Origin of the sequence: Vibrio sp., assembly GCF_047973365.1 — a bacterium.
Lineage (GTDB): Bacteria > Pseudomonadota > Gammaproteobacteria > Enterobacterales > Vibrionaceae > Vibrio.
The window spans coordinates 1-46,004 of record NZ_JBKEBW010000020.1 but is presented as its reverse complement, the minus strand read 5'-3'; the positions used below and the strand labels follow the sequence as shown (position 1 = coordinate 46,004).

The window sequence follows — 46,004 nt, the reverse complement described above, 5'->3', positions numbered from 1 at the left end:
GAAAGAAAACGTAATGAATCTTATGGTCTTTCTCATTATAGTTCTATTGATTTGACGAACCGAGATATTGCATATCACGGTCATTCTTTATATGGAAACATGATATTAAGTAGTCAATCTGATTATATCACAGTAGTACCGATTTCAATGGCAATGCAATTTAAAGATAGTTTGGGGTTGCAGATATTAAAACCACCTTTTGAACATAAGCCGATTTTAAATCATCTAATTTGGTTACCTAAATTTAATAACGACCCTGCTCATACATGGTTTCGTAAAGAAATTGAAAACAGCGCAAAAATTCGTAGAAAAAATAAACGTTATACTCAAACTACTTGGAGTTGCAGGTAGGCGACAAGTAAGTGAATCCCCATGAACATAGATAAACTATGTGATTGGGGTGAACGAACGCAGTCAACACCGCTGCGGCTTCAAGTAGGAAGAGTATAGTCAAAAGTGTCGAAGGTGTCGAAAATTCATCTTGGTCTACAAGCTTGACTCTTTCGGTAAATGAAAAGAGGTGACGTTTTAGTGGTAGGGCATCGGATTTTCTAGCGGTTAGCCGATGCTTTGACAATTCAGTGTGTTGGGTCTAAACCTTTATGTGTACAAATGCATACTTGGTTGAAGGAAGTAGCTTTTCTTATGCTAAACACGGAATCTATTTTTACAGTAGATATGATCCATCCATGATAATAGGAATATAACATGCGTGTGTTTTCCAAAAAGTCACTTTGCGTCGTTACTTTGATAGCTTTAGGGACGGCAAATGCCCAAGCCGCCAGCTACGATTTTAACTCGAAGTCGAAAAGTGCTACGAGTTATACAAAATCGTTAAATGAAGAGGTACTAAAAGCACTTCCTTTTAGTAATAAAGACGATTTTAAAAATGCAGATAAAGGGTTTATGGCGCCACTTATCGATGGTGGTTTGATCAAAGGAGTGGCTGATATCCCTGGTATGCAGTTTATGATGAATAAGGATGCCCCTGCGGAAGTGAACCCGAGCCTTTGGCGTCATTCTCAGTTGGTTAACCGCGGTGGTCTTTATGAAGTTTTAAAAGATAAAATTTATCAAGTTCGTGGCGCAGATCTTGCCAACTTGACTATCATCGAAACGGATGACGGTATTGTTCTTTACGATCTTTGTTTTTCTCCTGTAACAATGAAAAAGGCATTCGAACTGTATGAAAAACATCGTGGGAAAAGACCACTCAAAGGGGTGATTATCTCTCATTCTCACACTGACCACTTCGGTGGTATTTCAGCCATTACGGATTTAGGTCTTGCAACAGAAGAAGATTTTGCTAGCGGCAAAATTCCGATTTATGTTCCTGAACACTTTTTGAAAGAAGCGGTGAGTGAAAATGTTTTATACGGTAACGTTATGAGCCGTAGGGCGATGTTCCAATATGGCTTTGCGCTACCTAAAGGCCCTCATGGAACGGTTACTAATGCGTTAGGGCCTCTAACTCCTGGAGGGGAAAATGGTCTACCTTCCAGTGTGACAGAGATTACCCCACAGAATAGTGATGTTACCATTGATGGCGTTGAATTTAACTTCATGCTTGTTCCTGAAACAGAAGCTCCTTCAGAAATGGTTTTCTATATCCCTGAATGGAAGGCTTTATCCATGGCCGAGGATGTAAACCGTCTTCAACATAACGTTTATTCAATGCGTGGTGCAAAAATCCGAGATGCAGGTCGTTGGGCTAAATATATTCACCAGGCCGTTGTTAATTGGGGTGCGGATGTTGAAGTTCAGTTTGGACCGCATACCTGGCCTATGTGGGGCAACGACGATGTTATCACGTACTTAAAAAATCAACGAGATCTATACAAAGCCATCAATGACCAAACCAACCGACTTGCTAACTATGGTCTCCGTCCAAGGGACATTGCGCATAAGATTACCATTCCAGATCCTATTATGAAGAAATGGGAAAACCGGGATTATTATGGTCATTTTGAAAACAACGTCATTGCAACTTATGTACGTAACCTTGGCTGGTTTAACGCTAACCCAACGGAACTAGCGCGTCTGCCCGATGCTGAATCAGGAAAACGTTTTGTACAAGCATTTGGCAACGAAGAAACTGTTATCAATAAAGCGGTTGAATTTTATAACCAAGGTGATTATCCGTTCACTGTTGAGTTGTTAAATAAAATCGTTTCCTATAATGGCAAAAATAAAAAAGCAAACTACCTCATGGCTGACGCCTTCGAACAGCTCGGTTACCAAGAAGAATCTACTTTGGCACGAGGTTGGTATCTAACGGCTGCTGCTGAATTACGTGCAGATGAGAATCTTCCGCAAGCGGTTAATACTGCCGGTGTTGATGTGCTTAAAGCTATCCCTGCTGATTTAATGATGGATGTGTTTGCGACACGTATTGTTCCTGAAAAATCGATGCAAGTGGGTCGTATTGCGTTCCAATTGAAATTGAACGATGAAGTGTTTGGAATAGAAGTTGAAAATGGCGTCTTAAACTCAGCACCGGACTATAAACCTGAAGGCGCATCAACGACGATTGAAACGGATAACTTGACCATTTTTGCTGTACTCAGTGGTAAAACATCGATTAAAGATGCAGTGAAAGCAAAAACCATGACCATATCCGGCGAGGAAAAAGTATTTGCCAACTTTATCAGTGTGTTAGATAACAACATTCCGAATGGGTTTAACTTAGTTAAACCTAACTGAGTTAGCGAATAAGGACAGCCACTCTGTTTTTGAACCTCTCTGTTTTTTAAGAGATGTGCTCAAAAAAATCCCCCGATGAAAATCGGGGGATTTATCTTGGAAAGACTCAGCTTACTGATAATCTAACTATTTAATTTGGTTTTCCTTTTGTAATGGCAATACCAAATTCATGTTGTTCTTAATACTCAAATCGAACAAACCAGTTAACTTAGACAAGGCTTTTTGGTCACCAGTAACCGTCGCTTTGTTGCTTTTCACTAAGCCATTCAAGTCAGCTTTACCGTTTAAGAAAGCTAACAGGTCTGATTTGCCAATTTCTAGCTCAGCCACTGCTTTAGAAGATTGGCTGCCCGCTAGGGTATTAAACACGCCGTTATGCAAATCAATCATGAACTTGTCGTCACCTTTTAACTTCAGGTTAAATTCATAGTTGCCGACTTTTTCAGCTTTAAGCTGGTCTATTCTTACTCCTAGGAATGCCATCAGTTTATCGCCAGGTAAAGAAGCGATGACCTCAGGTGATGAAGTGTCTAATCCGTTTGGAATGTTGCCTCCAGAACGAAGCTCCTGTGCACCGGCAAGGTACCAGTTGCGATGTAACGCAGTCTCTTCTTGATAACCCAACTGCTCTAATGCATCTGCCATTAGTAATACTGCTTTTCTGTTTGCAGGGTCAGATGCAACAATGTTGTTGAGTAGTTCAGCGGTGAAGCGGTAATCACCAGAATTAAAGGAATTTAGCGCCGCCTCAAGAATTTTATCTTCTCCTCCGAAAGCTTTGACATAACGTTTACCGCGTTCCGCATCCGGATAAGCCGCGAGTTTAGCTGCATTACCATCGTACCAGCCTAAGTTTCGAATATAAGTCGATTTTAGGTTGTTTTTAGTATTGCCGTAATAAGGGCGGTTGTCCCATTTGTTAAATACGGATTTTGGCAGCTTAGCGTTTTCAGCGATTTCATCAGGCCCGTAACCGTAGTTAGCATAACGTAAAGTCGTGTCAAACATAGATTGATATAGATCGCGTTGATCCTTGAGATATTCAACTACGTTGTCATTTCCCCAAACCGGCCAAGTGTGTGGACCAAAATTGACTTCAACTTTGTCGCCCCAACGTTCTACGGCCTGATTAATGTATTTTGCCCACGCTGCTGAGTCACGAATTTGTGCGCCACGTAAGGTATAGATATTGTGTTGCAGATGGCTAACATCTTCCGCCATTGATAACGCATTCCACTGTGGAATGTACATAACCATTTCCGCAGGAGCTTCAGAATGTGGTGTTAGATAGAATACGAAATCAACACCATCAATAGTGATCTTTTCATTGTCTTTCGTTATAAAGCGGTTCGGGATTGGCAGTGAAGAAGCGCTATTGGCTAGAGCGGGACCTAAAGACCCTGTCACAATTCCCTTTTCATTGATATCTAATACGTTTCCGTATTGGTAGCCAGCCCTGCGGGCCATGATATTACCAGCAAGTACGTTTTCACTCACGGCTTCTTCAACAAAGCCTTGTGGTGCAATGACTGGTAGCTTACCGCTTTTAACATCTTCAGGAGTTGCCAGACCAGCATCATAAATACCTGAGAAACCGCCAAAATGGTCAGCATGGCTATGGGATATAATAACACCGACAAGGGGACGTTTACCTCGTTCTTTCATGTATAGATCAATCGAGGCTTTAAGTGTCTTCCCTGAATATTCGACATCAAAAAATACCATGCCTTTATCTGTTTCGATAATCGTCAGATTCGATAAATCTTGACCGCGTACTTGATAAATATGCTCATTAACTTTGTATAAGCCACCACGGTTAACTAATTGGGCGTGACGCCATAAACTAGGATTAACGGATGCTGGTGCTTTTTTACCTTGCATGTAATTCAGGCCGGTCGCGTTAAAAATGCCTTCAATGTCGCCATTATTGAGTAATGGTGCAATTAGCCCTTTATCCGCATCAGCAAAAGCGTCTTTGTTTTTAAAATCCAATTCGTTATAAACCTGATCATTGGCTTGCTTTGTGTAGGCGCTCGCATCTTTTACATCTGGGGTAAATTTATATTCGTTGCTGGCCCAAACCGGAGACGAAAGTAACATCGCCAATGACGACGCTGTTAGCGTTAAATTTGTTTTGATATTGGTCATAGGGATCTCTTATTGAACTATGGATGACCTGACGAAGTTTATAGCCGTAATGTCGCACTTCAAGGTATAACCTTTTTCCACTTTTTGGAAAATGTATATAATTATTATTTATGATAGTATTGGTTCGTATGGTTGAAGCATATAATGGTTTTATTTTTGAATGTAATATATCAATGATGTAAATAAATTTACCTATAGTATTATTTAGATATACCCTTCCTACTTGAAGCTGCAGCGCTTTATGTTTTGGTATGGGGGCTACGTTCGTTCACCCCAATCACATAGTTTATCTATGCTCATGGGGATTCACTCACTTGCCACCTACCTGCAACTTCAAGTAGTTTGGGTATAGCAAAATTATTATAAAATATAAGGGACGTTATGAATTATCCGTATCAGCTATTGCCTTTGCTCGTTGCTATTATAGAAGAAAAGCATTTAGGAAGGGCTGGGGCTAGATTAAAACTTTCACAGCCAGCGGTAAGTAGAGCATTAACAAAGTTACGTGAACAATATCAAGATCCTTTAGTTATACGGACAGCAAATGGTGTCGAGCCTACAGTTTTTGCACAACAAATATATCCTACGCTGTTACGTAGTCTTAATGAACTGGATACCACTTTTGCTTCAAATGTCGAGTTTGACCCTCATGCAAGACCATATCGCTTTTCTATTGCTTGTACTTCATTGATTAATTATTCATTACTCCCTGAACTAGTGGAGAAATTCAGTAAAGCATATCCCAATATTGGTATAGATATTCATTTTCTCACTGGACGAAATGTGACATTTCAATTGCGAAATAAGGAACATGATTTCTTTATAGATACAGATATTGGAAGTTCAGAAACATTGAATAAAAAAATTATCTATAAAGATAAACTTGTCCTCTGCTGTCGAAAGGATCATCCAAGAATTCAAAATGACTATATTTCTATGCAAGATTATCTTAAAGAGAAGCACGTTACTATTGCCAGTTGGCAGAAAAGTGGAAATTTAATTACTGATGAACAAATTAAGGGTATTGATTCTAGAAAAATTGCGGTTACAACTGTGGGGATAATTGAGTCATTATGTTTGTTTGTCCAATATGAGGAATGTGGTGTTATTTTCTGATCTCTTCTCAATCAAGCCTGTGAAATTAATGTTTGATGATAATTATTATAATCTCTGCCTTTATTGGCATCCTTCTAGGGATAATGATCATGCGAATCGTTGGTTTCGTGAAGAAATTATTAAAATTGCATCATCTAATTATTAGTTTAATTAGCCCACTGAAATTTCTGATTCTGTCGTAAAGTATTATTTTCCTTCGATAGCACCGAAAAATTGAGCGCTGTAGATAGGTTTGTTAGCGGTAGTGTGATGTTATTGCACTGTATTTGGCGGCTAATGGAAGATGTATCTATGAGGAAAACAGATCTATTTAAAATCGGTCAACATATCGTATTTTTTACTGTTGGCGTGTCTGGAATAAGCTTTAGTGAAAATGTCGTTGCACAAGTAGAACCATATGTTGCACTCGCGAGTGAGTATGAAAGTGGGTTGCCGCTCAATCACTATTGGATGAGTGAGAAGCTCGATGGCATTCGGGCAATTTGGACCGGGAAAGCGCTACTTACTCGAAAAGGCAAGTTAATTCATGCCCCTGATTGGTTTCTTAAGATGTTACCGGATTTCGCTATAGAAGGTGAATTGTGGTGTGGAAGAGAGCGGTTTAATTTGGTACAGAGCACGGTATTAGATCAAGTTCCTGATGAACAACGTTGGCGTCAGGTGCGTTTTATGTTGTTCGATATGCTTGACGCCGATGAAACGTGGAGTTTTGCGCTACGTTATCGCAAGTTGGCTGACTGGGTTGAGAAGAATGATGCTGCAAATGTTGGATATATAGAGCAGCGAGAAATAGCATCAGAACACGCACTGCTGGCACACTTAGACTCGGTGACGAATGCTGGTGGAGAAGGCGTTATGCTCAGACGAATAGACAGTCTGTATCGGCCGGGAAGGACTGACGATCTAATTAAAGTTAAAAAATATCAAGATGCCGAAGCCAAAGTGATTGGCTATAAGACCGGAACAGGAAAATACCAAGGGCTTATGGGATCGATCTTAGTACAGGCTGAGAGCGGTGTTACTTTTTACATTGGGTCTGGTTTTACTGATGAGCAACGAAAATATCCTCCTGCAATCGGAGACGTTGTAACTTATCGCTTCAATGGTTATACCAACAATAAGTTACCAAGGTTTGCTCGTTTTATGAGAGTGAAAAGAGAATAGCTAGCCGTTTTGCTAGTGAAAATTCGCACTCATCAGTATTCAGTCCAGTATTTCAGTGACCTAACTCAAAAATAACCATACACCGACACCCATCATGAGCGTTCCTGAAATACGGTTCATTAGACGAACATTCTGAGTTTTACCTAATGCGCGTTTAAGACCTTTACCACCTGTGGCGTAAAGCGTCATACAGACGAATTCCGACACCATAATGATGGAGACCAGAAACAGTAGTTGTGGTGTCAGACTGATGGATTGGTCGATAAAAGGTGGCAACAATGAAATCATAAATGCCCAACCTTTAGGGTTAGCAATAGCGGTCACAAAGCCTTGGGCGGTGAGTCCCCAGTTACTGCCTTGATATGACTCTGCATTATCTAGATTTAAGGCAAGTTTACCTCTCGATAGCCACATTTGAACGCCGAGATAGAACAGGTAACAAGCACCGATCAATTTGAATACCGTAAATAGCCAAGGGTAGGTAAGCATAACGGCTGCAATACCCACAACAGCAGAAACCGCCACAAGTGCTACGCCAACTAATTCTCCTACCATCATCCAAAGGGTGCGTTTGTACCCTATGGTCATACCTAATGTCAGTGCGAGCGTCATACACATGCCTGGGGTGATAGAAACAAAGAAAAAGGTAGGAATAAACATTCCTAACAGCGCGGTATTCATAGCGATATCCATATCTTGAGAGTAAGGGAATTACAATAAGCGTACAGTGAGTAACGATCAATATTTGTTTGACGCAGTTCGCAGAAAAATTAGCATGTTAGTGAAATGTAATCAATAACGTACAGGGTTACTTATCGTTTTGTATTGTGGAGGACGTGTAACTTACGTTGTAACAAAAATTTAATTTGTCCAGATATTGCTCAATTGGAAAATTTTCATCATATTGTCATTACATTGTCATATTTATCGAGGAGAGCATTATGCATGTAGAAATGATTCAACCAAGTTTGTTGGGTGTTATTGGTCGCACGCTAGTGTTTTCCCTAGTTGCGTTAATTAGTGTTGTTGCTTTGATTTAGACACCAAAAATCAAGTACGACTAGAGAGCCTCAAACGAATTGGGGCTTTTTTTGTATCTCCAATTTATCACCTAGTATTTGACTAGGGTATTTGCTACCGTTTGCACAAATAAATTTGCTCAATCAATCCTTGTGAGAAATGTTATGTCATTTTGGGATAGCGTCACTTTAACCACTCGTTTTAGCTGAGCTGCTGAAAAATTCTTATGCTGAGCAGCCGCACAACGAGCAGTATGCGCAGTTACCTCCAGAGTGGGGCAAAAAGTTAGAGATAAATTGTTCTTCGTGAGAACGTTTACAGCAATTTGACTGAATTATGTGATCTTTATCCAACTTGAATTCAAGTTTTGGTGAAATAAACGTAATCAAGAAAGAGTTACAGTTATAGAATCGAACCACCATTTGTTACACTCGGAATACGGAACAAGCATGCTGGAAGACACTCGCATCCTCGTCGTTGATGATGATAAAGAAATATGTGAGCTACTAGATGAGTATCTCAGTAAATCAGGCTTTAACGTGGCCGCAGTGGGAGATGGCGTTGAGCTTCAGTCTCACTTAAACGCCAACGGTTATCCCGATCTTATCTTGCTTGATGTGATGTTGCCCGGTGATGATGGCTTTGACATATGCCAGAGCATTCGCCGTGATTCTAATGTACCTATCATTATGCTAACTGCGGTCTCTGACGAAACCGATCAAATCATCGGTTTGGAAATTGGAGCCGATGACTACATTGCTAAACCTTTCAGCCCAAGACAGCTAGTGGCTCGAATAAAGGCGGTGTTACGCAGATTCAATGCCAATGAAGAAAAGGGTGAAGAAGTTTTACCTAAGCAGGTGATGTTTGGTGAGTGGCGTTTAGATACTACCTCTCACCGTATGGTGCACGCGCAAAGCCATGAAGAACATGATCTTTCCGGTAGTGACTTTGCACTTTTAATGCTGTTTTTAACCAATCCGACTGAAGTGATTAATAAAAATACCATCTCTATGGCGACGCGGGGGCGTGAAGCTCTGCCTTACGAGCGCGGGATTGATGTGCAATTGAGCCGTTTGCGGCAGCGTTTAGGTAGTAGTGAGCGATTCCCTCACTACATCAAAACCATGCGCGGTAACGGTTACAAGTTAGCTATTCCCGTTGAATATGAGCATTAACTGCTATGCCTGTTGGTCGCTTTTGCAAGAGCTTTAAACCCAATTCGTTGGTGGCTCGTACGTTATTACTGACACTTCTCGCCGTGGTGCTTGCCCAAGGCATCGCTACTTCCGTTTGGTATAGCCAATCAAAAGCCAAAGAGCTCGAAGGTATTCATTCTGCCTCTGCCAGTATGGCCGGTATGTTTGCCTCGACAGTTACGTTTTTCCAGTCTCTTCCCGTCCGTTATCGCCACATTATTTTGGATCAAATTCGAAATATGGGGGGGACGCGTTTTTTTGTCTCTTTTAACAAAGAAAGCTTAATTGTTGAACCGGTAGAAGAAACGAGCCTCAAAAAAGCATCGGTGAATGCAGTCAAAGAAGTGTTGAATGATAAACTGACCAATGTGGGACAGGTGCTGGTGGATTTCTCGCGACCTGAAAGGCTACGTCTTTTGAAAAACAGCATTTTTATGAATGACTTACCCAAATCATGGGTCCATCACACCCTGACTTTGGAACCTTTGAACCCACCTGTCATGGTGGTGCAAATTGAGCTCAATGAAAAAGAGTGGATATACATCGCGGCTCTACTGCCTTCGCCATACATTACTTTGGATGACCCTATCATAGGCAAAGAGCAGATTATTTACCTGTTTTGTTCAACCTCAATATTGCTAGTACTTACTTACTTGCTGATGCGCAGACAAGTTAGGCCTTTGAAGAATTTGGCTCGCGCTGCCAATGACATGAGCATGGGGATTGAACAACGACCATTAAACGAAGAAGGTGCCAGTGAGTTAATTACTGCCACCCGAGCATTTAACCTGATGCAACAGCGTATTCGTCGTTATGTCTCAGATAGGGAAAATCTATTCTCAGCCATCTCGCATGACTTAAAAACACCGATTACCCGGTTGAGATTGCGGGCTGAACTGTTGGACGATGAGCTAAAACGCGAGAAATTTAACCGAGATTTGGATGAACTCGAAATGATGGTTAAAGGTGCTTTACAGTGTGTTCGAGATACCGATTTGCATGAAAATAACGACTATATTGACCTCAATGAGCTCATTATGTCGATTGCAGAAGGGCATAACCTCACCACTCAAAATGTTCACTTTAAACCGATATCCATTGAACCCATTGTGGCTAAACCGTTAGCCATGAAGCGAGCACTCACTAATCTGATTAATAACGGTGTCAAGTATGGACATGAAGTCTGGATAACTCTCGACGAAACGGAAGATTGGATTACGGTGACGCTTGAAGACCGAGGTCCGGGTATCCCTAAAGATAAACTCGAAACGGTATTTGAACCTTATTTTCGTATTGCTAATGACAATGAAGGTCACGGGCTTGGTTTGGGTATCAGTCGAAGCATACTTCGCGGTCACGGAGGAGATATGGTGATTGAAAATCTGCTTAGTGGTGGTTTGCGAGTGAAACTGTTTATCCCTCCGACTCTTGAAGTCTAACTTCCTTACTTACACGGAAATATCATGAAATTGAATAAAGTCTTACTCGTCGCTTCATTACTTTCCTCTGCAAATAGTGTATTAGCAAGTGACGTGGAGGTGCTGCACTGGTGGACGGCAGGTGGTGAAGCAAATGCGATTTCTGTTCTTAAAGACATGGTCGAGCAGCAAGGGTACTCATGGATTGATTTCGGCGTAGAAGGCGGTGGCGGTGAAAGTGCGATGAGAGTGTTAAGAACTCGCGCGGTTTCCGGTAATCCCCCTTCTGCGGCCAATATTAAAGGTCCCGATATTCAAGAGTGGGCACGACTTGGCTTTTTGACCAACTTAAATAGCGTGGCGAAACCCGATCACTGGGACGATGTGATTCCTAAAATGATCACGGAGGTCATGAAGTACGACAATCACTATGTTGCTGTTCCCGTCAATGTGCACCGCGTGAACTGGCTTTGGGCTAATTCAGAGGTATTTGCTAAAGCCGGTGCAAAAATTCCCACCACAATGGAGGAATTTTTTACCGCTGCGGAAAAAATCAAAGCCACAGGTTTAATTCCTTTAGCTCACGGTGGTCAACCTTGGCAAGATGCCACGCTGTTTGAAGTTGTCGCTCTCGATGTGTTGGGAGCGAAAGACTACATAAAAGCCTTTGTCGATCTGGATATGGACATTTTAGGCGGTGAAAAAATGATTGAGGTTTTCACTAAGTTTAAACGTGTCCGAAGCTATGTTGACAATAACTCTCCCGAAAGACACTGGATGACAGCAACCTCCATGGTGATTAACGGTGAAGCGGGAATGCAGATAATGGGTGACTGGGCAAAAGGTGAATTCACTGCGGCAGGAAAGGTACCGGGAAAAGATTATGCCTGTGCGCCTGCATTTGGTACGGCTGGAAAATTCACTTACAACGTCGACAGTTTCGCCTTCTTTGAACTTCAGGATGAAGAAAATTTTAAAGCGCAAAAAGCGCTTGCATCTACCATTCTTTCTCCCAAGTTTCAGGAAATCTTCAACTTAAATAAGGGCTCAATTCCTGTACGGCTTGATATGGATATGTCCCATTTCGACCAGTGTGCGTTGGATTCAATGAAAGACTTTAAATCATCGGCTCAAACGGGCGATCTTGTGCCCAGTATGGCACATGGCATGTCGACTGCAGGTTATGTTCAAGGTGCGATGTTTGATGTGATCACCAATTTCTTTAACGACCAAAGTGCTGTTCCCGAAGAGGCGGTAAAGCGCCTTGCTAAGGTTGTTAAATCTGCAATGTAGCAGCACAGATTTTTACCTCTAAAACAGGTTTACCACTAAAACATATTCACCTCTAAAAAACTTGGCGGGAAATGACACATACGCCTTTTTTCGGTGTGTCATTTTCCACCCATTTTTCAACACCTTACTGTCTCTCCTATTGATATTACAATTGGAAATTAAATTTAACTTATTGTTTTTTAAAGGTTTTTAACTAATTGTTGCAACTTGGCTTACTCCTTGCCTTATAAAGTTTATGCAGCGCTCATTGATGAGTTTGCTGATGATATAAACCAAGGAGAATAATAATGTTAAAGCCTTTTACCCTACTCACTGCCTCTATCCTAGCTGTGACCAGTTTCAATGCTGCGGCTAACTGTGACCCTGGTGAAATCGTGATTAAATTTAGTCACGTAACCAATACCGACAAACACCCGAAAGGTATCGCAGCAACACTGCTTGAACAACGTGTTAACCAAGAGATGAATGGTAAAGCTTGTATGCAAGTTTACCCAAACTCGACGCTATACGATGATGATAAAGTTCTTGAAGCATTGTTGAACGGCGATGTTCAGTTAGCGGCTCCGTCTCTGTCCAAATTTGAAAAATTTACCAAAAAGTTCCGCCTTTTCGACTTGCCTTTCCTTTTTGAAGACGTAGACGCAGTAGACCGTTTCCAAACCTCTGAAGCCGGCGAACAGCTAAAGAACTCAATGACTCGTCGTGGTGTAAAAGGTCTTGAATTTTGGCACAACGGTATGAAACAAATTTCTGCTAACAAACCAATCCTGGTTCCAGCCGATGCGAAAGGTCTTAAATTCCGGGTTCAGGCATCTGATGTGCTAGTCGCGCAGTTTGAGCAGCTCAACGCCAACCCGCAAAAAATGTCGTTTGCTGAAGTATATGGTGGTCTGCAAACCAAAGTTATCGATGGTCAGGAAAACACCTGGTCGAACACTTACGGTCAAAAATACTTCGAAGTTCAAGATGGTATTACTGAAACCAACCACGGCATTCTGGATTACCTAGTCGTAACTTCATCTAAATGGTGGGACGGTTTACCAGCCGATGTGCGCGATCAGCTAGCAACCATCCTTAATGAAGTCACAGTGGCTCGAAATGCGGAGTCAAATAAAGTTGAAGAGCAAAACAAGCAATACATTCTTGAAGCAGGTGGTGTGGTGCGTCAACTTACACCAGAACAACGCCAGCAATGGGTTGATGCACTGAAACCTGTTTGGAAGAAATTCGAGAAAGATATTGGTAGTGATCTGATTGATGCCGCCTTGGCTTCAAACAACAAGTAATGATGTTTGCCTCTGCTCGTTTCGTGCAGGGGCTTATTATACCAATTACGTGACAGCAATAACGATTACACCCTTCCTACTTGAAGCTGCAGCGCTTTATGTTTTGGTATGGGGGCTACGTTCGTTCACCCCAATCACGCATGGTAATCTGTGGTCATGGGGATTCACTCACTTGCCGCCTACCTGCAACTTCAAGTAGTTTGGGTATAAAACAATAACGGTTATAACAATAACGATTACAACAAGAGCTAAGTATCTTATGGAACAGTCATTTTTTGCCAAAGTCGGTCGTATCACTGATAAAGCGGAAGAGACATTAATTGCCTTCTTCTTAGGTGCAATGACACTACTTACCTTTGTCAATGTAGTGCTGCGCTATCTGTTTAACGACAATATTCTCTGGGCGCTAGAGCTAACGGTGTTTATGTTTGCGTGGATGGTACTTGTCGGCGCCTCCTATGGGGTTAAAAAACATTTTCACATTGGCGTTGACGTCATCATCAATAAAGCACCGCCAGCAGGTCGTAAAATCTATGCGCTGATTGCCATTTCTTGCTGTTTAACTTTTTCCACTTTGCTGCTTATCGGCTCATGGAATTATTGGTATCCGTTTGCAACCGAGCGAGCTTGGTACGAAACCGACGATATTCCTATGCCAGAGATGCTGCAATTTTTGGCGGACTGGCTTAATGAAGGCGAACGTTACGAAAAGCTGCCTCGCTTCATCCCTTATATGGCGTTGCCAATGAGTATGGCAATGTTGACCTTTCGCTTCCTGCAGATCGCTTATCAGATTTTAACCGGCAAATTGGACCGAATGATCGCAGGTCATGAAGCCGAAGAAGATCTTGATGCACTAAAAGCCGAATTGGCAGATGTGGAAGATGTCATGAGTGCGAATAATAACAATAAGGAGCAGTAAACCATGGCTATTTTGGTGTTATTTTTACTCGTCATCGGTTTTATGCTGATTGGCGTACCTATTGCGGTATCACTTGGTCTAGCAAGTATTTTGTTTTTAATGTGGCATTCTGATGCATCACTGGCTTCGGTGGCACAAACTCTGTTTAATGCCTTTGAAGGTCACTACACACTTTTAGCTATTCCATTTTTTATTTTGGCGTCGAGCTTTATGTCTACCGGCGGTGTAGCAAAACGTATTATTCGCTTTGCGATTGCGATGGTAGGTTGGTTCCGCGGTGGTTTAGCGGTGGCGTCTGTTGTCGCTTGTATGATGTTCGCCGCGCTATCTGGCTCTTCACCCGCAACAGTGGTGGCTATCGGTAGTATCGTCATAGCCGGAATGGTGAAAAATGGCTACAGCAAAGAGTTTGCGGCAGGCGTTATTTGTAACGCTGGTACGCTGGGTATTCTTATTCCACCATCAATCGTGATGGTTGTGTACTCTGCAGCGACTAACGTATCTGTTGGACGTATGTTCCTTGGCGGGGTAATTCCGGGATTGCTAGCGGGTCTAATGTTGATCATTGCGATCTACATTACTGCACGTATCAAAAATCTACCAAGACAACCTTTTGTCGGTTGGAAAGAAGCAATATCAGCAGCGAAAGATGCTAGCTGGGGTTTATTGCTAGTGGTGATTATTCTTGGCGGTATTTATGGTGGCATCTTTACGCCAACCGAGGCAGCAGCAGTTGCAGCTGTGTATTCATTCTTTATTGCCAACTTTATTTACCGCGATATGGGACCGTTCGCTGATAAGAACAATACCAAACCATTCCTTGTTAAAGCGGTTGAAACTTTTGTTCATAAAGATACGCAAAATACGCTGTATGACGCAGGTAAACTGACGATTATGTTGCTGTTTATCATTGCTAACGCTCTGATTTTGAAGCATGTACTGACCGAAGAACGCGTACCTCAGATGATCACCGAATCTATGCTTTCTGCTGGCTTAGGTCCAATTGCTTTCCTAATTGTTGTCAACGTATTGTTGTTGATTGGTGGTCAGTTTATGGAACCATCAGGCCTGCTGATCATTGTGGCTCCATTAGTGTTCCCAATCGCGATTCAGTTAGGCATTGACCCCATTCACTTAGGTATCATGATGGTCGTGAACATGGAGATAGGTATGATAACGCCACCAGTAGGTCTCAACCTGTTTGTCACCGCGGGGGTGGCAAAGATGTCGATGGTGGATGTCGTCAAAGCCGCCTTGCCATGGGTAGGCATTATGTTCCTATTCTTAATTATCGTAACCTATGTACCGATTGTATCGACTTGGTTACCTACATTACTAATGGGACCGGAAATTATCACCAAATAAAAGTGATGAAGTGAGATGGAAAAACGCCTGGCATTGCTGGGCGTTTTTCTGCCGTTTGGCACTACTTTTACTCTTTGTAGTTATCTTTATTTATCTGATATTTCTGCATTTTATCGTAGAGTGTTTTTCGCGGAATGTTGAGGATTTCCATGGTGTCTTTAATGCTGCCGGAGCACTCAATCAGCGTGTGCTCGATCAGTGACTTTTCGTACTCAGCCACTTGATCTGCAAGGCTGGTTAATACCTTAGCGTTGTTGCGTTGCTCACCAAGTTCGGAAAGCTTCCCAAGTAACACATAGCGCTCGGCTGCATTACGTAGCTCTCTGACATTCCCTGGCCAATCATGGCTGAGCAGGGCTTGCAAAGCGTTGTGAGGTAAAGCGGTAGCGGCTTTTCCGTAGCGAGCGGCTGCCACCAGCAGAAAGTGATGAAAGAGGGCGGGGATATCTTCCCGGCGCTGGCGAAGCGGTGGTATATCAAGAGTCACTATGTTAAGTCGGTAATAGAGATCTTGGCGAAAGCTTCCTTCTTGGGCTGCCTTTTTTAAATCAACTTTGCTTGCTGCGATAACGCGAATATCCAGTGGGATCAGTTCATTCGAACCGACTCGTTCAATAACCCGTTCCTGCAACACGCGTAGTAAACGAATTTGAGCTTGCATCGGCATGGATTCAATCTCATCAAGAAACAGAGTCCCACCTTGCGCATGTTCAAACTTACCGATACGTTTGCTGTCGGCACCGGTAAACGCGCCTTTTTCGTGTCCGTAGAGTTCACTTTCGATAAGGTTTTCCGGTACTGCACCGCAGTTAACCGCCACGAAGTTTTTTTCACGTCTTGAGCTTTGTTCATGCAGAGAACGAGCAATAAGTTCTTTACCCGTACCGGTCTCACCAAACAGAAGTATGTCGGCATTGGTGTCGGCAATGTGAGTAATGGTTTCTCTTAATGCAATGATGCTGTTGGTTTCACCGATGATCCTCGGACCAAGAGTCTGGCTGGCTTTAAGGCTACGTTTTAATTGTTGGTTTTCCAACGTCAGTTTTCTGCGCTCGATAGCTCGATTGACCGTTTCAATCAGCCTTTCCGGCGCGAAGGGCTTCTCGATAAAATCATAAGCGCCGTCATGCATTGCTTGCACAGCCATGGAGATATCACCATGGCCAGTGATAAGAATGACCGGTACATCACTGTCCTGATGATGAATAGAAGACAGTAGATTTTGGCCACTGAGCCCGGGTAGACAAATGTCTGTCACCACTACCATAGGTAGTTTGTCTTGCTTAATGGTCAGCAACGCCTCCTCTGCGCTAGCGAAAAACTTGGCATCAATATCTGCCAGTTCAAAGCTCTGTTCGATTGCTATTCGAATATCCGATTCGTCATCAATAAAAAATACATCGCACATACATTTCCCTGCTTTTTATAATTCTGAACTGACTTGGGTTTGTTCTAAACCGGTTTGCTTTTTATTAAGAACAGGTTTGCTTTTATTAAGAATAATAGTGAATCTTGCCCCACCAAGGGGGGAGGAATGAGCAATTAAATCTCCACCCATGTTATGTATGATTTGTTGCGAGATAGACAGCCCCAAACCTAAACCATTTTTCTTCGTGGTATAAAAAGGTTCGAATAGATTCTTCATCTGCTGCAAATTAAGTCCCGCACCTGTGTCATCGACATGAATCAAGATATGTTCTGCTTGCTGCTCTAAAGTAACAACGATTTTTTTTATCGGCTGCTCATCAACAGCCTGCATCGCATTGGTTAACAAGTTAATCATGACCTGTTCCAACTGAATTGGGTTAATGCTACAGCGAACAGGTACTTCTGGCGCTTGAATCTCAAATTCTATGTAATGGGATTTAAACTGTGGCTGCATCAGCTCTTTGGCATTGATGATCAGAGGCAGTAACTGTGCTTCTACGTGTTCATCAGTTTGCGTTTTTCTGGCAAAGGATTTGAGTTGTTCGCTAATTTTCGCCATGCGAACGGTAAGGGCAGAAATTCGTTGCAGATTTTCGTCAGTACGCTCAGGCTTGCCATTGGTGAGAAAACGCCTGCCGTTGTCGGCAAAGCTACGAATCGCCGCTAAAGGGTTGTTAAGTTCATGGCTTATGCTTGCAGACATTTGCCCCAACACTGCCAGTTTTGCCGCTTGTATTAGCTCGTTTTGGGTTTGCCTTAATGCATGCTCTGTTTTGATTTTTTCGCCGATTTCAACGTGCAGTTTCGCGGTTCTCTCCATCACTAAAAACTCAAGCTTTTGCTTCGCTTCCGCTTGTAATCTCTCAATTTGACGTTGACGGATCTGTCTGTGATGTAACAGCAGAAAAGCAAGATAAATAATGGCAAAAATCATGGTTAAAATGATGAGAAAACCAAAGGTATCCCAGAACACAATCACTTTAGGTGACAGCACATGAATGTTGAGCGCGAGATTATCCAGTTTGTTGGTTGAAACGATGTAGTCATTTTTGAACCAACTCTGTTTCGGCTTTATCCATTCGGTTTCTGCGCCATCAACATCTGCATAGAATCCTAAAGATGGAATGGTATTGTCCAGATACTGACGGGTATCTTGTACTTTTTTTCGCGCTTCTTCGCTCAGCTCGGAAACGCTATGAAATAACCAATCCGGTTGGCTGGACATGAACACAATGTTGTTATTATCGGTGGCGACAAAATAGCTGTTCTTGCTCCGCCAGTTTTCTTCAATGGATGAAAGATCCATTTTCACCACGACCACACCAATCACTTCAGCAGCATAGATAACCGGATAGGCATAATAATATCCTCTTTGCCCTGAGGTTGACCCAAGAGCAAAGTACTGACTTCTTGTGCCTGAAATAGCATTGTAGAAATATGGCCGCCATGAGAAGTTTCGACCGATGAAAGAGCGGTCCAAGCTCCAGTTGCTCGAAGCGATAGTATTGCCAATGCTATCAAGCAAATAGGTATCGGTAGCCTGAATGACGTCGTTTACCTGTTCCAAATAGAGATTGGTCAAATTAATTTGTGCGGTGTTGTCAGCGTGACGGAGTGCATCAACCAGTTCTTTATCTTTGGATAAAAGGCGAGGGATGTGAGCATATTTATCGAGTGTGGCGGAAATGTGACTAGAGAAACGCTCCAACTCTGATTGTTGCTCAACTAATAATGCTTGGTAGCTATAGCGCCAAACCAAATGCGCAGCCATTGCGGCGATGACCATATAAAGGGTCAAAAACAGTGCTGAGAGTTGGCGTACAGATAGCATCCTTGCCATAGTTTTCGTTCCTCGTTTATCTCGCCACTCATAATACTGGGAACTTCGATCCATCTGCTTAAAAACATATCGAATATGGGAGGCAAAACAAGAGCCAGATCTCTTTTTGATTATTTGAGGGAAAAAATCCCTCGATTCTCTTGAAAAAGCCTATATTGTCCCCATTTCAGAGCCATCAAGAGATCTATCAGTTGGTGGATTTTTTAGCAGTCAAAGGGTTTTTTAGGACATTCGCTTTTTCTTGCCGGGTATTCGCTCGACAGCTAAAGCTGAGATCGGTAGTATATCGCGTCTAATTTTTAGTCCTGAGGCTAATCAGAGATACCTTTATTCGGCGCAAATCGACCAAAGATGTCACTCATTAGTTCGGTATTTAGGTGAAATTCACTGAGAGTATCGATGCTCAATATTTACAGTTAAGTGTTCTACCGAGCACAAAATAAGGATGAAGCCAAACAGAGATGTTGGCTCATGATGCTCAGGAATACTGAGCCAGTTTTGAGGTTTAAATATAATGCAAGTTACTGTTGAAACGCTAGAAGGCCTAGAGCGCCGTTTGAATATTACTGTTCCTGCTGCAAACATCGAAGATGCAGTAGCAGCTGAACTACGCAACATCGCGAAAAATCGTCGTTTCGACGGTTTCCGTAAAGGTAAAGTACCAATGAAGATGGTTGCGCAAATGTACGGCAAAGCAGTACGTCAAGACATTCTTGGTGAAGTGATGCAACGCCACTTCATCGAAGCAATCGTAAAAGAGAAAATCAACCCAGCTGGCGCACCAACTTTCGCTCCAGTAGAAATTAAAGAAGGTGCAGATTTAGTTTTCACAGCAACTTTCGAAGTTTATCCAGAAGTTGAACTTAAAGGTCTATCAAACATCACGGTAGAAAAACCAGCAGCAGAAGTTCAAGATTCTGACGTTGAAGAGATGCTAGAAACGCTACGTAAGCAACAATCTACTTGGACTGAAGTAGAAGAAGCGGCTGACAACGGTAAACGTGTTTCTATCGACTTCGTTGGTTCTATCGACGGTGTTGAGTTCGAAGGCGGTAAAGCTGACAACTTCCCACTAGAAATGGGCGCAGGTCGTATGATTCCTGGTTTTGAAGACGGTATCGTTGGCAAAACTAAAGGTATGGAATTCGAAATCGACGTGAACTTCCCAGAAGAGTACCATGCTGAAAACCTAAAAGGTAAAGCCGCTAAGTTTGCTATCAAAGTGAACAAAGTTGAAGCTCGTGAACTACCAGAACTGAACGATGAGTTCGTTGCTAAATTCGGCGTAACGGAAGGCGGTGTTGACGCACTTAAAGCTGAAGTTCGTAAGAACATGGAACGTGAACTTAAACAAGCAATCAAAGCTCGTATCAAAGAACAAGCAATTGAAGGTCTTGTGAAAGAAAACGCAATTGACGTTCCAGCGGCGCTAGTCGATCAAGAAATCGACGTACTACGTCAACAAGCTGCACAACGTTTCGGTGGCAACATTGAAGCTGCAAACCAACTGCCACGTGAAATGTTCGAAGAGCAAGCTAAACGTCGCGTAGTTGTAGGTCTGCTTCTAGGTGAAGTCATCAAGACTGAAGAGCTAAAAGCTGACGAAGGTAAAGTGAAAGCACTTATCGAAGAAATGGCGACAGCTTATGAAGACCCAGCTGAAGTTATCTCTTACTACGAGCAAAACGAGCAAATGATGAACAACATGCGTAACGTAGCTCTAGAAGAACAAGCGATTGACGCGATCATTGCTAAAGCAACCGTTACAGAGAAAGCAATTAGCTTTAGCGAGCTAATGAACCCTCAAGTTGCTGCTTAATAAGCAATCTATAGCGTAGAAGGTTGACTTAACGTTGACTCTTCTGCTAACAATGGTCCGTATGATATTCATCATCCGGGCCATTTATTTTTAGGGATATTAAGACTATGAGCTACCAAGAAAAAAACGCAATGTCGCCGATTATTGATGCGCTAGTACCCATGGTGGTTGAACAAACTTCCCGTGGCGAACGTTCATACGATATCTACTCACGTCTTTTAAAAGAGCGAGTTATTTTCTTAACGGGTCAGGTAGAAGACCACATGGCAAACCTTGTCGTGGCTCAACTGCTTTTCTTAGAATCGGAAAACCCGGACAAAGATATTTTCCTGTACATCAACTCTCCGGGTGGCAGCGTCACTGCGGGTATGTCTATTTACGACACCATGCAGTTTATTAAGCCAAACGTGAGCACCGTCTGTATGGGGCAAGCTTGTTCTATGGGCGCATTCTTACTAGCTGGTGGCGCACCGGGTAAACGTTATGTTTTACCAAACTCGCGCGTGATGATTCACCAACCACTAGGTGGTTTCCAGGGTCAAGCTTCGGACATTCAAATTCATGCGCAAGAAATTCTAACTATTAAGAATAAATTGAATCGCTTGTTGGCAGAGCATACAGGTCAGCCGCTTGAAATTATTGAACGTGACACTGACCGCGACAACTTTATGTCGGCAGATCAAGCAGTAGAATACGGTTTGGTGGATTCAGTACTGACCCATCGCGGTGAGTAACACTTCGAGTAATTGTTTAACGCAATTTAGATAAAATTGTTATACACTCAAACCATAAAGAGTAAAGGCTAAGAGGTTAGCGAATGACAGATAAAAGCAAAGAGGGTGGTAGTAGTAAACTGCTGTACTGCTCTTTCTGTGGCAAAAGCCAGCACGAAGTTCGCAAGCTAATTGCAGGTCCTTCTGTGTATATCTGTGACGAATGTGTTGATCTATGTAACGACATTATTCGCGAAGAGATTAAAGATGTATTACCAAAGAAAGAGTCGTCAGCACTACCTGCGCCTCGTGAAATTCGTGCACATCTTGATGACTATGTAATTGGCCAAGAACACGCAAAAAAAGTGCTCGCGGTTGCGGTATATAACCACTATAAGCGTTTACGTAATGGTGATACGACAAAAGATGGCGTCGAGCTAGGCAAAAGTAACATTCTGCTTATCGGACCTACCGGTAGTGGTAAGACGTTACTTGCTGAGACACTTGCTCGTTTCTTGGATGTACCATTTACGATGGCTGATGCGACAACACTTACAGAAGCAGGCTATGTTGGCGAAGATGTTGAAAACATCATTCAAAAACTACTGCAAAAGTGTGATTACGACGTAGCAAAAGCGGAACGCGGTATCGTCTATATCGATGAAATCGATAAGATCTCTCGTAAAGCTGAAAACCCATCTATCACCCGTGATGTGTCAGGTGAAGGTGTTCAACAAGCGCTGTTGAAACTGGTTGAAGGTACGATTGCATCTGTACCACCACAAGGTGGTCGTAAGCATCCTCAACAAGAATTCTTGCAAGTAGATACTTCTAAGATCTTATTTATCTGTGGCGGTGCATTTGCAGGTCTAGATAAAGTGATTGAACAGCGTGTTGCAACCGGTACTGGTATCGGTTTTGGCGCGGAAGTTCGTTCTAAAGATCAAAACAGAACCGTCGGTGAGTTGTTTACTCAGGTAGAGCCTGAAGATCTCGTGAAATATGGTCTGATTCCAGAATTCATTGGTCGTCTGCCTGTAACTGCAACGCTGACTGAACTTGATGAAGAAGCACTGATCCAGATTCTATGTGAACCGAAGAACGCGCTTACTAAACAGTATGCAGCGTTATTCGAATTAGAAGAGGTTGATCTTGAGTTCCGTGAAGATGCACTGCGCGCGATTGCCGCTAAAGCAATGACTCGTAAAACGGGAGCTCGTGGTTTACGTTCAATTCTTGAAAGCGTATTGCTTGAGACTATGTACGAACTACCTTCAATGTCTGACGTTGAAAAAGTGGTCATTGATGAGTCAGTTATCAATGGTGAGTCAGAGCCATTAATGATTCTTTCAGGCAGCGAAAGCCAAGCGGCAGGTGCTGAGTAAATTCATTCCTGCTACTCGGCCTTAAGCCAGTGAAAGCCAATAAATAATCAAAGGAGGTAACCATTACCTCCTTTTTTTTATTCTGTTATTGAATCCAGTTAGTTAGCCCCCATATACTCGAATATATATCAAAGCGGAAGAGAGAATAATATGAACTTGGAGCGTTCCGAGCGTATAGAGATCCCCGTATTACCTTTACGTGATGTGGTTGTATATCCACATATGGTGATCCCATTGTTTGTTGGTCGTGAGAAATCTATTCAATGCCTAGACGCGGCAATGGATTACAACAAGCAAGTTCTTCTGGTTGCACAGAAGCAAGCCGAAACGGATGAACCGACTATTTCGGACTTGTTTGAAGTGGGTACGGTTGCAACAATTTTGCAATTGCTGAAGTTGCCTGATGGCACAGTAAAAGTGTTAGTGGAAGGTCAACAACGTGCCAAAATTAATGAGTTTCATGAAGGCGAGTTCTTCTCTGCAAGTGCCGAATTCCTGATCACGCCTGAACTCGATGATAAAGAACAGGAAGTGATAGTACGCAGTGCTATTAACCAATTCGACGGGTTCATCAAGCTCAATAAAAAGATTCCGCCTGAGGTTTTAACCTCCTTAAATGGTATCGATGAAGCGGCACGCTTAGCGGATACTATTGCCGCACACATGCCACTCAAGTTGGCTGATAAACAAAAAGTGCTCGAGATTTTAGACGTCACCGAACGTTTAGAATTCTTAATGGGACAGATGGAATCTGAAATCGATCTGCTGCAAGTTGAGAAACGTATTCGTACTCGAGTTAAAAAGCAGATGGAAAAATCTCAGCGTGAGTACTATCTGAATGAACAAATGAAAGCGATTCAGAAAGAGCTGGGTGAGACAGAAGATGGCGTTGATGAATTCGAAGTTCTAAAACAGAAAATCGAAGACTCAAAGATGCCTGCTGAAGCGCGCGAAAAAACCGAACAAGAGTTGCAAAAGCTTAAAATGATGTCTCCGATGTCAGCAGAAGCAACGGTGGTTCGCAGCTATATTGATTGGATGATCAACGTTCCTTGGACTAAGCGTTCAAAAGTAAAACGTGATTTAGCTAAAGCAGAAGAAATTCTAAATGCTGATCACTATGGCTTAGAGCGGGTGAAAGAACGCATTCTGGAATATTTGGCGGTTCAGAGCCGTATTAGTAAGCTAAAAGGTCCGATCTTGTGCTTAGTTGGTCCTCCGGGCGTGGGTAAAACATCACTAGGTCGTTCAATTGCCGCTGCAACCGGCCGCAAGTATACGCGTATGGCGCTCGGTGGGGTGCGTGATGAAGCGGAAATTCGTGGTCACCGTCGTACTTACATCGGTTCTCTGCCGGGTAAACTGATCCAAAAAATGTCGAAAGTTGGTGTGAAAAACCCACTATTCCTGTTGGATGAAATCGATAAGATGGCATCGGATATGCGTGGTGATCCTGCTTCTGCATTATTGGAAGTTCTCGATCCAGAGCAGAACAACTCATTCAACGACCACTACTTAGAAGTGGATTACGATTTGTCTGATGTCATGTTTGTGGCGACATCTAACTCGATGAATATTCCGGGCCCACTGTTGGACCGTATGGAAGTTATCCGTCTGTCTGGTTATACCGAAGATGAAAAACTGAACATTGCCAAGCGTCATTTGGTTGAAAAGCAAATTGAACGTAATGGTCTGAAACCTTCAGAAATTACCATCGAAGATTCCGCGATCATGGGGGTAATTCGTTACTACACGCGTGAAGCCGGTGTTCGTAACCTAGAGCGTGAAATTTCTAAGATTTGCCGTAAAGCAGTGAAGAACATTTTACTCAATAAAGACGTTAAACACGTGACAGTGAACCAAGAAAATCTTAAAGAATACCTTGGGGTACAACGTTTTGACTTTGGTAAAGCCGATGAACACAACCGCATTGGTCAAGTCACAGGTTTGGCTTGGACAGAAGTTGGTGGCGATCTTCTCACTATTGAAGCACAGTCAATGCCTGGTAAGGGTAAGCTGACGCAGACTGGCTCATTGGGTGAAGTGATGCAAGAGTCTATTCAGGCGGCAATGACTGTGGTCCGTTCTCGCGCGGAAAAACTGGGCATTAACCCAGATTTCTACGAAAAACGCGATATTCACGTACACGTGCCTGAAGGCGCAACACCGAAAGATGGTCCGAGTGCGGGGACGGCTATGTGTACTGCATTGGTATCTTGTTTAACAGGTAACCCTGTGAAAGCAGATGTTGCAATGACCGGCGAAATTACTCTTCGCGGTGAAGTTTTACCTATCGGTGGTCTGAAAGAAAAACTGCTTGCTGCTCATCGAGGTGGTATTAAAACGGCGCTCATTCCGAAGGATAATGAGCGCGATTTGGAAGAGATTCCAGATAATGTTATTGCTGATCTTAAGGTTATTCCAGTACGTTGGATTGATGAAGTTTTAAAGGTTGCACTGGAAAATGACCCTACGGGTGTGGCATTTGAAGCTGCAAAAGAGTGATGTGTAGCAAAAATAAGTAAAAGATTACGCTGATAGGCTAAAAAAGGGCTTGTCAGCGTTTTTTTTGGAGGCTACCGTTGTTCACTATAGCTTTCAGCCCAGTTGTAACAAGGCTTTAGGTTATATTTAAACATCAATGGAACGAATCGGCGCCGAACAAAATAATAAATTGGCGACCAAAGGGGAATCACAGTGAATAAAACACAATTAGTAGAAAAAATCGCAGCTAATGCTGAACTATCAAAAGCTTCAGCTGGTCGTGCTCTAGATGCATTCATCGAAGCAGTGAGCGATACTCTTCAGTCTGGCGACCAAGTAGCTCTAGTTGGCTTTGGTACTTTCCAAGTTCGTACTCGTGCTGCTCGCACTGGTCGTAACCCAAAAACTGGTGAAGAGATCCAAATCGCTGAAGCTAAAGTTCCTGCATTCAAAGCTGGTAAAGCACTGAAAGACGCTTGTAACTAATTTTTTGAATGACTTTTTGCTGCTAGCAGCAAAATTTATTCGAACCTTTTTAAATTATGCGCATCCTACTGATGCGCATTTCTTTTTCTGATATTATCGCGCTATTCATTTTTGGCTGAAGTGTAAACTTCAAATCCGGAGAGCAGTAAAATTATGATGGATCGATTACGCGAGGGTGTTAACAGCATCGCGGTAAAAATTATCCTGGGACTAATCATCCTGTCTTTTATCTTCGCAGGGGTAGGTAGCTACCTAGTCAGTGGCAGTAATAACGCGGCGGCTAAAGTTGGCAATATTGAGATTGACCGTGGTCAGTTTGAACAAGCTTACCAAAACGAAAGAAACCGTATGCAATCTCAAATGGGTGACTATTTTGCTAACTTACTAGCAGACCCAGCATATGTTGCTTCTTTCCGTAAATCTATTTTGGACCGCATGATCAATGATGTTCTTATCGAGCAACATGCGAATTCACTAGGTCTTCGAATCAGCGATGCACAGGTGCGTAAACTGATGTTGGAAATGCCTCAGTTCCAGTCTGAAGGTAAGTTCGACCAAGAAATTTATCAAGCAGCACTACGTCGTGCTGGCTTTACTGCAGAATCTTTTGCGCAATACCTTCGTCGTGATTTACTGCGTAGTCAGTTGACTTCAGCACTGCAAGGTAGTGAGTTCACACTCAAAGGTGAAATTGATGCCCAAAGTGCATTGATTGCCCAGACACGTGATATTCGTACCGTTACCTTATCGCTGGAAGATTTTGCGAACAATGTAACAGTAAGTGATGAAGATGCTCAGAAATACTACTCTGAGAACGCTGAACGTTATACTCGCCCAGAGCAGGTTAAAGTTTCTTATATTGAACTTTCGGCAGAGAAGTTGGCTGAGCAAGTGACTATCAGTGATGAGCAAGTGAAAGCTTACTATCAAGAGCATTTAGACAAATATTCTACTGCTGAGCAACGTGAAGTTAGCCATATCTTAGTACAAGGTGATGACGAAGCTAAAGCTCAAGCGATTCTTGATGAGCTGAACGCCGGTGCAGATTTTGCAAAACTTGCTGAAGAAAAATCTGAAGATATTGGTAGCTCAGAAAATGGTGGTTCTTTAGGTTGGATTGAACACGATACAATGGATCCTGCCTTTGAAGCGGCAGCGTTTGGTTTAACTTCGGTTGGCGATGTTTCTGGTCTTGTTAAATCTGATTTTGGTTACCACATCATCAAACTTGATGGTATCAAAGCTTCTGTTGCAAAACCTTTAGAGGAAGTTGCCGCAGAGATTAAGACTGAATTGGCTTCGCAAAAAGCGGTAGATACCTTCTATGAACTGCAAACTGAACTTGAAAAAGTGGCGTTTGAGTATCCAGATTCTTTAGATGAAGCTGCGAAGGCTATTTCTGCTCAAATCGTAAAAACTGACTTTATTTCTCAATTGGATACACCAGAAGCACTACAAAATGCAGCGGTTCAACAAGCCATTCAATCTCCTGAAGTGAAAGAAGATGGTTTGAATTCATCGGTGATTGAAGTAGCACCGGAACATGTGGTTGTTGTGCGTGTTGACGAAGCTCGTCCAGAAATGGTTCTACCGTTCGAAGAAGTTAAAGAGCAAGTATTCGCTCATCTATCGAAAGTGAAAGGTGAACAACAAGCTCTTGAACTTGGCGACAAATTAATTGCCGCTCTGAAACAAGGCGATAAATCTCTTCTAGACGAAAATAAACTGGTGTTTGGTGAATTGGAAACGGTTGACCGTGGTTCGCAATTGGCTCAAACCGTGTTTGCTATGCCTAAACCGCAAACTGACCAAGTCGTATACGGTCAAGCTAAAGACTTAGACGGCAATATTGTTTTAATCGAGCTTAGCAAGGTTGAAGCTAAAATTGAGCCTCAGTATCAAGATCAAATCGGTGCCCAGCTTTCTCGCATTGCTGTGCAACAGGATATTACTGGTGTCCTATCTGTACTGAGAGCGAATACCGATATTGAGTATTACGCTGTGAGCCAGTAGGCGTTCTAATGTAATTGATATGTTTAACGAAAGGGGCTGCGGTTGCAGCCCCTTTTATTTTATTCAAAGTGCTATCTTCGTTGTTCTAATGCCGGATTACTATGTTCTCACTTAATCAAAAGAGGGTGTAAAAATGGTAAAAATGTTCATTTTAGCTAGACGATGGATGGTGGTTTTTTCATTAGCTTTGTTGTTACCGGCGACTTATGCTGTTGCGGCAGATAGCGGGACAAGTCAAGCCAGTAAAGCAGGCCAAGTAAGCAAAGCCGGCCAGGCAAGTGCTACAGACGGTATATCTATTACCGTTAACGTTAATACAGCGTCGGCTGAAGAAATATCGACTATGTTATTGGGTATTGGCTTGAAGAAAGCGCAAGCGATTGTTGATTATCGAACTCAACATGGTGCGTTTACTTCCAAACAAGACTTAACAAAAGTAAAAGGAATTGGCACTTCCACTGTGAGCAAAAATGAAGCCCGAATTCTGTTGTAGCAATTAATACCAATTGCGCTATTAAACTGTTCAGCCATTAGACAATGAGCACCGAACGCAAACACGCATAAACCCATCCTTGGGGCTCCGCCGAGCCATCCATGGCTCGGAGGGTTTGCTTATCGGCACTCAATGCCTACTTGATTAGGAAATTAAGGTAATTGGTATAATTAATGGGTAACGATGCAGGCTTGAGTTTCTACTTGAGCCTTTCTTTTTTCTTAAGCAAAAAAGCAAGTTTGTAGAATAAAACACGATATCTAACAATCCTCCCTAGCGCCTTTGCTCTATTACCACTATAATTTTTCGCCGGTGAAACATGGATACTCTTTATCCATGAATAATAATAAGTGGAGTTAAACATGCCCTCACACACACCGGTGATTACCGTAGATGGTCCAAGTGGAGCAGGTAAAGGAACCCTTTGCATGCTGCTGGCAAATAAGCTCGGTTTTCATCTTTTAGACTCAGGCGCAATTTATCGTGTTTTAGCATTAGCGGCTATTCATCATGGTGTTGATCTTGAGTCCGAAGACGCGTTAGTTCCATTGGCTATGCATTTAGATGTTCAATTTATTGCTGAAGGTGACTTAGTTAGAGTTATTCTTGAAGGGGAAGATGTCTCTAAAGAATTACGTAAAGAAGAGACTGGAATGGCGGCTTCAAAAGTTGCAGCATTGCCGCGAGTTCGCGAGGCGTTGCTTCGTCGTCAGCGTGCATTTGCAGAAGGTCGAGGTCTTGTTGCTGATGGTCGTGACATGGGAACAGTGGTTTTCCCAACTGCGGAGGCAAAGATTTTCTTAGATGCAAGTGCTGAAGAAAGAGCTCGTAGACGCTTCAAGCAGTTGCAACTGAAAGGGCTTGATGGTAAATTTGACGCCCTTTTAAGCGAAATCCAAGAACGTGACGATCGAGATCGTAACCGTCCAGTGGCGCCATTACGCCCTGCTGAGGATGCGCTTGTGCTAGATTCGACCGAAATGTCTATCGACGAAGTCGTGGAAAAAGCACTACAATATATCGAATCGAAGTTGGCGGAATAAACCACGTCAACTAAGAGCGTCGGTTGCAAGGATGATGACCGGCGATTTTAATAACCCCCATGTGGTAGGATGCCCGTGGACGTTTACTTATTGAAGAATATATAAATGACTGAATCTTTTGCTCAACTCTTTGAAGAGTTCCTAAATGAGACTGAATTCCAACAAGGTAGTATCGTTAAAGGTACTGTAGTAGCTATCGAGAACGGTTACGTTCTTGTTGATGCTGGCCTTAAGTCTGAGTCTGCTATCCCTGCTGAACAATTCAAGAACGCTGCTGGCGAACTTGAAGTTGAAATTGGTTCTGAAGTAGATGTTGCTCTAGACGCTGTTGAAGACGGTTTCGGTGAAACTCAACTTTCTCGTGAGAAAGCTAAGCGTCACGAATCATGGATCGTTCTTGAGAAAGCATACGAAGAAGCTGAAACTGTTGTTGGTATCATCAACGGTAAAGTTAAAGGCGGTTTCACTGTTGAACTAAACGGTATCCGTGCATTCCTTCCTGGCTCTCTAGTAGACGTACGTCCAATCCGTGACACTGCTCACCTAGAAAACAAAGAGCTAGAGTTCAAAGTTATCAAGCTAGACCAGAAACGTAACAACGTTGTTGTTTCTCGTCGTGCTGTTATCGAATCAGAAAGCAGCGTTGAGCGTGACGAACTTCTTGAAACTCTACAAGAAGGTACTGAAGTTAAAGGTATCGTTAAGAACCTTACTGATTACGGTGCATTCGTTGATCTTGGTGGTGTTGACGGTCTTCTACATATCACTGATATGGCATGGAAACGCGTTAAGCACCCATCAGAAATCGTTAACGTTGGTGACGAGATCCTAGTTAAAGTTCTTAAGTTCGACCGTGATCGTACTCGCGTATCACTAGGTCTTAAGCAACTAGGCGAAGATCCATGGGTAGCAATCGCTAAGCGTTACCCAGAAGGTCACAAACTATCTGGTCGCGTAACTAACCTAACTGACTACGGCTGCTTCGTGGAAATCGAAGAAGGCGTTGAAGGTCTAGTACACGTTTCAGAAATGGATTGGACTAACAAGAACATCCACCCATCTAAAGTTGTTAATGTTGGCGACGAAGTTGAGGTTATGGTTCTTGATATCGACGAAGAACGTCGTCGTATCTCTCTAGGTCTAAAACAGTGTAAAGCTAACCCATGGCAGTCATTCGCTGAAGCACAAGCTAAAGGCGACAAAGTTACTGGTAAGATCAAGTCAATCACTGACTTCGGTATCTTCATCGGTCTTGACGGCGGCATCGATGGTCTAGTTCACCTATCTGACATCTCTTGGAACGTTCCTGGAGAAGAAGCTGTACGTGAGTACAAGAAAGGCGACGAGATCTCTGCAGTTGTTCTAGCAGTAGACGCAGAGCGTGAGCGTATTTCTCTAGGCGTTAAGCAAATGGAAAACGACCCATTCAATGCTTATGTAGCTGACAACAAGAAAGGTGCTCTAGTTAACGGTACTGTTACTGCAGTAGACGCTAAAGGCGCAACTATCGAGCTAGAAGAAGGTGTAGAAGGTTACATCCGCGCTTCTGAAGTTGCTCGTGACCGTGTAGAAGATGCTACTCTAATCCTTAGCGTTGGTGACAGCGTTGAAGCGAAATTTACTGGCGTTGACCGTAAAAACCGCGTAATCAACCTATCTATCAAAGCTAAAGATGAAGCTGAAGAGCAAGAAGCAATGGCTTCTATCAACCAAGAAGATGGTGCTTCTTTCGGTAACGCAATGGCAGACGCTTTCAAAGCTGCTAAAGGCGAATAATAGCTATATAGCAATCGCTAATAAGAAGGAGCCGCAAGGCTCCTTTTTTGCACCAGAAACTCTTTTTTTGCATCAAGAAACTATGAATCCGACTATTCAACCTGCTGAACGGAATACTGTTTGCCTTTTGTAAGTGCTTACAAAGCGCTTGAAACCTCAATGAGAGAATGTTTTCGCAAATAAACAGAGGATCTTGAGAAAAACTATTAGGTGTTTTGCCTGATCATTTTCTACAATAGTGAGTAAGTGTTTGTTGGAATTGATATTACTTACTATAATAAGTAGTAAAAAATCTATGAGGGAAATTATGACTAAGTCTGAATTGATCGAAAGGCTCTGTGCTGAGCAAACACATCTGTCGGCAAAAGAAATCGAAGATGCGGTAAAAGATATTCTTGAGCATATGGCCAACACTCTAGAGAGTGGAGATCGCATCGAAATTCGTGGTTTCGGTAGTTTCTCTCTTCACTTTCGTGAACCACGCGTTGGTCGTAACCCTAAGACAGGTGAAAAAGTTGAATTGGAAGGTAAATATGTACCCCACTTCAAACCGGGCAAAGAATTGCGCGAGCGAGTAAATGATTAATCTCCGTAGACAGATTGATTAAGTAAACGGATTGATTAAGTAAACAGATTGATGAAATAGGCGGCATGCTGATGAGGCGTGCCGCTTTTTTATGATATATAGACATGGTTTGTCAGGGGATTTTCCTGCATAATCAGTAAAACTGATTTATGGATAGGTGATGGACTATGAAAATTATAAAAATCGTTGTGGTACTCGCTCTCTTCTTGATTGCACTGGCTTTGGGCTCTCAAAACCAAGAAGTCGTGACTTTCAATTACTTACTTGCACAAGGTGAGTTTCATCTATCAACACTTCTTGGTTGTGTATTTGTCGCTGGTTTTGTTCTTGCTTGGGTTATTTTTGGTGGTTTACATCTCAAATCCAAACTACAGGTACGTAAGTTAAACAAGCAACTTAAGAAGGTGACTCCAGCAACCAAAGATCCATCTGAAAACAGAGTTAATATTGGATAAGGCTGTTTTTTGATGTTAGAAATTCTTTTCTTGTTATTACCAATCGCTGCTGCCTATGGTTGGTATATGGGCAATCGCAGCGCTCAACAGGACAAGCAGAAGCATTCACACCAAATTTCACGTCAATATGTTACGGGTTTAAATTTGCTGTTGTCTGATCAATCAGATAAAGCCGTTGACCATTTTATCGAGCTTCTTCAAGTTGATAACGAAACCATAGATACTCATCTCGCTTTGGGTAACTTGTTCCGTTCAAGAGGAGAAGTTGATAGAGCTATTCGTATACACCAAAACCTTATTTCACGCTCAGGTCTGACTGTTGATCAAAAGAATCTAGCGTTGCAGCAATTAGCAAAAGATTACATGGTTTCTGGTTTCTTAGACCGAGCGGAAAAAATCTTTGAACAGCTTGTTGATGAACCAGAACACCGTGAGTCTGCGTTACAGCAGCTGACTTCTATTTATCAGCAAACACGGGAATGGCATAAAGCCATTGAATGCGCTTCCGCCTTGGTAAAAATGGGTCGTAAACGCATGAGAAGTAGCATCGCTCACTTCCTCTGTGAGTTGGCGATGCAAGAAAAAGCCAATGGTAGTGATAGTAAAAGCATCCAATTGTTTAAACGTGCACTTTCTGAAGATCCTAACTGTGTCAGAGCCAGTATTGCTTTGGGGAAATCATACTTAGAGAGTGAAAACTACAAGCAGACCATTCATTATATGAAAATGGTGCTCGACCAAGATATTGATTTTATTGGTGAGGTTTTACCTACACTGGCTGAATGTTACTATCATCTTGGGCAAGAGCCGGAATTGGTTGAGTTTTTACGTAAGTGTATCGAGAATAAAGCGGGCGTATCAGCGGAGTTGATGCTAGCTCAGTTAGTTGCTCAACACGAAGGCGTAGCGACTGCGCAAGAGCTACTGACGCGTCAATTGGTAAAAAATCCGACCATGAAGGGCTTTTATCGTTTGATCGACTATCATATTGCTGAAGCGGAGGAGGGGAGAGCCAAAGCGAGCTTGTCCACGCTTAAAAAACTGGTCGGTGAACAGTTAAAAGTGAAACCGCATTATCGGTGTCGAAAATGTGGATTTTCAACCCATTCTTTATATTGGCACTGTCCATCCTGTAAAAGCTGGGGATCAGTTAAACCTATCCGTGGTTTAGATGGAGAATAGTAACAGTCAAAACCAATCAATTGGCTAGTGACTAATTATTAAGACTTGCAGCTGAAATAGCTGCATTTTTATCGCTCAATAGATACTTATTTATAGCTTAATAGATACTTAGGAGTAAAAATGAACGACCAGAAAGTGATTGTTGCACTGGATTATGATAATCAAGCGGATGCGCTTTCATTCGTCAGCAAAATCGACCCAACAAGCTGTCGCTTAAAAGTGGGTAAAGAGATGTTTACTCTTTTTGGTCCTGAATTTGTTCGTGAACTGCACAAACGTGGCTTCTCTGTATTTTTAGATCTGAAGTTTCATGATATTCCGAATACCTGTTCTAAGGCAGTGAAAGCGGCGGCTGAACTTGGCGTTTGGATGGTGAACGTGCATGCCAGTGGTGGTGAACGTATGATGTCGGCATCTCGTGAAATATTAGAGCCTTACGGTAAAGATCGCCCGCTATTGATAGGTGTTACTGTTTTAACCAGTATGGAGCAGAGTGACCTTGCCGGTATCGGCTTAGATGTTAAGCCTCAAGATCAAGTCATGCGTTTAGCTAAATTGACAAAGAATGCCGGTTTAGACGGTGTGGTTTGTTCTGCTCAAGAGTCACAAATGTTAAAGCAAGGCTTAGGAAAGGCGTTCAAGTTGGTGACTCCTGGCATTCGACCTGTTGGCGCTGACGTTGGCGACCAACGGCGCATTATGACTCCGTATGAAGCGGTACAGGCTGGTTCAGACTATTTAGTCATTGGTCGACCGATTACCCAAGCGGCCGATCCTGCTGCTGTGCTAGCCAGTATTAACGCGTCACTCGCTTAATGCGGATAAAAAATAAGGTTGCCTTGGCAACCTTATTTTTTTGCTTATTTTTTTGCTTATTTTTTTGCTTATTTTTGTCATGCGACTTAGGTACAGGTTACCACTTTTTCTTTTCACCAAAGAGCGCTTCCATATCATTGTTGCGTTCTTTCGCTTCAATCTCTTGCAGTTCAGTGGCACTTTTAGTTTGACGCTTATGCTCTAATTCATCATACATCTGTTGCAGTTTATCTCTTGCTTGGTTTGAGTAGTTGTCGTTTTTGGTACTCAAAACGTCCAAGCCTTTTCGTAGCAATTGAATCGCGGTACCGGGTTGACCACGAACAATAGAATCATTTGCGCGTTTAATTACGTTTTCGATGTTAATGCGAATTTGAATATTTTCCAGACGAGCGTTTTCCATCACATAAGTTTGGGTTTCGAATCGCCCTTTATTGTGCTCGCTTTTGATGGTATCTCTTAAACGTTTTACCAATTTAAGCATAACAATCGCTTGTTTATCGCTGGTCGGAACTTTAAATACCGTGCTGTCACCACCAGGGTGATTATCTTTCAAATGCTTAATTTGTGCGTTCATATGTTCAATGCGTTGCGCCAACTGTTTATTTTTCGGCTCAAGATCAAACATACTCTGCAAGCAATCCAAAATTCGGACATTTAGGCAAAGCAGTAATTCTTTACTAAAAGGCAGATGATGCGCATTGCCAATTAAATCTTCTGTGGCATCAATAATGGCTAAATATTTCGAAGATTCTTGCTTTTTTGCAGATTCAACTTTGACTTTGTACTGCAACATAATGTTGTAGCCCAAAACCAGAATAAGCAGTATTGCAACCAGCGCGATGATTAAACCTATATTCATATATTCCGTGTCTTCATTTTTCAATGGCTAGTGAATAGGGTACAGCAGCATAACTTATCACTACACCCAGAAATTTACTAATGCCATGATGATTTTTTTGAAGCAAAAAAACACCTCAACATGTATTGTTTGAAAGTCCGCACAAACTTGTGTCTATAAAAAGTGATACCAAACACATTAATTTCCTGATCAAGCAGACATTGAGTACCGATAAGCAAACCCTCCGAGCCATGGATGGCTCGGCGGAGCCCCAAGGATGGGTTTATGCGTGTTTGCGTTCGGTGCTCATTGTCTAATACTGAACCGATAAATAGTGAAATTGGTATGATAACTACTGGAGCTATTTCGCATTCTACATTTGGTTTTCTTTATTTTATAGTGTCGTTGCTTGTTGAGATCTTGCAAATTCTACTCAGTAGAGTATATAACTAATAATTATATAGCATACTCATTTAGGCAAGGATTTTAGGCAGTTATGAAGTTGCAACAATTAAAATACATCGTTGAGGTGGTTAATCACAATTTAAACGTTTCTGCCACCGCCGAGAGTTTGTATACATCTCAGCCGGGGATCAGTAAACAAGTTCGTCTATTGGAAGACGAGCTGGGTATTCAAATATTCGAGCGAAGCGGGAAACATCTGACTCAGGTCACACAAGCGGGTGAAGATATCGTACGGATTGCTACTGAGATACTCTCCCGAGTGGAAAGTATTAAGGCGGTTGCCGGAGAGCATACTCATCCAGAAATGGGCACATTGAATATATCCACAACACACACTCAAGCTCGCTATGCGCTCCCTGCTGTGATTAAAGGTTTTACGGCTCGTTATCCTAAAGTTTCGCTACACATGCACCAAGGGACACCGAGTCAAATGTCTGAATCGATTGCTAAAGGTGTTGCTAATTTTGCAATTGCGACTGAGGCGTTGCATCTATACCAAGACGCAGTAATGCTGCCTTGTTATCACTGGAACCGTTCGATTGTTGTACCCAAAGATCACCCTTTAACGAAGAAAGAACGTATTACGATTGAAGATTTAGCGGCATTTCCATTGGTGACGTATGTGTTTGGTTTCACTGGCCGTTCGGAATTAGATACCGCGTTTAATCGTGTTGGGTTAACACCTAAAGTGGTCTTTACCGCTACGGACGCAGACGTGATTAAAACTTATGTTCGTATGGGGATTGGTGTTGGTGTCATTGCCAGTATGGCAATTGATAAAGAACAAGACAAAGATCTCGTTGCGATTGATGCAAGCCATATCTTCGGCGCCAGTACCACCAGTATCGGTTTCCGTAGAGGAACCTTCCTACGCTCATATATGTTTGATTTTATGGAGCGTTTTGCTCCTCATCTAACTCGCCCAGTTGTTGAACAAGCTATCTCTCTTAAATCCAATATGGAAATTGAAGAGATGTTTAAAGATATTGAGCTGCCCGTGCGTTAAGGCTTTTACTTCATTTGCCTCTCCCTCTAAACTAATGCCAGTTTAGGGGGAGTCATGCAGTCTAGATTTCAAACACTCGATCAATTCTTAATTACACACCAATCGCTTTGGCGCTTTGAGGCTTTCTTTCAATGCTTTGAAGGAACGTCGTTGTGGCCGCAATATCCTCAATTAAATCATTGGCTTAATGCTCTAAATGTAGAGGGTATCGGTCGGCTGAAAAATAATTCTGATGAAATGATTGACCACCTCTCTAATCTCATCCCTGAACTTCGTATCATTCCTGAACTCGCTTATTTACCGACAGCCCAGTATGCAGTACTCGGCAGAAATATAGCATTGGAAGCTGGCATACCAGGTAGAAAGCTTAATCAGATTCATGCGTTGGGGCAGTGTGTTCTTTCTCGTCACCATGGTCGAGAATGGCTTGAATGGTGTTCTGGAAAAGGATACTTGGGGAGAATTCTGGCTTTCAATTCAAACCAACCTGTCGTGAGTTTTGAATATCAACAGCAGCTTTGTGACTCTGGGCAAAAAGATGCTGAGTATCTTTCTTTGCCGATGACATTTGTTCAAGGCGATGCATTTGATCTTAAAAGTGCTGAGGTATTTCACTCGGAACAGCATGCAGTGGCTTTACACGCTTGTGGGGATTTACACGTTCAGCTTATGCGTTATGCCTCCCGTGCAAAGACCAAAGCGATCAGTTTTTCGCCGTGCTGTTACCACTTAACGCAAGGCGATACATATCTAGCGCAATCAATGTTGGGGAAACATTCTAAGCTAAGATTAACCAAGCAAGAGTTAAGAATACCACTGCAAGAGACAGTTACTGGAGGCGAGCGGGTAAAACGCCACAGACAACAAGAGATGAGCTTCAGATTAGGTTTAGATGCTTTGTTACATGAAGCTTTTGCGGTCAACCAATACATACCAATACCTAGCATCAAAAAGTCTTTGTTAAGCGAAGGCTTTGAAGCATTCTGTGTATGGGCGGCTAAGCAAAAAGGCTTTGAACAGCCAGACGTTGATTTTTCCCATTATGAAAAGATAGGTGTTGAACGTTTCTGGCAAATGGAGCGCTTAAGTTTGGTTCAACAATGCTTCCGCCGTTTATTGGAGATCTGGCTTGTGCTTGATAAAGCGATATTTTTGCAAGAAAGTGGTTATCATGTTGAGCTGAGTGAATTCTGCAAACGAGAAAGCACACCGAGAAATATTCTTATTCATGCGGTAAGAGATCAAAATCGGCAGTAATGAAATATAGATATTCTGCCTGCGACCTCAGACATTGGTGCTAATAGTGGTAAGCGACCCATATTATCTGTTACAGTCTCATATGCTATACAGACAGCTTTGCTCTTGATTAGCTCTTCAGTTTGTGGAAAATCTGGAGCTAGGTGTAAATAAGTAAATAATATTTGCCCTTCTTTGAGTTATGCTCGTTCTACAGCTTGAGGTTCTTTAACCTTTACAATCATCTCTGCTTTGGCAAATATGTCTGCAGCGGTTGGAAGAATGGATGCGCCAGCGGCGATGTAATCGTCGTTTGAAATGCAAATGCCGTTTCCGGCATTTGTTTCTATAAAGACTTGGTGGTCGTGAGAGGCAAGTTCTCTCACACTTGATGGGATCATACCGACACGGTATTCGTGGTTTTTGATTTCTTTAGGTACACCAATGATCATCCTGACTCCTTAGCCTAACTTGGTTGTATTGACTATATCTTGAGTTGCATGACGAGTTTATTGCTAGTATATGCGCTATTGTATAAGATTTGAAACTGCATATTAAAAAGTTGTAGTATATTTTTTGCAAGGAAGTAATTAAGGTGGAATATAAAAATGGCAGACAACTATAAAAGGCCGTCCAAGGATCTTGACCGTATCGACCGCAACATTCTGAACGAGTTGCAGAAAGACGGTCGTATTTCGAACGTTGAATTATCTAAGCGAGTCGGTCTTTCTCCAACACCGTGTTTGGAGCGTGTACGTCGTTTAGAACGTCAGGGCTACATTACTGGTTATACAGCCTTATTAAACCCTCAATATCTTGATGCCTCACTATTGGTTTTCGTAGAGATTACTCTAAATCGTGGTGCACCAGATGTGTTTGAGCAGTTTAATACCGCAGTGCAAAAATTGGATGACATTCAAGAATGCCACTTGGTTTCAGGTGATTTCGACTATTTGTTGAAAACTCGTGTATCAGACATGGGGGCTTATCGTAAGTTGCTTGGGGACACATTGTTGCGTTTACCGGGTGTAAACGACACTCGTACCTACGTAGTAATGGAAGAAGTTAAACAAACCAATCAGTTAGTTATCAAAACTCGTTAATCATGCTTAAGTTCAGAATAGTGCTATTTCTTTCCGCATTCTGACTTTAGTTCATTGGGTTTTTGACCTTGATATGGTTAAATCTTCGAACAAACCGAGCGGCTTTTGCCGCTCGGACTGTTTTCACCTATCCAATATGAGTATAGTGTTACTTACGTTGGCCATAATAATCATATTCAAGTTGGTTTATGTTCAAAGAGAACAAAAATAAAGTCGAAACCATTATCAAAACGAGTGAGGAGATAAGCTCTGCGCGCTTGAATGGTATTCAAAGACTTAAAGAGTGCGGGCTGATCCTGACCGTTTTGGTTTCTATTTTGTTAGCCGTAGCGCTATATACATTTAATCCTGCCGATCCTTCATGGTCTCAAACTGCATGGGGTTCTGATATTCAGAATGGCGGTGGGATCGTTGGTGCGTGGGTTGCGGATACGTTATTTTTTGTATTTGGCTCATTAGCTTACCCATTACCTATTATTTTAACTGCCGCAGCCTGGATCATTTTTCGCAAACGTAGCGAAGATGAGAGCGTTGACCTCATGCTTTGGGGAACACGCCTACTTGGTTTAGTGATTCTGTTACTCACGAGCTGTGGATTAGCCGACATCAATTTTGATGATATCTGGTATTTCTCATCTGGCGGTGTGGTTGGTGATGTTCTTACCAGCCTTGCTTTACCGACACTCAATGCTCTCGGCACCACGTTGGCGCTATTGTTTTTTTGGGGAGCCGGTTTTACGTTGCTAACAGGCATTTCATGGCTGAGCATTGTTGAACAACTCGGTAATTTGAGCATTACAGGTCTGCACTGGGTGCTCAACCGTATCCGTGGTGAAAAAAGTGAAATTATTGAGCCTCAATTAACGGCACCTGCTGTTCTTGATTCAGCTCAACTCAGTCAACTTGAACAAAATGATCAACTGCCCGATTCAGTTGAAAGCTTCACAGCCATTACTGGTGAATCTGAGCAAGATGTGCAACCATCTGCACGCCGCTTTAATATCCACATGCCAAAAGAAGATCCAGCACCAAAAATACCTGCTGAATCTAACGTTTCTTTGATTGATTCGGTCTCAATTGATCCTGTCTCGCAAGCACCGAACTATCACTTCGAAGATGAGCAAGAAGATCTCCCGCCTCGCAGTAAGCAACTCTCTTCAACAATTGAAGAGTTGGATATGGTTGCTCGTGAATCGGATGACTTCGCCCAAGATGAAATGCCCGGGTCGTCTGTTCAAGGGCAACATGTTCAAGAGCAACTAGCACAAAATCGTGTCGCAGAAGATGTCTATCTGTCTGCTGCTGATCCTACATCTGACGAACCTATCGTCAATACCCGTCAGATTGATGATGTTATCGATACTGAATTGGATGATGACTATATCGAACCAACTATCTCTAACTTTGATGTCTTAGATGATGATGAGTGGCAGTCAGAGCCACAATCTGCTCAGTCTGAATATGATTTTGAAGACTATGATGAAGAAGGTGAAGAGATCGACCAAGATGACGATGTGGCTGCTTTCCAAAGTTTAGTTTCACAAGCTCAAGCTAATATGGCAGGGCAGCAAAATCCATTCTTGATGCAAAAAGATGTGAAATTGCCCAAGCCAACGGAGCCTATGCCTACCTTGGAATTACTCTATCATCCTGAGAAACGTGAAAACTTTATTGATAGAGAAGCATTGGAAGAAATCGCCCGTCTTGTTGAAGCCAAATTGGCTGATTATAAGATCCAAGCTGAAGTGGTTGATATCTTCCCTGGACCGGTTATTACGCGTTTTGAGCTTGATTTGGCTCCTGGAGTTAAGGTCAGCCGTATTTCAAGCTTGTCGATGGATTTAGCTCGTTCTTTGTCTGCAATGGCAGTGCGTGTGGTTGAAGTTATACCGGGTAAACCATATGTCGGTCTGGAACTGCCGAATATGAGCCGCCAAACGGTGTATTTGTCTGATGTTATAAGTAGCCCTCAGTTTAAAGAGTCGAAATCGCCGACGACAGTGGTATTAGGACAGGATATTGCCGGTGATGCAGTTGTCGCCGATCTGTCGAAAATGCCACACGTATTGGTTGCCGGTACAACTGGCTCCGGTAAGTCAGTGGGTGTAAACGTTATGATTCTGAGTATGTTGTATAAATCAACACCTGAAGATGTTCGTTTCATCATGATTGACCCGAAAATGTTGGAGCTCTCTATTTATGAAGGCATTCCACACTTGTTGGCTGAAGTTGTTACGGATATGAAAGATGCTTCTAATGCCCTGCGTTGGTGTGTGGGTGAGATGGAGCGTCGTTACAAACTTATGTCGGTGCTCGGCGTAAGAAATATTAAAGGGTTCAACGACAAGTTAAAAATGGCGGCAGAAGCCGGTCACCCGATACATGATCCATTATGGAAAGAAGGTGACAGTATGGACGCTGAAGCCCCGTTACTCGAGAAGTTGCCATACATAGTCGTTGTGGTCGATGAGTTTGCCGACTTAATGATGGTCGTGGGTAAGAAAGTGGAAGAGCTTATTGCTCGTCTGGCTCAGAAAGCCCGTGCGGCGGGTATTCACCTGATTTTGGCAACGCAACGCCCATCGGTAGATGTTATTACCGGATTGATTAAAGCGAACATACCAACTCGTGTTGCCTTTACGGTATCAACGAAAACTGACTCGCGGACTATTCTCGATCAAGGTGGAGCAGAATCACTGCTTGGCATGGGGGATATGCTTTATCTACCTCCAGGTTCAAGCCATACCATTCGCGTTCATGGTGCGTTTGCTTCCGACGATGATGTGCATGCTGTCGTTAATAACTGGAAAGCACGCGGTAAACCGAACTACATCAGCGACATCATCAGTGGCGATCAAAGCCCTGAGATGATGTTACCAGGTGAAAGAATGGAAAGTGATGAAGAAGTCGACCCTCTGTTTGACCAGGTAGTGGAACATGTGGTTGAAACTCGCCGGGGTTCGGTTTCTGGCGTGCAACGTCGCTTTAAGATTGGCTACAACCGAGCCGCGCGTATTGTTGAGCAATTAGAAGCGCAAGGCATCGTCAGTGCTCCGGGTCATAATGGCAACCGAGAAGTGCTTTCTCCTGCGCCCATTCGCGACTAATACTGATTTACTTTGAATATGAAAAGGCGCCAATTTGAATTGGCGCCTTTTGTCTTTTCATTTCGAAAATTTTATCTGATCGAATGTGTTATCTGAAAAATCGTCTTTGTTCTTTGAAAAATTGAGCAATGACGATCACGGCTAATGCAACTAGATTTGCGGCAAAAATAACCACTAACCATTGCGGCATAGATAAATCAAAAAATTGCCATACAATCTTGCTACAGTCGCCATAGGCTTCGAACATCGACGGGAGCCATTGGTTTAATGGTGCCCAGCCAGGGAACTGAACAAATACATCGCACGTTGCAAAAGGAGAGGGATGAAATTGATATTGAACGTGTTGTAGAGATAGCATTAGTCCTTTGTAGGCGCTAAAACCCCAACCAGCAAAACCTAGCCAACGAAATAGCGGGTTTTTAGGGGCAATTAACCCCACAACGGCAGCTCCGCCAATGCCTAACATTGCCACTCGCTCATAAATACACATGACACAAGGTGCTAAAACCAACACATGTTGGAAGAAAAGCGCACAAGCTTCGAAAAACAATACGAATCCCAATAACAGTATCCAAGAGACTCGGTTTTTAGAGAAAGTGTGCAAATTAGAAAAAAAATTCACAGTTTATCCTTACCGTTTAAGTGAAAAAGCTCTGAGTTATCAGAGCTTTTTATCCCGAAATAGTTTCCTATTCAACACAAATTTTAGTGGCTTGCAGGAACGTGAGCACCAACCGCATTGATTGGGTGGTGAGAAAGCCAGCCCAAATCGTAGAACATATGAGTCATTGGTTCAGTCAGGAAGACGATACCTGCTAAACCGACAAGGGTTAGTACCAAAGTATATGGCAATGCCATCAACACCATTCGCCCATATGACAGACGAATTAAAGGTGCCAGTGCTGAAGTTAACAAAAATAAGAATGCGGCTTGACCGTTTGGTGTCGCGACTGACGGTAAGTTCGTGCCTGTATTGATTGCAACAGCCAGTAAGTCGAACTGATCGCGGGATATGATCCCTTGCACCATAGCTTCTTTAACTTCGTTAATATAAACCGTTCCTACGAACACGTTATCTGAAACCATGGACAGCAAACCATTGGCAACGTAGAACAAGGCCAACTGTGTGCCGTTATCTTCGATATGGAGTACGGCATCAATGATGGGTTTGAAGAGGTGCTGGTCAATAATTACGGCTACGATTGAGAAAAATACAGCAAGCAGAGCGGTAAATGGCAATGCTTCTTCAAATGCTTTTCCCATAGAATGTTCTTCTATTACACCGGTAAAAGCAGTAGCAAGAATAATGACAGAAAGGCCAATCAAACCAACTGCAGCGAGGTGCATTGCTAAACCAACGATTAGCCAAACTGCGATGAGACCTTGTATCCAAAGTTTAGCAACATCTTGATTAGTGCGAGTTTTTCGCTCTTCCGTGTCGAAATCGATAAGGATCTGACGCACGTTAACAGGCAGTTCGCTGCCATAACCAAAGACTTTAAACTTTTCAACCAGAATACAGGTGAGAATGCCGCAGATAAAGACAGGCACAGTTACCGGAGACATTCGGATTAAGAATTCGCCGAAAAACCAACCCGCTTGGTCCGCAATAATAAGGTTCTGTGGTTCTCCAACCATAGTCATTACACCACCAAGAGCGGTGCCGACACCTGCATGCATCAGCAGAGAACGTAAAAAACCACGGTAGTTTTCTAAGTCATCACGTGTCAGTTCAGAGATATGCTCATCGTGGGTGTGATCATGTGATGAGTTGAATGACTGACCGGAAGCCACTTTGTGATAAATAGAGTAAAAACCTACCGCAACGCTAATGATGACGGCAATAACGGTCAGAGCATCTAAGAAAGCCGACAAAAAGGCTGCTGTCATGCAAAATGCTACTGAAAGTGCAATTTTCGAACGAATGCCAAGCAGTATTTTAGTGAAGATAAATAGCAGCAGATTCTTCATAAAGTAGATACCTGCAACCATAAATACCAATAGAAGTAGCACTTCAATATTGGCGACTAATTCATGTTTTACCTGAGCGGGACTGGTCATCCCAATCGCAATCGCTTCTATCGCCAATAAACCACCGGGCTGAAGTGGATAGCATTTTAATGCCATGGCTAAGGTGAAAATAAATTCAATGACAAGCAACCAACCAGCAATAAACGGGTTGATAAAGAAGAACACGATTGGATTAATAATAAGAAAGGCAATTATGGCAACTTTGTACCAATCAGGTGCTTTTCCTAGGAAATTCTTGATAAAAGCGTTTCCAAGGGACATCGGCATGGTCATTACTCTCACTGTTATAATTTATTTAACATGGATATGTGCTAGCTTCGATTTGAATCGTCGTAGAAATCTCAATCAAAGGCTTCTCAACAGTGACTTAGAAAGGCAATAAAGATAATCGCCTATTTAGAACCTTGCCAGGTCACTCCCTGATCACAACAAGCACTCTAGACTTTGACCGCAACTCTACCTAGATAACTTATTTAGTCAACAAGCAACTACAAGGTGCGGAAGTAAGCATTATTCATTCTTTAGTATGATATTTTGGCTTCATTTATAATTTGAGCTAACTAAAAAATTCTTTTCAAGCCTACATAAAGAATAAATGTGCGTAAATACAACCAAGCTCACGTAACTCACTATATTTAGGTAAGTTTATTTTTCGTTTAGTCCAATAGTTAATGTGATTTAACTCTCTTTTTTGTTGTGGTTTTTGTGCATTAAAAGTTACGTATCGAAATGTTTTGAAACATATTTTTCGGGTTTATATGATGAGTTGAACCTAATCATCAGACAATTTGCTTCACATTGGTTAGCTTTGTGACAAGTTTAGGGTTGCTTTGTTTCCGCTTGATGAGAACTAGTGGTATGATGAGTCTCAATCAAATCTAATAAATAGAAAACTGGATAAGTACTTAATGGTTATTAAGGCAAAAAGCCCAGCAGGTTTCGCCGAAAAATATATTATCGAAAGCATTTGGAACGGTCGTTTCCCACCTGGTTCCATTCTACCTGCAGAACGTGAACTCTCTGAACTAATCGGTGTTACTCGGACAACTTTACGTGAAGTGCTTCAGCGTTTAGCTCGTGATGGTTGGTTGACTATTCAGCATGGTAAGCCTACGAAAGTGAACCAGTTCATGGAGACATCTGGCTTACATATTTTAGATACACTAATGACGTTAGATGCAGACAATGCAACCAGCATTGTTGAAGATTTGCTCGCTGCTCGTACTAATATAAGCCCGATCTTTATGCGTTATGCATTCAAGATTAACAAAGAAAATTCTGAACGTACGATTACTAACGTGATTGAATCGTGTGAAGCACTGCTTGCCGCTGATTCATGGGATGCGTTTATGGCGTCGTCACCTTTTGCGGAGAAGTTGCAGCAACACGTTAAAGATGACGGTGAAAAAGACGAAGAAAAGCGTCAATCCGTGTTGATGGCCAAAACGTTTAATTACTACGACTATATGTTGTTTCAGCGTTTAGCATTCCATTCTGGCAATCAAATTTACGGCTTAATCTTCAATGGGGTGAAAAAACTTTACGATCGAGTAGGTAGTTACTATTTTTCAAACCCAGAAGCACGTGAGCGTTCACTCTCTTTTTATCGTGAATTGCTGACAATTTGCCGTTCTGGTGAGCGTGAGCAATTACCAGGAGTGATTCGTCATTATGGTATCGATAGTGCGCAGATCTGGAACAAGATGAAAGATACATTGCCTTCGAACTTCACCGAAGATGACTCTTAATTAAAGATGACTGTTAATTAAAGATGACTCTTTTCTCGTTCCCACGGTCCCCCGTGGGAATGCATACCAAAGCCAAAATAGGCAGTTAATCTGACTTTCTGTTAGTCAAATATGCATTCCCACGCAGAGTGAAGTGACCCCATAAAGTTGGACATTTCTGTTAAGCGGCTTGCAAGGCCTGATTTCGATATTCTATCGGAGTCAGGCCTTTAAATTTCACCTTAATCCGTTTTGTATTGTAATACTCTATATATTCTTCGATATTTGCAATCAGTTCATCAGCATCAGTGAAGCTTTGACCGTGATACATCTCT

At 42.4% G+C, this 46,004-nt stretch carries 35 protein-coding genes and 2 pseudogenes; 28 read left to right on the top strand and 9 right to left on the bottom strand.

Annotation, left to right across the window (positions count from 1 at the left end; genetic code table 11):
* A pseudogene (locus tag ACK5MF_RS03355) lies at window positions 1-351 on the top strand (LysR family transcriptional regulator); the annotation flags it as partial.
* A gap of 357 nt (window positions 352-708) precedes the next feature.
* Entirely contained in the window at window positions 709-2,703 is a 1,995-nt protein-coding gene (locus tag ACK5MF_RS03350; protein WP_416919360.1) for an alkyl/aryl-sulfatase, read from the top strand.
* A 126-nt stretch (window positions 2,704-2,829) separates the two neighbouring features.
* On the opposite strand, the gene ACK5MF_RS03345 is transcribed toward ACK5MF_RS03350, so the two are convergent.
* A complete protein-coding gene (locus ACK5MF_RS03345) occupies window positions 2,830-4,851 on the bottom strand; it encodes an alkyl/aryl-sulfatase (RefSeq protein WP_416919358.1) in 2,022 nt (673 codons plus the stop codon).
* 381 nt (window positions 4,852-5,232) lie between these two features.
* On the opposite strand from ACK5MF_RS03345, the gene ACK5MF_RS03340 reads away from it, so the two are divergent.
* Together ACK5MF_RS03340 and ACK5MF_RS03335 are read left to right on the top strand one after the other, a co-directional pair.
* Window positions 5,233-5,967 carry a LysR family transcriptional regulator gene (locus ACK5MF_RS03340; protein ID WP_416919356.1) on the top strand — a complete coding sequence of 245 codons (735 nt, stop codon included), beginning with the start codon at window positions 5,233-5,235 and terminating at the stop codon, window positions 5,965-5,967.
* 276 nt (window positions 5,968-6,243) lie between these two features.
* Entirely contained in the window at window positions 6,244-7,131 is an 888-nt protein-coding gene (locus tag ACK5MF_RS03335; RefSeq protein ID WP_416919354.1) for a DNA ligase, read from the top strand.
* A 60-nt stretch (window positions 7,132-7,191) separates the two neighbouring features.
* Here the strand turns inward: ACK5MF_RS03335 and ACK5MF_RS03330 are convergent, their stop codons facing one another.
* On the bottom strand, window positions 7,192-7,812 hold the full coding sequence (locus ACK5MF_RS03330) for a LysE family translocator (RefSeq protein WP_416919352.1): 621 nt from the start codon (window positions 7,810-7,812) through the stop codon (window positions 7,192-7,194).
* Window positions 7,813-8,600: 788 nt separating this feature from the next.
* Here ACK5MF_RS03330 and ACK5MF_RS03325 point away from each other — a divergent pair.
* From ACK5MF_RS03325 to ACK5MF_RS03300, 6 genes are all read left to right on the top strand, one after another.
* Complete coding sequence (locus tag ACK5MF_RS03325; protein WP_416919350.1) at window positions 8,601-9,329, top strand: response regulator; 729 nt, start codon at window positions 8,601-8,603, stop codon at window positions 9,327-9,329.
* Window positions 9,330-9,334: 5 nt separating this feature from the next.
* On the top strand, window positions 9,335-10,789 hold the full coding sequence (locus tag ACK5MF_RS03320) for an ATP-binding protein (protein WP_416919348.1): 1,455 nt from the start codon (window positions 9,335-9,337) through the stop codon (window positions 10,787-10,789).
* Window positions 10,790-10,813: 24 nt separating this feature from the next.
* On the top strand, window positions 10,814-12,061 hold the full coding sequence (locus ACK5MF_RS03315) for an ABC transporter substrate-binding protein (protein WP_416919346.1): 1,248 nt from the start codon (window positions 10,814-10,816) through the stop codon (window positions 12,059-12,061).
* Between the two features lie 287 nt (window positions 12,062-12,348).
* Entirely contained in the window at window positions 12,349-13,347 is a 999-nt protein-coding gene (locus ACK5MF_RS03310; RefSeq protein ID WP_416919344.1) for a TRAP transporter substrate-binding protein, read from the top strand.
* A 259-nt stretch (window positions 13,348-13,606) separates the two neighbouring features.
* Window positions 13,607-14,269, top strand: coding sequence for a TRAP transporter small permease (locus ACK5MF_RS03305; RefSeq protein WP_416919342.1), 663 nt, complete (start codon window positions 13,607-13,609; stop codon window positions 14,267-14,269).
* 3 nt (window positions 14,270-14,272) lie between these two features.
* Window positions 14,273-15,634: a TRAP transporter large permease gene (locus ACK5MF_RS03300; RefSeq protein WP_416919340.1), complete on the top strand. Its 1,362-nt coding sequence runs from the start codon at window positions 14,273-14,275 to the stop codon at window positions 15,632-15,634.
* A 67-nt stretch (window positions 15,635-15,701) separates the two neighbouring features.
* Here the strand turns inward: ACK5MF_RS03300 and ACK5MF_RS03295 are convergent, their stop codons facing one another.
* Entirely contained in the window at window positions 15,702-17,042 is a 1,341-nt protein-coding gene (locus ACK5MF_RS03295) for a sigma-54-dependent transcriptional regulator (protein ID WP_416919338.1), read from the bottom strand.
* 15 nt (window positions 17,043-17,057) lie between these two features.
* Complete coding sequence (locus ACK5MF_RS03290) at window positions 17,058-18,893, bottom strand: sensor histidine kinase (RefSeq protein WP_416919364.1); 1,836 nt, start codon at window positions 18,891-18,893, stop codon at window positions 17,058-17,060.
* A 523-nt stretch (window positions 18,894-19,416) separates the two neighbouring features.
* Here ACK5MF_RS03290 and tig point away from each other — a divergent pair.
* The 13 genes from tig (at window position 19,417) to pyrF (ending at window position 34,153) form a co-directional block, all read left to right on the top strand.
* Entirely contained in the window at window positions 19,417-20,721 is a 1,305-nt protein-coding gene (gene tig / locus ACK5MF_RS03285; RefSeq protein WP_416919336.1) for a trigger factor, read from the top strand.
* 107 nt (window positions 20,722-20,828) lie between these two features.
* Window positions 20,829-21,455 carry an ATP-dependent Clp endopeptidase proteolytic subunit ClpP gene (clpP, locus tag ACK5MF_RS03280; protein ID WP_416919334.1) on the top strand — a complete coding sequence of 209 codons (627 nt, stop codon included), beginning with the start codon at window positions 20,829-20,831 and terminating at the stop codon, window positions 21,453-21,455.
* Window positions 21,456-21,538: 83 nt separating this feature from the next.
* Window positions 21,539-22,819 carry an ATP-dependent protease ATP-binding subunit ClpX gene (gene clpX / locus ACK5MF_RS03275; protein ID WP_416919332.1) on the top strand — a complete coding sequence of 427 codons (1,281 nt, stop codon included), beginning with the start codon at window positions 21,539-21,541 and terminating at the stop codon, window positions 22,817-22,819.
* 150 nt (window positions 22,820-22,969) lie between these two features.
* Window positions 22,970-25,324 carry an endopeptidase La gene (gene lon, locus ACK5MF_RS03270; RefSeq protein WP_416919330.1) on the top strand — a complete coding sequence of 785 codons (2,355 nt, stop codon included), beginning with the start codon at window positions 22,970-22,972 and terminating at the stop codon, window positions 25,322-25,324.
* Between the two features lie 192 nt (window positions 25,325-25,516).
* Complete coding sequence (locus tag ACK5MF_RS03265) at window positions 25,517-25,789, top strand: HU family DNA-binding protein (protein ID WP_416919328.1); 273 nt, start codon at window positions 25,517-25,519, stop codon at window positions 25,787-25,789.
* A 153-nt stretch (window positions 25,790-25,942) separates the two neighbouring features.
* Window positions 25,943-27,802, top strand: a complete 1,860-nt coding sequence (gene ppiD, locus ACK5MF_RS03260; RefSeq protein ID WP_416919325.1) for a peptidylprolyl isomerase — start codon at window positions 25,943-25,945, stop codon at window positions 27,800-27,802.
* A gap of 142 nt (window positions 27,803-27,944) precedes the next feature.
* Complete coding sequence (locus ACK5MF_RS03255) at window positions 27,945-28,295, top strand: ComEA family DNA-binding protein (protein WP_416919362.1); 351 nt, start codon at window positions 27,945-27,947, stop codon at window positions 28,293-28,295.
* Window positions 28,296-28,657: 362 nt separating this feature from the next.
* On the top strand, window positions 28,658-29,338 hold the full coding sequence (gene cmk, locus ACK5MF_RS03250) for a (d)CMP kinase (RefSeq protein ID WP_416919323.1): 681 nt from the start codon (window positions 28,658-28,660) through the stop codon (window positions 29,336-29,338).
* A 105-nt stretch (window positions 29,339-29,443) separates the two neighbouring features.
* A complete protein-coding gene (rpsA, locus tag ACK5MF_RS03245) occupies window positions 29,444-31,114 on the top strand; it encodes a 30S ribosomal protein S1 (protein WP_416919321.1) in 1,671 nt (556 codons plus the stop codon).
* Between the two features lie 307 nt (window positions 31,115-31,421).
* Window positions 31,422-31,700 carry an integration host factor subunit beta gene (ihfB, locus tag ACK5MF_RS03240; protein ID WP_416919318.1) on the top strand — a complete coding sequence of 93 codons (279 nt, stop codon included), beginning with the start codon at window positions 31,422-31,424 and terminating at the stop codon, window positions 31,698-31,700.
* 167 nt (window positions 31,701-31,867) lie between these two features.
* Window positions 31,868-32,155 carry a LapA family protein gene (locus ACK5MF_RS03235; protein WP_416919316.1) on the top strand — a complete coding sequence of 96 codons (288 nt, stop codon included), beginning with the start codon at window positions 31,868-31,870 and terminating at the stop codon, window positions 32,153-32,155.
* A gap of 12 nt (window positions 32,156-32,167) precedes the next feature.
* Window positions 32,168-33,337 (top strand): lipopolysaccharide assembly protein LapB, encoded by a 1,170-nt coding sequence (lapB, locus tag ACK5MF_RS03230; protein WP_416919314.1) that lies wholly within the window; start codon window positions 32,168-32,170, stop codon window positions 33,335-33,337.
* 120 nt (window positions 33,338-33,457) lie between these two features.
* Window positions 33,458-34,153, top strand: a complete 696-nt coding sequence (gene pyrF / locus ACK5MF_RS03225; RefSeq protein WP_416919312.1) for an orotidine-5'-phosphate decarboxylase — start codon at window positions 33,458-33,460, stop codon at window positions 34,151-34,153.
* A 97-nt stretch (window positions 34,154-34,250) separates the two neighbouring features.
* On the opposite strand, the gene ACK5MF_RS03220 is transcribed toward pyrF, so the two are convergent.
* Entirely contained in the window at window positions 34,251-35,015 is a 765-nt protein-coding gene (locus ACK5MF_RS03220; RefSeq protein ID WP_416919310.1) for a DNA repair protein, read from the bottom strand.
* Window positions 35,016-35,490: 475 nt separating this feature from the next.
* Here ACK5MF_RS03220 and cysB point away from each other — a divergent pair, with 475 nt between their 5' ends.
* Together cysB and ACK5MF_RS03210 are read left to right on the top strand one after the other, a co-directional pair.
* Entirely contained in the window at window positions 35,491-36,465 is a 975-nt protein-coding gene (gene cysB, locus ACK5MF_RS03215) for an HTH-type transcriptional regulator CysB (RefSeq protein ID WP_416919308.1), read from the top strand.
* 54 nt (window positions 36,466-36,519) lie between these two features.
* The gene (locus ACK5MF_RS03210; RefSeq protein ID WP_416919306.1) at window positions 36,520-37,722 is read left to right on the top strand and encodes a methyltransferase; all 1,203 of its coding nucleotides are present in this window, start codon (window positions 36,520-36,522) and stop codon (window positions 37,720-37,722) included.
* A 5-nt stretch (window positions 37,723-37,727) separates the two neighbouring features.
* On the opposite strand, the pseudogene ACK5MF_RS03205 reads toward ACK5MF_RS03210, so the two are convergent.
* Window positions 37,728-38,153 (bottom strand): annotated as a pseudogene (locus ACK5MF_RS03205) (alanine dehydrogenase); the annotation flags it as partial.
* Window positions 38,154-38,309: 156 nt separating this feature from the next.
* On the opposite strand from ACK5MF_RS03205, the gene lrp reads away from it, so the two are divergent.
* Both lrp and ACK5MF_RS03195 read left to right on the top strand, forming a co-directional pair.
* A complete protein-coding gene (gene lrp / locus ACK5MF_RS03200; RefSeq protein ID WP_004726475.1) occupies window positions 38,310-38,804 on the top strand; it encodes a leucine-responsive transcriptional regulator Lrp in 495 nt (164 codons plus the stop codon).
* Between the two features lie 188 nt (window positions 38,805-38,992).
* Entirely contained in the window at window positions 38,993-41,911 is a 2,919-nt protein-coding gene (locus tag ACK5MF_RS03195) for a DNA translocase FtsK 4TM domain-containing protein (RefSeq protein ID WP_416919303.1), read from the top strand.
* A gap of 88 nt (window positions 41,912-41,999) precedes the next feature.
* Here ACK5MF_RS03195 and dsbB read toward each other — a convergent pair whose 3' ends face one another.
* Both dsbB and nhaB read right to left on the bottom strand, forming a co-directional pair.
* Window positions 42,000-42,533, bottom strand: coding sequence for a disulfide bond formation protein DsbB (dsbB, locus tag ACK5MF_RS03190; RefSeq protein WP_416919301.1), 534 nt, complete (start codon window positions 42,531-42,533; stop codon window positions 42,000-42,002).
* An 83-nt stretch (window positions 42,534-42,616) separates the two neighbouring features.
* Window positions 42,617-44,209, bottom strand: a complete 1,593-nt coding sequence (nhaB, locus tag ACK5MF_RS03185) for a Na(+)/H(+) antiporter NhaB (protein ID WP_416919299.1) — start codon at window positions 44,207-44,209, stop codon at window positions 42,617-42,619.
* 641 nt (window positions 44,210-44,850) lie between these two features.
* Here nhaB and fadR point away from each other — a divergent pair.
* The gene (gene fadR, locus ACK5MF_RS03180) at window positions 44,851-45,690 is read left to right on the top strand and encodes a fatty acid metabolism transcriptional regulator FadR (protein ID WP_416919297.1); all 840 of its coding nucleotides are present in this window, start codon (window positions 44,851-44,853) and stop codon (window positions 45,688-45,690) included.
* A gap of 160 nt (window positions 45,691-45,850) precedes the next feature.
* Here the strand turns inward: fadR and ACK5MF_RS03175 are convergent, their stop codons facing one another.
* Window positions 45,851-46,000, bottom strand: a complete 150-nt coding sequence (locus tag ACK5MF_RS03175; RefSeq protein WP_416919150.1) for an IS3 family transposase — start codon at window positions 45,998-46,000, stop codon at window positions 45,851-45,853.
* Window positions 46,001-46,004: the final 4 nt, after the last annotated feature.

Bases quoted from the DNA above. Each gene is read 5' to 3' on its own strand.
- ACK5MF_RS03350 (WP_416919360.1), top strand. From the start codon at position 709: ATGCGTGTGTTTTCCAAAAAGTCACTTTGCGTCGTTACTTTGATAGCT.
- ACK5MF_RS03345 (WP_416919358.1), bottom strand. From the start codon at position 4,851: ATGACCAATATCAAAACAAATTTAACGCTAACAGCGTCGTCATTGGCG.
- ACK5MF_RS03340 (WP_416919356.1), top strand. From the start codon at position 5,233: ATGAATTATCCGTATCAGCTATTGCCTTTGCTCGTTGCTATTATAGAA.
- ACK5MF_RS03335 (WP_416919354.1), top strand. From the start codon at position 6,244: ATGGAAGATGTATCTATGAGGAAAACAGATCTATTTAAAATCGGTCAA.
- ACK5MF_RS03330 (WP_416919352.1), bottom strand. From the start codon at position 7,812: ATGAATACCGCGCTGTTAGGAATGTTTATTCCTACCTTTTTCTTTGTT.
- ACK5MF_RS03325 (WP_416919350.1), top strand. From the start codon at position 8,601: ATGCTGGAAGACACTCGCATCCTCGTCGTTGATGATGATAAAGAAATA.
- ACK5MF_RS03320 (WP_416919348.1), top strand. From the start codon at position 9,335: ATGCCTGTTGGTCGCTTTTGCAAGAGCTTTAAACCCAATTCGTTGGTG.
- ACK5MF_RS03315 (WP_416919346.1), top strand. From the start codon at position 10,814: ATGAAATTGAATAAAGTCTTACTCGTCGCTTCATTACTTTCCTCTGCA.
- ACK5MF_RS03310 (WP_416919344.1), top strand. From the start codon at position 12,349: ATGTTAAAGCCTTTTACCCTACTCACTGCCTCTATCCTAGCTGTGACC.
- ACK5MF_RS03305 (WP_416919342.1), top strand. From the start codon at position 13,607: ATGGAACAGTCATTTTTTGCCAAAGTCGGTCGTATCACTGATAAAGCG.
- ACK5MF_RS03300 (WP_416919340.1), top strand. From the start codon at position 14,273: ATGGCTATTTTGGTGTTATTTTTACTCGTCATCGGTTTTATGCTGATT.
- ACK5MF_RS03295 (WP_416919338.1), bottom strand. From the start codon at position 17,042: ATGTGCGATGTATTTTTTATTGATGACGAATCGGATATTCGAATAGCA.
- ACK5MF_RS03290 (WP_416919364.1), bottom strand. From the start codon at position 18,893: ATGCTATCTGTACGCCAACTCTCAGCACTGTTTTTGACCCTTTATATG.
- tig (WP_416919336.1), top strand. From the start codon at position 19,417: ATGCAAGTTACTGTTGAAACGCTAGAAGGCCTAGAGCGCCGTTTGAAT.
- clpP (WP_416919334.1), top strand. From the start codon at position 20,829: ATGAGCTACCAAGAAAAAAACGCAATGTCGCCGATTATTGATGCGCTA.
- clpX (WP_416919332.1), top strand. From the start codon at position 21,539: ATGACAGATAAAAGCAAAGAGGGTGGTAGTAGTAAACTGCTGTACTGC.
- lon (WP_416919330.1), top strand. From the start codon at position 22,970: ATGAACTTGGAGCGTTCCGAGCGTATAGAGATCCCCGTATTACCTTTA.
- ppiD (WP_416919325.1), top strand. From the start codon at position 25,943: ATGATGGATCGATTACGCGAGGGTGTTAACAGCATCGCGGTAAAAATT.
- ACK5MF_RS03255 (WP_416919362.1), top strand. From the start codon at position 27,945: ATGTTCATTTTAGCTAGACGATGGATGGTGGTTTTTTCATTAGCTTTG.
- cmk (WP_416919323.1), top strand. From the start codon at position 28,658: ATGCCCTCACACACACCGGTGATTACCGTAGATGGTCCAAGTGGAGCA.
- rpsA (WP_416919321.1), top strand. From the start codon at position 29,444: ATGACTGAATCTTTTGCTCAACTCTTTGAAGAGTTCCTAAATGAGACT.
- ihfB (WP_416919318.1), top strand. From the start codon at position 31,422: ATGACTAAGTCTGAATTGATCGAAAGGCTCTGTGCTGAGCAAACACAT.
- ACK5MF_RS03235 (WP_416919316.1), top strand. From the start codon at position 31,868: ATGAAAATTATAAAAATCGTTGTGGTACTCGCTCTCTTCTTGATTGCA.
- lapB (WP_416919314.1), top strand. From the start codon at position 32,168: ATGTTAGAAATTCTTTTCTTGTTATTACCAATCGCTGCTGCCTATGGT.
- pyrF (WP_416919312.1), top strand. From the start codon at position 33,458: ATGAACGACCAGAAAGTGATTGTTGCACTGGATTATGATAATCAAGCG.
- ACK5MF_RS03220 (WP_416919310.1), bottom strand. From the start codon at position 35,015: ATGAATATAGGTTTAATCATCGCGCTGGTTGCAATACTGCTTATTCTG.
- cysB (WP_416919308.1), top strand. From the start codon at position 35,491: ATGAAGTTGCAACAATTAAAATACATCGTTGAGGTGGTTAATCACAAT.
- ACK5MF_RS03210 (WP_416919306.1), top strand. From the start codon at position 36,520: ATGCAGTCTAGATTTCAAACACTCGATCAATTCTTAATTACACACCAA.
- lrp (WP_004726475.1), top strand. From the start codon at position 38,310: ATGGCAGACAACTATAAAAGGCCGTCCAAGGATCTTGACCGTATCGAC.
- ACK5MF_RS03195 (WP_416919303.1), top strand. From the start codon at position 38,993: ATGTTCAAAGAGAACAAAAATAAAGTCGAAACCATTATCAAAACGAGT.
- nhaB (WP_416919299.1), bottom strand. From the start codon at position 44,209: ATGCCGATGTCCCTTGGAAACGCTTTTATCAAGAATTTCCTAGGAAAA.
- fadR (WP_416919297.1), top strand. From the start codon at position 44,851: ATGGTTATTAAGGCAAAAAGCCCAGCAGGTTTCGCCGAAAAATATATT.
- ACK5MF_RS03175 (WP_416919150.1), bottom strand. From the start codon at position 46,000: ATGTATCACGGTCAAAGCTTCACTGATGCTGATGAACTGATTGCAAAT.